Here is a 43,833-nt window from a genome sequence, read left to right as displayed (position 1 = left end):
TGTAATAGGACATATGAACTGGCTTGGCTTTAACCGAGTACCCGACGCCTTGAACGCCAGAACCCGGAGCCGCCGCCCACATGTCCCTTCATCAAAATCACAATGTCAAAGAACAAAACGCCGGCGCTTCAGCGAACCCCTCTTTTGGAGAGGTGCTCAGCACCAGGTTTTTGGTGACCTCAGCGGCGCTCCAAGCGGCCCGTCGCTGCGGTGAGAGGGCATATATGTGCGGCTTTCCGAACCGTCAAACCCCTTTTTCAAAAAACTTGCTCGGAACGCGCCAAGTCGCTGAGACAGCGCCGGAATTTGGTCGGTGCGTGGCGCATGTGCGGTCAGGGCGCCCCGAATCAACAGCGTACGCGGCGTGGCCTGCGCCCCTCTCCCCTTGCCTATCGGGCCGTCTCGCGTGATCAGCCCTCACCGCGCGTATGAGGAGGCGAACCATGACCCAGCCGATTTCCGCACTGACGATCGTTCCACCCGGGCGGGCGCTGACTGGCCGGGTCGTGTTGCCGGGCTCAAAGTCGATCACCAACCGCATGCTGTTGATCGCGGCGCTTGCGCGCGGGACCAGCCGACTGACGGGTGCCCTCAAGAGCGACGACACCATCCATATGGCGGCAGCGCTCCGCCAGCTCGGCGTCACGGTAGAGGAACCGGACGCCACCAGCTTCATCGTCTCTGCTTCCGGGGCTCTGCAGCCTTCCCCCTCCCCCCTCTTCCTCGGCAATGCGGGGACAGCGATGCGCTTCCTGACGGCCGCAGCCGCGACGATCCGCGGAACGACGGTCCTCGATGGCGATGCCCATATGCGCAAGCGCCCGATCGCGCCGCTGGTCGACGCCCTCAACCGCATGGGCGTTTCGGCCGAAGCGCCGAGCGGCTGCCCACCCGTGCAGGTGCGCGGCGAGGGTCTGCCGGGCGGACGTGTCGTCGTCGATGCCGGCCTCTCCAGCCAATATGTCTCGGCACTGCTGATTGCGGCAGCCTGCGCCGACGGGCCGGTCGAAATTGCGCTCGCAGGCGGGGGCATCGGTGCGCGCGGCTATATCGACCTGACGCTCGCCGCGATGACGACTTTCGGCGGGCGGGTCACACCGATCGGCGACACGGGCTGGCAGGTCTCGCCGACCGGCTATCATGCCACCGATGCGATGGTCGAACCCGACGCCTCCGCGGCAACCTATCTCTGGGCGGCTGAGGTCCTGACCGGCGGACAGATCGACATCGGCCTCTCGCCTGAGCGGTTCAGCCAGCCCGACGCAAAGGCGCAGGCGTTGATCGCAGCGTTCCCGCACATGCACGAACGGATCGACGGGTCACAGATGCAGGACGCCGTACCGACGCTTGCCGTCCTCGCCGCCTTCAACAGCCAACCGGTTCGCTTCACCGGCATCGCGAACCTGCGGGTCAAGGAATGCGATCGCATCCGCGCGCTCTCGACCGAACTCAACCGGATCCGCAGCGGCCTTGCCGAAGAACAGGGCGACGACTTGCTCGTCCACGGAGACCCGGGCCTCGCCGGACAGACCCTGCCCACCGCGATCGAGACCTACGCCGATCACCGCATCGCCATGGCGTTCGCGCTCGCCGGCCTCAAGATCGGCGGGATCCGCATCCTTGATCCGGGATGCGTGGCAAAGACCTATCCGGCCTATTGGGATGCGCTCACGTCGCTCGGCGTGCCCCTGGTCCCGGACGAATAGCTCCCGGGGGCGTCAAACGCCGGCGCGCGCCAGCACCCGCTGCGCTTGCTTGAGATGCGGGGCGTCGAGCATCTGCCCCTCATGGCGGACAACGCCTGCGCCGGGGGCGACCGCGAACGCCGCGACCACGGCCTGTGCACGCGCGACTTGCTCGGGCGTCGGCGTGAAGGCGGCGTTGATCACAGGCACTTGTGCGGGATGCAGCGCGAGCATGGCGGTGAAGCCGTCGCGCGCCGCCCGCCCGGCGTATCGCGCCAGCCCCTCCGGGTCGGACAGGTTCGGATAGACGGTGTCGATCGCGGGGATGCCTGCGGCATGCGCGCCGAACAAGGCGAGTGCCCGCACCATCTCATAAGGTGGCGTATAGCCGCCATCCGGCTCCCGCGAGGTGGCGGCGCCGATGGCCGCCGGCAGATCTTCTGCGCCCCAGGTCAGGCCCGCAAGCCGATCCGCCACCGCGCCATAGCCGCCGAGCGCGAACACCGCGCGTGGCGTCTCGGTGGCGATCGGCAGGATCGGTATGGCGTCACCTATCAAGGCGATCAGCGCCTCGACGCTCGCGGCACCCTCGGCCTTCGGCAGGACGACGCCGTCGGCACTGGCGGCAACCGCCGCATCCGCCTCGATCCATTCACTGCCGAGCGGATTGACGCGAACGAAGATGTCCGCCGCATGCTTCTCGGTCAGGAATGCCGCGATTGCCTCTCTCGCACGCGCCTTCGCTTCGGGCGCGACCGAATCCTCAAGGTCGACGATCAGCGCATCGGCTCCCGAGGCGAGCGCCTTGGCGAAGCGCTCGGGCCGATCCCCAGGAACGAAGAGCAGCGACCTCATGCCGCGCGCGACTTCAACAGTGCCGAGCGGAGGCACCGACAAACCACTTCATCGCGCTGGTTCAGCATCTCGTGCCGCCAGGTGACGATCCCCTGCCCGGGTCGTGACCTGGACGGACGGAGCGAAACCACCTCGCTCGTTGCGCGCAGCGTGTCGCCGATGAAGACCGGCGCGGGCATGACGAGCTCGTCATAGCCCAGATTGGCGACAAGGCTGCCGAGCGTGGTTTCGCCGACCGACAGTCCCACCATCAGCGCGAAGGTGAAGGTGCCGTTGACGAGGATGCGGCCGTACTCCGACGCCTTCGCCGCCTCCGCATCCAGGTGCAGCGGCTGCGGATTGTGCGTCATCGTCGAGAAGAGAAGATTGTCGGTCTCGGTCACCGTCCGCCTGATCTCGTGCTCGATCCGGTCGCCCACCTGCCATTCGTCGAAGAAGCGGCCCGCCATCACCCTTCTCCCCGTTCGATCCGCGCGAGCAGCGCCTCGACCTGCACCTGCGCGCCGGCCGTCGCGTTGAGTTCGGCGACGGTGCCGGCAAACGGCGCAGTCAGCGTATGCTCCATCTTCATCGCCTCCAGCGTCAGGAGCTTCTGGCCCTTGGTCACGGCATCGCCCGCCGCGACCTCGACCGACAGCACCCGCCCGGGCATCGGCGACAGGATCGCACCGTCGGCAGTGACACCGGCGGCCGCCCCGTCGAACCTCGCCGGCACCAGGCGCCAGCTTTGGCCCTGCAGCGTCACCCAACTCGCCTCTGCGTCGGTCTCGACCAGGGCATGATGTTGCTGGTGATAGGAAAGGCGCACTGCCAGATCGGCGACATAGGCCTGATCACCATCGCTCAGGCGCACCTCGGTTACTGGCGGAGCGTTGAGCCTGAAGCCCATCGGTCCAGCGACTGGCGCTGCGACTTGCGCGTGTGCGGCCTGCGAGAGCAGCCAGCCCGGTGCCTCCACCGGATAGACAAGGTCCTCCTGATGCCGCTCGATGAAGCCGGTATCGATGCGCCCATGAATGAAGTCCGGGTGGACGAGCGCCGTACCGAGGAAGGTCGCGTTCGTCCGGACCGGCCAGACCTGGCTGTCCCAGATCGCCCGTGAAAGGCCGAGTGCAGCCTGTCGCCGGATGGGCGCATGGCAGATCACCTTGGCGATCATCGGATCGTAGAAGGGGCTGATCGTGGATCCCTCCGCGACCCCAGTCTCAATGCGGATCGCGCCCTCATGCTCCAGCGACTGGGTCGCCCCACCGCGCTCGGCGCGATAGCGGGTCGGGCGGATGCCCTCGGCCAGCCGGAAGCGCTCCAGCCGCCCCGTCGAGGGCAGGAAGCCGCGCGCCGGGTCTTCGGCATAGAGCCGCGCCTCGATGGCATGGCCGTTGATCGACAGTTCGTCCTGTCGCTTTGGCAGCGGTTCGCCCGACGCGACGCGGAGTTGCCATTCAACGAGGTCGACGCCGGTGATCTCCTCAGTCACCGGATGTTCGACCTGAAGCCGCGTGTTCATTTCCATGAACCAGATGCGATCGGCGCGCAGGCCCTCGCTCGCATCGGCGATGAACTCGATCGTACCCGCGCCGACATAGTCAACGGCTTGCGCGGCGCGGACGGCGGCGGCGCAGATCGCCGCTCGCGTATCCTCGTCCATGCCGGGCGCCGGCGCTTCCTCGATAACCTTCTGGTGGCGCCTTTGGAGCGAGCAGTCGCGCTCGAACAGGTGGACGACATTCCCGTGGGTGTCGCCGAACACCTGCACTTCGATATGGCGCGGCGAGAGGATGTATTTCTCGATCAGCACGCGATCGTCGCCAAAGCTCGCAGCTGCCTCCCGCTTGCAAGAGGCGAGCGCGTCTAGGAAGTCGGCGGATGCGTCGACCCGTCGCATCCCCTTCCCACCGCCGCCGGCCACCGCCTTGATGAGCACGGGATATCCGATCGCGTCTGCCTCGGCCTGCAGCCGCTCAGGCGACTGGTCTTCGCCTAGATAGCCGGGCGTCACGGGCACGCCCGCTTTCGCCATCAGCTTCTTGGCGGCATCCTTCAGGCCCATCGCGCGGATCGACTGCGGGGTCGCGCCTACCCAGATCAGGCCGGCAGCCGCCACCGCCTCGGCAAAGTCGGCGTTTTCGGAGAGGAAGCCATAGCCGGGGTGGATTGCATCCGCTCCGGTCGCCTTGGCCGCGGCAATGATCTTCTCGCCGACGAGATAGCTGTCGCGCGCGGGTGACGGCCCGATATGCACCGCCTCATTGGCCTGGCGCACATGCAGCGCCCCGGCGTCCGCGTCCGAATAGACCGCCACGGTTCGGATACCCATTTCGCGCGCGGTGCGGATGATGCGGCAGGCGATCTCGCCGCGATTGGCGATCAGGAGGGAGCGGATCATCGGCATCACATCCGGAACACGCCGAACGACGCGCGCTCGGGAATGGGGGCGTTGAGGCTCGCGGCGAGCGCGAGGCCAAGCACGTCGCGCGTCTGCGCGGGATCGATGATGCCGTCGTCCCACAGCCGCGCGGTGGCGTGCCGCGGGTTGCCTTCATCCTCGTACTTCTGCCGGATCGGCGCCTTGAAGCGCTCCGCCTCCTCGGGCGACCAATTGGCGGCATCGCGGTGGACCGTTGCAAGCACGCTCGCGGCCTGTTCGCCACCCATCACGCTGATCCGGGCATTGGGCCAGCTGAACAGGAACCGGGGCGAATAGGCGCGCCCGCACATGCCGTAGTTCCCTGCCCCGAAGCTGCCGCCGATCAGGACGGTAAGCTTTGGCACGGAAGCGGTCGCGACGGCCGTGACCAGCTTTGCGCCATGCTTCGCGATCCCTTCGGCCTCGTACTTCCCGCCGACCATGAAGCCTGAGATGTTCTGGAGGAACAGCAGCGGGATGCGGCGCTGGCAGGCAAGTTCGATGAAGTGCGCGCCCTTCACGGCGCTCTCGCTGAAGAGCACGCCGTTGTTGGCAAGGATCGCGACCGGCATGCCCCAGATATGTGCGAATCCGCAGACGAGACTGCTTCCATAGAGCGGCTTGAACGCGTGGAATTCGCTGCCGTCCACCAGCCGGGCGATCACCTCATGCACGTCATAGGGCGCGCGCACGTCCTGCGGCACGACCCCGTAGAGTTCGTGCGCATCATATTTGGGCGGGCGCGGCGGTTGCCGGTTGACGCTCGCCTCCGACGGGGGCGGCAGCGTCGAAACAATGTCGCGGACGATCGTCAGGGCGTGCTCGTCATTTTCGGCGACGTGATCGACCACGCCGGAGGTGCGGCCGTGGGTGTCGGCACCGCCCAGTTCCTCCGCGCTGATTTCCTCGCCGGTTGCTGCCTTCACCAGCGGCGGGCCCGCGAGGAAGATCGTCCCCTGGTTCCGGACGATCACGCTCTCGTCCGACATCGCGGGGACATAGGCGCCACCGGCGGTGCAACTGCCCATCACGCACGCGATCTGCGGGATGCCCAGTGCCGACATGTTCGCCTGATTGAAGAAAATGCGGCCAAAGTGGTCGCGGTCGGGAAACACCTCCGCCTGGTGGGGCAGGTTCGCGCCGCCGCTGTCGACCAGGTAGATGCACGGCAACCGGTTCGCCTCGGCGATCTCCTGGGCGCGCAGGTGCTTCTTGACGGTCAACGGATAATAAGTGCCCCCCTTCACCGTAGCGTCGTTGCAGACGATCATCACCTGGCGGCCCGAGACGCGGCCGATGCCCACGATCAGCCCCGCACCCGGGACCTCACCATCGTACATGTCGTTGGCGGCGAGCTGACCGATCTCGAGGAACGGCGAACCTGGATCGAGCAGCCGCTCGACCCGTTCGCGCGGCAACAGCTTGCCACGCGCCGTATGCCGCTCGCGGGCGCGCTCGCCACCTCCGGCTGCGGCCACCGCCACGTCGGCGCGAAGCCGCTCGGCGAGGGCGCGGTTATGGGCTTCGTTGGCCTTGAACGCGTCGCTGTCGGCGATCACGCGGGTGTCGAGCACCGGTGCGCTCATTGCACCGGCCGCTCGTTGGCGCCCACCAGTTCGCGGCCGATCAGCATCCGCCGGATCTCGTTCGTGCCCGCCCCGATGTCGAGCAGCTTGGCATCCCGCAGGAAGCGTTCGACCGGCCAATCCTTGGTATAGCCCGCGCCACCCAGCGCCTGGATCGCCTCCAGCGCGACCTTCACCGCATTCTCGCTCGCCAGCAGGATCGCTCCTGCGGCATCGAAGCGGGTGGTCCGTCCCGCGTCGCAGCTGCGCGCCACCGCATAGACATAGGCGCGTGCCGAATTGAGCGCGACATACATGTCGGCGATCTTGGCCTGCATCAGCTGGAACTCGCCGATCGGCCGTCCGAACTGGCGCCGCTCCCGCACGAACGGGATCACCACGTCCAGGCAGGCCTGCATGATCCCCAGCTGGATACCCGCCAGCACCGCACGCTCGTAATCGAGGCCCGACATCAGTACGCCGACGCCGCCGTTGAGCGGCCCCATCACATTCTCCGCCGGTACGAAACAGTCGTTGAAGACCAGTTCGGCAGTCGGGCTGCCCCGCATGCCCATCTTGTCGATCTTCTGCCCGATGGCGAAGCCGGCCATGTCCTTTTCGATCAGGAATGCCGTGATCCCGCGACTGCCCTCACCCGTCTTCGCATAGACGACGAGCGTGTCGGCATAGGCGGCGTTGGTGATCCAGAACTTGGTGCCGTTCAGCCGGAACCCGCCATCGACCGCCTCTGCACGCAGCTTCATCGACACCACGTCCGAACCGGCGCCCGCCTCCGACATCGCCAGGCTGCCGACGTGCTCGCCGGAAATCAGCTTCGGGAGATACTTCGCCTTCTGCTCCGCACTTCCCCAGCGGCGGATCTGGTTGACGCACAGGTTCGAATGCGCGCCATAGCTCAGCCCCACGGAGGCAGAAGCGCGACTGACTTCCTCGACCGCGACGACATGCTCGAGATAGCCGAGCCCCAGCCCGCCGAACTCTTCCTCGACGGTGATGCCGTGCAGGCCAAGCTCGCCCATCTCCGGCCACAGGCTGTGCGGGAACCAGTCCTCGGCATCGATTTTCGCCGCCAGCGGCGCGATGCGGTCTGCGGCAAAACGACGCGTCGTCTCGCGGATCGCCTCAGCCATGTCGCCGAGCGCGAAGTCGAAGTCCGGGGTCAAAATCGCCTCTCCATCCGTTCTATTTTTCCCGAGTGTAGCACGGCTGCGCTTGAACGAAAGTTGCGCGTTCGCGAAACACCCGAAAAGCGCCATGCCGCCGCTGGCGGGCGACGGCACGATCCTTTATGGGGCAGCCATCCCCCCATCTTCGGAAAAACTCTGCCGTGTCCGATCCGTTGCCGATCCGCGTCGTCGCCCTCTACCGTTTCACCTCGTTCGAGGACCCGGCATCGCTGCGCGGGCCGCTTGCCGAGACCTGTTGCAGCCTGGGCGTGAAGGGCACGCTGCTGCTCGCGCGTGAGGGGATCAACGGCACCATCGCCGGTACCGACGCGGCGATCGATGGCGCCCTCTCCGCGATCCGCGCCCTCCCCGGTTGCGCAGAACTCGAGCACAAGGAATCGCGCGCCGCGACCATGCCCTTCCACCGCATGAAGGTGCGGCTGAAGCAGGAGATCGTGACGATGGGCGAACCGCAGGTCGATCCCGTCGGCCAGGTCGGTGCCTATGTCGCGCCCGAGCAATGGAATGATCTGATCGCCGATCCGGAGGTGGTGCTGATCGACACCCGCAACGCCTATGAAGTCGCGGTCGGCACGTTCGAAGGCGCCGTGGATCCGAAAACCGACAGCTTTCGCGATTTCCCCCGCTGGTTCCGCGATCACCGTGAGGAATTGCTCGCGGGCAAGACCAAGGTAGCCATGTTCTGCACCGGCGGCATCCGCTGCGAAAAGGCGACCGCCTTGCTGCGTGCCGAAGGCATCGACGAGGTCTACCACCTTAAGGGCGGCATCCTGAAGTATCTGGAGACGGTGCCGGAGACGGACAGCCGCTGGAATGGCGAGTGCTTCGTGTTCGATCAGCGTGTCGCAGTCGGGCACGGCCTGGCGCCCGGCAGCCATGCACTCTGCCACGCGTGCCGCATGCCGGTGAGCACCGCCGACCAGGCATCGCCGCTTTACGAGGAAGGGGTGAGCTGCCCCGCCTGCTACCACCAGCGCACCGACGAGGATCGCGCCCGCTATGCCGAGCGGCACCGGCAGGAGAAACTCGCCGAGGCCCGGGGCGTCGAACATGTCGGTGCGACAATCGGGGTGTTCCCCGACAACGAGGACTAGGCGCTCTCCCGCGCCCGCCGTGCGTCCGCATGAAATTCGACCCTGCGGAACAGCAGGTCCAGGTCCTCCTTGGTGACGTCGAACGTCTCGCCAAGATCCTCCAGCGCGCGGTCGATATCGTCGGGATGCGGGACGGCCCCGGGTGGCACAGGCGGAAGCGGGACAGCCGCTACCGGCCGATGCGGGTAGGAATGGCCGGAGAATCGGTGAAACAGGATGCCGGCCAGCATCAGCAGCACGGCGTTGACCCCGACTGGAACGAGCGCGAAGCCATAGCCGGCCGAGGCGACCGCGGGTCCCCCCAGCACCGCTGTCAGCGCGGCCGCGCCCCCGGGCGGATGCAGGCAGCGTAGCAGCGACATCGCCAGGATCGCCCCACCCACCGCAATGCCTGCTGCGAGGTGCGGGACAGGGATGAACCGGGCGGCCGTCACCCCCACCAGCGCCGAGACGATGTTGCCCCCGACGACCGACCAGGGCTGCGCGAGCGGGCTCGCCGGGACCGCAAACACCAGAACCGCGGCCGCCCCCATGGGCGCAACTAACAGCGGCAGCGCGCCCGCGTCCCGCAACGCCCAGAAGCTGATCGCGCTGGTGATCGCGATCCCGAAGACGCCGCCCAGGCAGGCGAAGAGCCGATCCGGCAGGTTTGCGCCGGCAAGGATTGGAGCAAAAAGAGGGCGCATCGGTCCACCGTGTTGGGAGACCGGCTCCTGTCGAGCCGCGCCCCGAAAACCAAGCCAGAAAAATCCCTGCCGGTGCCAAGCACCGCTTGGCACCGGCAGCGTCAGCCTTGCCTGGCGAGCATCCGGATGATACCGGAGAAGTCGGTCGTTGCTCCGCCCTCCTCGACGAACCTGCCATAGAGCTCCGTCGCGCGCGCCCCCATGGGCGTGTCGGCGTTCGCGCCGGCCGCAGCGTCCAGAGCCAAGCGCAGATCCTTGAGCATCAGCGCCGCTGCGAACCCGCCCTGATAGTCGTGGTCCGCCGGCGTTTCCGGCCCCACGCCCGGCACCGGGCAATAGGTGGTCATCGACCAGCTTTGGCCCGAGCTTGCCGAACTGATGTCATAAAAGGTCTGCGGATCGAGCCCGAGCCGTTCTGCAAGCACGAACGCCTCGCAGGTGGCGATCATGGTCGCGCCCAGCAGCATGTTGTTGCAAGCCTTGGCCGCCTGCCCGGCTCCGGCTGCGCCGGCATGGATCACCGCCTTGCCCATCGACTGGAGCAACGGCTGTGCCGCTGCGAATGCCTCTTCGCTGCCCCCGACCATGAAGGTAAGCGTTCCGGCCACCGCACCGGCGATGCCGCCCGAAACCGGCGCGTCGACTGCAAGCACACCCTTCGCGGTCGCAGCTTCTGCCAGTCGCCGCGCGGTCGCTACATCGATGGTGGAGCTGTCGATCAGGATCGCCCCCGGGGCGGCGGCACCGAACACCGCCTCCTCATAGATCTGGCTGACGTGATGCCCGGCCGGCAGCATCGTCACGACCGCCTCCGCACTTTCCGCAGCGGCGCGTGCGCTGTCCGCGGGCAGGCAACCGGCCTTGCGCGCGCGCTCGAGCGCTTCTTGTGACAGGTCGAAGGCGCGGACGTCGTGCCCCGCCTTCGCCAGGTTCGCGGCCATGCCGGCGCCCATATTGCCCAGGCCGATAAAGCCGATGCGTGCCATATGCTTATCCTCTCCGCGCCTGCCTCAGCGACCGGTCCAGTTGCCCGGCCGCTTCTCCACGAATGCCGCCATGCCCTCCTTCTGGTCGGCGGTGGCAAACAGCGCGTGGAACAGCCTGCGCTCGAACTGGATGCCCTGGGCGAGGCCGGTCTCGAACGCGGCGTTCACCATCTCCTTGTTCGCCTTTACGGCCAGCGGCGCCATGCCGGCGATGGTCGCGGCGGTCCGCACCGCCTCCTCGACCAGATCCGCCGCAGGTACGACGCGGCTGACGAGGCCCGCGCGCTCCGCTTCCTCGGCATCCATCATCCGCCCGGTCAGGCACATCTCCATCGCCTTCGCCTTGCCGACGGCGCGCACCAGCCGCTGCGATCCGCCCATCCCCGGCGAGACGCCCAGCTTGATCTCGGGCTGGCCGAACTTGGCGGTATCGGCGGCAAGGATGAAGTCGCACATCATCGCCAGTTCACAGCCGCCGCCCAGCGCATAGCCCGCGACCGCCGCGATCACCGGCTTGCGGGTTGCGGTGATGCGCTCATACCCGGCGAAATGGTTCGTGCCGTACATGTCGGCAAAACCCATCTCGGCCATCTCCTTGATGTCCGCACCCGCCGCGAATGCCTTTTCGCTGCCGGTAATCACGGCGCAGCCTTGCGAGGCATCCGCGTCGAAGGCGCCGAGCGCTGCGATCAGGTCCGCGAGCACCTGTGCGTTGAGCGCATTCAGCGCCTTGGGCCGGTTGAGCGTGATCAGCGTCACCGCTTCCCGCTGCTCCACCAGGATGGTCTCATATTCAGGCAATGCAGTCTCCTTCAGCCCTGGGGGCTCCATTCGCTCTGCGCGTCCAGCGGCGCGAAGATGCGGTCGATCATGTGGTCGGTTACCCCCTCGGGGGTCGCAGGGTCCCAGCGGGGCGCATTATCCTTGTCGATCAGTACTGCCCGCACGCCCTCGGCAAAGTCCGGCCGCTGCACGATGTGCGCCGCCACGGCATATTCCTGGCGCATCTCATCCTCGAAGGTCGGCATGGTCGCACCCTCCAGCAGCAGCTTGAGCGCGACCTTCATCGACATCGGCGATCGGGTGCGCAGCAGCTCCAGTTGCGCGGTCGCCCAGTCGCCGCCGTCCGCCTCCAGCGCCGCCAGAATGTCCTCGAGCCGGTCCGATGCGAACAATCGGTCGATCGCCTCGCGATGCTCCAGGATCGGTGCTGGCGGCGGCGCTTCCGCAAGCGCGTCGAGGATCGACTGCGCCTCCTGCGGCGCCTCGATCAACTGGGCCTTCGCCGTCTCCAGCCGCACCGCCGGGATATAATGGGTGGCAAGGCCAAGGGCGTGGCACTCCGCGCCACCGATGCGGGCCCCGGTCAGGGCCAGATAGCGGCCGATCCGGCCGGGCAGGCGTGACAGATACCAGCCGCCGCCGACATCTGGGAACAGGCCGATCGCCGTCTCCGGCATCGCGAACAGGGTGTTCTCCGTCGCCACCCGGAAGCGCGCAGGCTGGGAGATGCCAACGCCGCCACCCATCACGACCCCGTCCATGAAGGCGACGACGGGCTTGGCATAGGTGAAGAGCCGGTGGTTGAGCCGGTATTCGGTCGCAAAAAACGCCCGCGCTTCGACACCATCGCCCTTCCCGCTCTCGGCCGCTCGGCGGACGTCGCCGCCTGCGCAAAAGCCGCGACCTTCGGCATGGTCGATCAGCACGATCTCCACGGCGGGATCGCCGCGCCAGGCTTCGATCGCCTCCAGCATCGTGGCGCACATGACCTGGTTGAGAGCATGCAGCGCGCAGGGCCGGTTGAGCCGGATGCGCCCGGCCTTTCCCTCGACGGCGGTCAGAACTTCGTCCGTCATTCGCGCACCAGTTCCCGGCCAATGATCATGCGCATGACCTGGTTGGTCCCTTCGAGGATCGAGTGGACGCGCAGGTCGCGCCAGAAGCGCTCGATCGGATAGTCCATCAGATAGCCGTAGCCGCCATGAAGCTGCAGCGCGCGATCGACCACGGACGATCCCGTGTCCGTGGCGAAGCGTTTGGCCATCGCGGCGAAGCGCGTCTTGTCCGGCGCCTCTGCCGTCACCTTGGCCGCCGCGGTATAGAGCAGCGCGCGCGCGGCCTGCAGTTCGGTGTCCATGTCGGCCAGGGTGAACTGCGTGTTCTGGAAATCTGCGATGGCGCGGCCGAACTGCTTGCGATCGCGAGTATAGCGGATCGCCTCGTCCAGACAGCGCTGCGCGCCCCCCAGCGAACAGGCGCCGATGTTCAGCCGCCCGCCGTCCAGCCCCATCATCGCAAAGCGAAAGCCTTCGCCCTCGCGCCCGACGAGGTTTTCGGCAGGCACGCGCACGCCGTCGAGGTTCACCTGCGCCGTCGGCTGCGAACGCCAGCCGAGCTTGCGCTCCTGCGCGCCGAAGGAGACGCCCGACATGCCCTTCTCGACCACGAAGCACGAGATGCCGCGCGGCCCCTCTTCACCCGTGCGGGCCATGACGAGGTAGATGTCGTTCTCGCCCGCGCCGGAAATGAACTGCTTGGTCCCCGTCAGCACATAGTCGTCGCCGTCGCGCACCGCGCGGGTCCGCAACGCCGCCGCGTCGGACCCCGAAGAGGGCTCGGTCAGGCAATAGCTGGCCATCCGCTCCATGGTGACGAGGTCCGGAAGGTACTTCGCCTTCAGCGCGTCGGACCCGAAGCGGTCGACCATCCACGACGCCATGTTGTGGATGGAGATGAATGCGCTGGTGGAGGGGCAGCCATAGGCCATCGCCTCCATGATCAGCGCCGCCTCCAGCCGGCCCAGGCCGATGCCGCCCTGCTCCTCCGACACATAGATGGCGGCGAAACCCAGATCCGCCGCCGCCTTGATCGTGTCGCGCGGAAAGATGTGCTTCTCGTCCCACTCGCCGGCATGCGGGGTGATGCGATCGGCGGTGAAGCGGCGCGCGAGCTCCTGGATCTCGCGCTGCTCTTCGGTCAGGTCGAACTGGTTGGTCATGTTCAGGGTACAACTCTTCTGTGTCGTTCCGGCCCATCGGCCCAGCGGCTGGAGCGGCGGATCACCCCATGGTCGGGATGACGAAAGCATCCTGCACGCGGCTGGGGCCGCCATCCTCGCTCCCGGTCGGAAGCGCCGACCCGTCGGGCCAGCGTTGCGTCACCGTCTTCACCTTGGTCCAGAAACGGACGCCTTCCATGCCGTGCTGGTTGGAATCGCCAAAGCCGGAGCGCTTCCAGCCGCCAAAGCTGTGATAGGCGACCGGCACCGGGATCGGCACGTTGATGCCCACCATGCCGACGTTCACCCTCGCGGCAAACTCCCGCGCGGCATGGCCGTTTCGCGTGAAGATCGCGACGCCGTTGCCATATTGATGCTCCGACGGCAGCCTGAGCGCAGTCTCGAAATCGGGCGCGCGGACGATCTGGAGCACCGGACCAAAGATTTCTTCGCGATAGCTCGCCATGTCGGGCGTAACCCGATCGAACAGGGACGGGCCGATGAAGAAGCCTTGTTCATGCCCCTGCAGCGTGAAGCCGCGGCCATCGACGACCAACTCGGCGCCCTCGTCCACGCCGCGCTGGATCCAGCCCTCGATCCGCGCGCGGTGCTCGGCCGTGACGACGGGGCCGTAATGCGCCTCCGCGTCCGTCGACACGCCCACTCGCAATGCTTCGATCGCCGGGATCAGCTTCTCGCGCAGCGCATCGGCGGTGCGTTCGCCGACCGGCACCACCACGGGCAGCGCCATGCAGCGCTCGCCCGCCGACCCGAACGCCGCGCCGGCGAGGTCCGCCACCACCTGGTCCAGGTCCGCATCGGGAAGGACGACGCCGTGGTTCTTGGCCCCACCCATCGCCTGCACGCGCTTCCCGGCCTCGGTACCGCGGCGGTAAACATAGTGCGCGATGTCGGAGCTCCCGACGAAGCTCACCCCGGCAATCGCGGGATCGTCGAGGATCGCGTCCACCATCTCCTTGTCGCCGTGAACGACCTGCAGAATGCCCTCGGGCGCGCCGGCTTCCAGCATCAGTTCGGCGAGGCGCACCGGCACGCTTGGATCGCGCTCACTGGGCTTGAGGATGAAGGCGTTGCCGCAGGCGATGGCGATGCCGAACATCCACATCGGGATCATCGCGGGGAAGTTGAACGGGGTGATGCCGGCGCCGATCCCGATCGGCTGGCGCATCGAGAAGACGTCGATCCCCGGCCCCGCCCCCAGGCTGTATTCGCCCTTCAGCACATGCGGGATGCCGCAGGCGAACTCCACGACTTCAAGGCCGCGCTGGATGTCGCCGCGCGAGTCCGCCAGCACCTTGCCATGTTCGGAAGACAACAGCCGCGCGAGGCTGTCCATCTCTGCCTCGACCAGTTCCTTGAAGCGGAACATCACCCGGGCGCGGCGCTGGGGGTTGGTCGCGGCCCAGCCGGGCTGCGCGGCCTGTGCCGCCGCGATCGCCCGGTCGAGGTCGGCGCGGCCGCCCAGGCGCACTTCCGCCTGGACCTGCCCGCTGTTGGGATCAAACACGCGGCCGGTGCGGCCGCCGCCTGGCGCGTCGTCGGCTCGCGCGACGACGTGGTCGATGAAACGCATCGGCTCTTCTCCTCAAGGCGCGGCGTCTGCTGGCCGTCTGCCTGTAATTTTGTTTCAACTACCCCGGATGGCGCCGGGGGACAATCTCGCTCATCGATCGTTCAGCACGGGTGGGGCATATGCATCCCCCTCAACGAAAGGTTCATGCGATGCGTTTCGGTTTCGCCATTCTTGCCGCAGCATTGATCGCGGGCGGCACCGCCACGGCCGCTCCGCGCGACAACAGCCGGTATGAAGCAAAGCTTGCCAAGGCACTTGAGGGGCGCACTGCGGGCCAGCCGGTAAAGTGCATCAACCTGCGCGACATCCGGTCGACCGAAATCATCGACCGCACTGCCATTCTCTATCGGATGTACAACGGCACGATCTATGTGAACCGGCCGTCGGGAGCGGAAATCCTGGACAATGACGATGTCCTGGTGACCAAGACCTTCACGTCGCAGCTGTGCAACATCGATATCGTCCAGCTCGTCAGCCGGACAACTCGCTTCCCCTCCGGGTCAGTCGGCCTGAGCGAGTTCGTCCCCTACAGCAAGGTCGGCGCGACCAAGAACTAGGTCGCGTCCGCCGCCGCTGCGGTCACGTCGTCGCTGGCGCCAGGCGACGACGCCAGCCAGCCGCCTGTGAACCCCGCCCGTTCCAGGCCGCGGCGGATGTGCGGGTTCTTCTGCATCGTCTTCCAGATCAGGCCGGACCGCCAGTTTTCGATCATGCAGACGATCGGCCCCTGGTCGATGCCCAGATGATCGACGTCGACCCAGCCGATCTCCGGCACCACCTTGCCATGCTTCAACGCCACGTTGGTCGCGGTCATCGTCGGGTTGAAGGAGTCGAGAAAGCCGTACTTCCCATAGATGGCGCCGCCATACCGGGCATGGATCGCCTCCACCGCTGGCACCACGATCTCGGGCGCAAAGGCGATCGAGCCGAGCGCTGCTGTCGGCGCCAGGGTGCCGTCGTCCCGGTCGCCCGGACCGCGCGCGGAATAGCTGAAGAACTCCCGCTGCCGCCCGTCGATGCGGACCTTGAAGTCACCCGGCCCATCGCAGGCAGTGAGCCCCCAGACTTCCGGCCCATACCCCGCCCATTCCATCGGATTGTCGGTGGCATAGGCCCGCTGCGCATAGGTCGCGCGGCGGCTGTTCTCGAAATAGTCGAGGTTCTTGGCGGTCATGTAGCTGTCGCGGATGCCGCGAAAGTCGATCCAGGTCTGGCTGTACTGGTGCCCGAACATGGGCCCGAAATGCAGGTACGGCTCGCCGCCGAAGCGGTCGGTCCAGCTGGGATCGAACTGTTGGGCCCAGGCATCCCAGGTTTCCTCCGGCAGCGCATAGGTGGGTGAACCGAGCGCTAGGATGTAGAGGAGCATGCCCTCGTTGTAGATTTCCCAGTCGTGCGGGATGAAGCCGCTCTCCGGGTGCCAGCCCATCGTCAGGAACGGCGCCCGTGGGGTGATCCATGTCCAGTCCACCGCGGCGTAGATCTGGTCTGCGAGCGCGCGGATCCGCACCTCTTCCGGATGATCGCTATCGAACCAGCTTTGGGCGAACAATATCCCCCCCAGCAGCAGCGCGGTATCGACGGTGGACAGCTCGGCGCGGGCGAAGCGGTGCCCCTTGGTCACGCCCAGGAAGTGGTAGAAGAACCCCTTGTACCCGCTCACCCCGGTGGGCTCCGGCCCCTGGGGCGCGTTCGCGAAGAACTCCAGCGTCGCCAAGGTGCGCGTGCGCGCTGCGGCGCGCGTCACCCAGCCGTGAGTAACCCCGATCGGATAGGTGGTGAGTGCAAAGCCCACCGCCGCGATCGAAGCGAACGAGGGCGTCGGCCAGCGATCGGGCGCAAGGCCTGTCCGCGGGTTCGTCGTCTCCCAGAAATAGCGGAAGGTGCGCTGCTGGATCTCGGCGATCAGCCGGGGAAGCACTACGCCGTCTTCCGGCAAGGGCTCAGGTCTCGGCCCCAGCGCTGCCGTCAGGATGCGTTCCGTCGGTGCGCAGCCCGCCAACAGGCCTGCCGCACCACTCGCCCCGGCCAGAAGAAGATGTCGCCGGTCGAGCATGGAAGCACCTCTTTCCTGAGTTGATGAAAAAATGGCGGACGGTACCGAAGCACCGCCCGCCAGAAAGGGAAGATCAGAAGGAGAAGCCCGCCGACAACTTGACGGTCCGCGGCGGATTTCCGCCGATGCTGTAGGTCGACCGCTGGCGATAGTCGGGGCTACCGGGCGCGTTGTTGAAGTCGACGTAGTTCCGGTCGTTCATCACGTTGAGGATGTCGAGGCGGAAGCGGATCCGTGCCTGATCGTACAGGAAGTTCAACGGCACATACTTCGTGACCGCCAGGTCGAGCTGGCGACGGCCCCAGCGGTCGCCATTGCCCACCGTCTCGGATCCCACGATCACCCGCTCATACGGGTCGGCGCGATCCACCAGCGCCCGCTGATAGCTTGGCGACTCGATCTGGAACTTTGCCGAAATCGACATGTCGATGGGCAGATCGACACTGCCCGCCATCACGAAGCGATGCCGCGGCACTACCGAGGAACGGAGGAACGGGTAGTCGGAGGGCCGCGGGAAATCGAGCAGGAAATAGGCTGCCTGGTCGCCGTTGGGGCGGTTATCCTCGGCTTCCGTATAGGTATAGGTCGCGTCGATGCTCCACGGCGATTCCGCCGAATAGGGCTTCGTCACCCGCACATAAGCCGAGTCCGCCTTCGTCTCGAGCCCATTATCGCCGATGATGATCGAACCATAGCCGGCAGGCGAGAAATTGCCCGGTCCGTCCGGGGCGCCGGTCGTCGGCGATGGCCCGAAGAACGAGCCGTCCGGGCGACGATTGCCCTGCAGATAGACGAAGCCGTCCTTGCTGACGATGCGGGTATAACCGACCTCGAGCTCGAGCGGGTTGAACCGGCCGCGCAGGCCCAGGCTGAACTGATCCGAATACGGGACCTTCAGGTCGTTCTTGATGAAGCGGAACTCCCGTCCGCCCGGCGATCCGTCCGCGGTCAGCTGCTGGCGTCCGGCCTCCGTCAGGTAGATCGGATCCCAGGCGATGCAGACCGGATTTGTCGCAAGGCACGGGTTCTGCGTGTCCGCACCCTGGAACAGGAAGCTGCGGCGCTGGAAGCGGCCGTTGCTGAGTTCCTGCTGCAGGAAATCGAACTGGTTGCGGTCGTAGGACCGTCCATAGCCGCCGAAGACCGAGAAACGGCCGGCATCGTCGAAGCGATAGGTAAAGCCCAGGCGCGGCTGCCAGGCGTTCTTGAACGCCTTCCGGTTCTTGCCCGTCGAGATATAGTCGTTGATGTTATAGTCGGCCTTGGTCAGGTTCGGATAATTGGCCGGCGACACTGCCGTCAGGTTCTCCTCCGGCGTCACGTAATCGAGGAACGCGGGCGTCCGCTCGTAATCCCAGCGCACGCCCAGGTTCAGCGTCAGCCGGTCCGTCACGTCCCAGTCGTCCTGCAGGTACAGGCCCAACTGCCAGTTGTTGGAACGGATGCGCGCGTCGCCCAGCGACCCCAGCGCACCGAACTCAAGCCGATAGGGAACGGTGTCGTTGAAGCCGCCCGGGCCATCCAGCGTCGTGTCATAGCTGTACAGCGGGTTGAGCAAATTCTGTTCGACCGTGTTCAGCTTCACCCATTTGGACTTCACGCCGGCCTTGATGGTGTGCCCTTCAAACCCGGTCCAGGTGAAGTCGTTCTGAACCGTCCAGCCCGTCTGGCCCTTGTCCTGGAAGTTCAGGCCTGCACCGATCCGGAAGAGATCGAAGGAGTTGATCGAGCCCGCGTTCGTCTGCGTCGTGCGGAACTGCTGGCCGATGCCGCTTGTCGCCGGGCGCGGAGACCAGCTGACATCCTCATACCCGACGCGGAGATCGTTGATCCAGCTGTCGGCAGTATGCTGCCAGCGCGCAGTTCCGCGGATTTCCTCGACCTTGTTCAACGTCGCGGTCGAATAGGCCGCAATGCCGTTGCTGATCTGATAGCCGGATTCGGTCCGGTACTTGCCCGTGAACTCGAACAGATCATTGTCGGTGGGCGTGATATCGATCTTGCCGAAATACAGGTCCTGCTTGAAGTTGGAGCTGTAGGTGCCGAACTGATCGCGATATTGTTCCGGAAGGCTGTCGACCGCGACGCCATTGCCGGGCAGGATGTCGACCGGCACCTCGCGCCGCTTGCCCTCGTAGGCGACGAAGAAGTGCGCCAAGTCCTTGACGATTGGCCCCCCCAGGGCACCGCCGAACTGCTTGTCGCTGGTCTTCACTTTCGGAATCTTGGTCGGGTAGAGTTCCGTCGGACGCCGATCGCGCAGGCTCTGGTTGGTGAAGTCGAAGAAGCCCTCGCCGTGGAACTCGTTCGTGCCCGACCGGGTCGTCGCGGTGATCGCGACCGATCCGACCTGGTCGAACTCCGCCTTATAGTTGGACGAGATCACCTGATACTCGCCGATCGCCAGCTGCGGGAACGGGTTGCCCGGCGACGAATCCTGGCCGGTCAGGCCACCGCGCAGGACATAGTCCTTCTGGCTGACGCCATCGATGAAGACGTTTACCGAGTTGCTGCCCTGCGCGCCGCCCTGAATGCGCGAGGAGCCGTCCGCACTTTCGATGAACCGGACACCGGGGGCAAGATCGGCGAACGCGAGGAAGTTGCGGTTGTTCTGCGGCAGCTGCTCGATCAGGCGCGTGGTGATGTTGATCCCCACCTGTCCGCCAGAGAGCGAGCGCAGGCGGCTGCCCGTCACGATCACGTCACCGCTGGTGTCGGCGGTGTCCGTCGCCGCGCCTGCATCCGGCTGCCCCTCGGCCGCGTCCGGCGCCGGTGCTGCCGGGGCGCCCTGGTCGGCGCTCAGGTCGAGGTCCAGCCCGGCGGTCTGGCCGACGTTCAGCGTGAAGTTGTCCGAATTGCGCGTGCCGTTCTGCAGCTTGATCTCGAGCCGGTAGGTGCCGGCGCGCAGCGACGCGAAATTATAGCTGCCATCGGGTCCGGCCGGCACGGTGCGCCGCAGCCCGGTCGCGACGTCGATGGCCGTCACCTCGACGACGGGGTTGTCGGCGGGTGCCGTGATGGTGCCGCGCAACGACGCCTGCCCGACCTGCGCTGCTGCCGGCGTCACCGCCACCGCACCTGCCGCGAGCATTGTTGCGCCAGCCAGTGCGAGGCGCAAAGCCTTGGTCCTGCTCATGATGTTCACCCTTGTTCCCTGCATGCCGGTTGTTCTTTGTTGATGGTCGCTCCGGTGGACTCGCGCACGATCAGTTCGGGAATGCGGGGTTCGACCGCCCGGTCGACCCCTCCCGCGATCAGGGCTGCGAGCCGGGCGACCGCACGCGCGCCGATTCCGGCGATGCCGACGCGCATGGTGGTAAGGGCCGGCGAGATCAGCCGCGCGAGCGGCACATCGTCGAAGCCGGCGATAGCGATGCACCCGGGTACGGCGACCCCGGCGCGGCGAAAGCGCATCATTGCGCCGATCGCCATCATGTCATTGGCGGCGAACAGCGCATCGGCGCCGTCCGGATCGTCCAGTTCCCGGAGCAAGGTCTCGGCGGCGGCCGTGCCTGCCTCTTCGAAGAAGTCGCCCGGAAGCACGCGCGGCGTCAGGCCGTGGCGCGCCATAGCGGTGCGGTAGCCCTCCAGACGCGCCGCCGCCTCCGAATTACCGTCGGGCCCGGAGAGATGGACGATGTTGCGTCGGCCGATCCCGATCAGATGCTCGGTCATCGCCTCGGCACCGGCGACATTGTCCACCCGCAGTTCGGCCCGCCCCTCCTGGTTGTCGCGACAGTTGATCAGCACCGCAGGAAGGCTGGCGGGCAGATGTTGGAACAGCTGGTCGGGGTCGAGGTCGGGGGCCATGATGATGACGCCGTCGACCCGGCCGCGCAGGGTGCGCAGCGTCTCGACCGCGCGCGCGGGGTCGGCATGCGCGTTGGAGAGCAGCAGCTGCAGCCCGCGGGCGGACGCCTCGCTGTCGATCCCGCGCGCCGTTTCAGAGAAGAACTCGCCGTGCAGGTCCGGCAACATCACGCCGATCGCGTTGGTCTTGGCGAGGCTGAGATTGCGGGCGCCGGCATGCGGGACATACCCCAGCGCGGCCGCAGCCGCCTGCACCCGCTCGCGCACCGCGGCGCGCACGTTGCTGTGGCCGTTGAGCACGCGCGAGACCGAGGCGACGGATACGTCCGCCTCACGCGCCACGTCTCGTATGGTGGCTTGCGCCATTCCCCTTGAACACCCTCTCCAACCCGGACGAGCGCCCGGTCGTTTTTGCCAGCGGCTTGCGGTTGCGCCGCCGATCATCGTAGATGTAACCGGTTACAGCAATTCGATACGACCGGCAAGAAGGCGACGCCGAGCCGCCCCAACCGCACGGCACATGGAGAGGAATTGAATGAACGACGTGCAGATCTCCAGGCGCGCGATGGTCATGGGCGCGGCCACGCTCGCTGCCTGGTACGCGAGCCCGGCCCATGCGCTGCTGCGATCCGCGGACGCAGAGAACGCAGCCCTGCCCGCCTCGGTCGAAGCGCTGATCGGGCGGATGACCGTCGAGGAAAAGGCGGGGCAGTTGACATTGATGGCGGCCGCCTGGGCCGGGGGCGCAGCCAACGCGCTCAACCCGGCAACCTCGAACGGGACGTTCGACGCTCAGCTTGCCGAAACCCGCGCGGGCCGGCTCGGCGGCGTGTTCAACGGCAACGGCGCGGAGATGGCGCGGCAGATGCAGCGCGTCGCCGTACGCGAGTCCCGCCTGAAGATCCCGCTGCTGTTCGCCGCGGACATCATCCACGGCTTCCGCACCGTCTTCCCGGTGCCGCTGGCCGAAGCCGCGAGCTTCGAGCCGGAACTGGTCGAGCGCGCGGCGCGGGTCGCCGCCATCGAGGCTTCCGCCGCCGGGATCGACTGGACCTTCGCACCGATGGTCGACGTCGCCCGTGACGCCCGCTGGGGCCGCGGGGTCGAGGGTTCGGGCGAGGACGTTCGCCTGAACTGCGACATGGCAGCAGCCCGCGTCCGCGGCTTCCAGGGCAAGTCGCTCTGGGCCAATGACTCCCTGATGTCATGCGCCAAGCACTTTGCGGCCTATGGCGCTGCCGAAGCCGGGCTCGACTATGGCGCCGTCGACGTGTCCGAGCGCACCCTTCGCGAAGTCTATTTTCCCCCGTTCCAGGCAGCGTTCGCCGCCGGATCGGGCACGACGATGGCGTCGTTCAATGAACTCTCGGGCGTTCCCGCGACCGCCAATCCCTGGCTGCTCGACGACGTGCTGCGCAAGCAATGGGGTTTCGACGGCCTGGTGGTGTCCGACTACACCGGCGACATGGAGCTGATCGATCACGGCTTTGCCGCGGATGCGCGGGAGGCGACCAAGCTTGCCTTCCTCGCCGGTGTCGACATGAGCATGCAGAGCGGCTTCTACATCCAGCATCTGCCGGCACTGGTCGCCGCCGGCGAAGTGCCGATGGCGCGACTGGACGAGGCCGTCCGCCGCGTCCTCGCACTCAAGGTCCGGCTGGGCCTGTTCGACGATCCCTTCCGGCGCATCGACCCGCGCCGGGAAAAGGTGCGGGTGCGCACCCCGGCCAATCTCGCGGTCGCGCGGGAAGCCGGGCGCCGTTCGATCGTGCTGCTGAAGAACGACGGCGACCTTTTGCCGCTCCCCCGCTCGGGCAAGCGGATCGCGCTGATCGGCCCGTTCGCGCAGGGGAAGCACGACCTGATCGGCCCCTGGAACGTCTATGGCTCGGATGCGGAGGCGGTCGACCTGCTGACGGGCGTGCAACAGGCGATGGCCGATCCGTCACTCGTCACCGCCACCGCCGGCTCCGGGATCGACGCCCCCCTCCCCGGCGGCATCGCGGCTGCCGTCGCCGCGGCGAATGCGGCCGACATCGTCGTGCTCGCAATCGGCGAGAGCCAGGACATGTCCGGCGAAGCCCAGTCGCGCAACCTGGTGGTGATCCCGCCCGCGCAACAGGCACTCGCCGAGGCCGTCGCCAAGACCGGCAAGCCGATGGTCGTGCTGCTCAAGAACGGCCGCGCGCTCGCGCTCGAAGGGGCCGTGCTCGCTGCACCTGCGATCCTGGTGACCTGGTTCCTGGGCTCGGAGAGCGGCCCCGCCATTGCCGACATCCTGTTCGGGCGCGAGGGCCCTTCCGCACGGCTGCCGGTCAGCTTTCCGCAGGTGCCGGGCCAGGTCCCCTATTACTATGCGCACAAGCGCACGGGTCGTCCCAATCCGCCCGGCCCGCTCCAGCCGTACAAGACGCACTATCGCGAAGCGTCGAACACGGCTCGCTTCCCGTTCGGGCACGGGCTTACCTATGGCAGGATCGAATATTCCGGACTGGACCTCGGGAGCGGCACGCTTGCGTGGGACGGCACGCTGACCGTGCGGGCGACGATCACCAACCGCGGGACGCGCGCTGCCGAGGAGGTCGCCCAACTCTACCTCCACGACCAGACCGCCAGCCTCACCCGCCCGGTCCGCGAGCTGAAGGGCTATCGCAAGGTGAAGCTTGCGCCGGGGCAGTCGGCAGAAGTGCGCTTCACGCTGACGCGTGCCGACCTCCAGTTTCTCGGCCTCGACAATCGTCCGATGGCAGAGCCGGGCCTGTTCCGTGTGTGGGTAGCACCGTCGGCCGAGGCCGAGGGCGTGTCCGGCAGCTTCACGCTGACCAAGGCTTAGGGATAGACGACCGAGCTCCTGTTCAGGCAGGAGCTCGGCTACCCTTCCCTGCTGCCCGGCCGGGCGGCGAGATCGGCAACGATCGCGGCATGGGTCCCGCGCCGCAGCGGGTTGGCGCGCATCACCAGCGCAGACAGCCCCAGGCACAGCGCCGGCATCCCCAGCATGATCCACTGGATCCCCGTCACCGCCTCCGGCGTCTGGGGCAGATCGGGCTGATACCCGACCAGCTGATAGACCATTCCCATCAGCGCAGATGCGAAGCCGAGTGCGAGCTTCTGCACCAGCGCGGAGACGCCGAACGCGAGCGCCTCCACCCGCACTCCGGCGCGGTGCTCGCCATATTCCACCGTGTCCGGCAGCATCGCCCAAAACACCAGGTTGAAGCCGACGAGCGCGGCCTGCATCACCACCAGGAACATCTGCGCCGTCGGCCCATCATTGCCGCCGAAACCGGCAAACGCTGCTACGGCCGCGATCCCGACCGCGGCGGAGAGGAACCACAGCGCGCGGGTCCCCGTGCGAGCGCCGATCGCCATCCAAATCGGGACGAACACCGCGCCCGCGAACCCCATCATCGCCAACGCAGCAGGTCCGCCGGTGCTGTCGCCCACGACATAGCTGAAATAGTAGAGCACCGATCGCGTGAGCGCCGTCGCGGCCATGCCGACCCCTGCCATCGCGAGGTTCAGGGTCACGAACGCCCGGTTTCGGGCGAGCACACGCATCGCGACCAGAAGGGAGACCGGGGTGCCCGCCTGCCCCCGTGCCGGCGGCGCGCTGCGTCCCACCATCAGGAGCAACAGGGCACCCACAGCGCCGAACAGCAGCGCGGCGGCGAAATAGCCCTGCGTGCTCCCCATCCCGCCCGGATGCAGCGCCGCGATGCGCTCGGTGCCGAGTGCGACCGCAAGCGCCGCAGCGGTTCCGAACAACATGCGCAAGCCAGAGATCAGCGTGCGCTGGCCGCTGTCTCCCGTGATCCGCGCCGTCATGGCGGAATAGGGGATGTTGACGAACGCATAGAGGGTTCGGAACAACAGGTGCATCGCCAGCACCGTGCCGATCAACGCAGCGCCCTCCAGCGGCGGAGCCACATAGAGCAGCACGAAGCCGATCCCGACTGGCAGCGCCCCTGCCGTCACGAACCAGCGGTAATCGCGGCCGGAGCGCTCGGCATGGATGCCGACCATCAGCGCCGCGATCCCGTCCCACACGGCGCCCGCCAGCAGCACGAAGCCCGCCACCGCCGGCGAAAGCCGCAGCGCATCCGTGTAGAAGAACAGCAGGTAGAAGCTGAGGCTCTGCCAATAGAGATTGCAGGCGAAATCGCCCGACGCAAAGAACGTGATGCGCCCGAACGAAGGCCGGTCAGGCCTCACCGGCAAGCGATGATCGGCAACAGCGTTCGGCGGTTTCATCCTCCTCCCCACGCACTGGCCGTCGCCGGCTTGTCAACCATCGCCCCCCGGAACGCAGCAGCGGACCAGCGCGTTCGATCGGGAAAAGGAGAGCCCCCATGACCCACATCGCTGCCACCTCGCCCATAGAACGCATCGCCCGCGTGCTGGTCGCGCACGCGCTGAGCCCGAATGGTCATGGTGACGCAGAGCCTGACGAAGTCGTCAGCATCGAGGTCAATGAACGGGTGCCCGAGGAATTGCCCCGAGCCGCCGCGATCCTGCGGTCGCTGCGCGAGGCCAGCCAGGAAATGGTCACGGCCGGCAATGCGCTTGGGGGCAGCGCCGACGCCGCCGACATCTGGGACGCAATGGTCCGGGCGGCACTCGGTGAGAAGCCGCGCACGATGACCGTGGAGGCGGCACCCGCGCCGATCCCGACGCCCCTCGCCGGCTGACGGACAAACGCTCTTTTAATCGCAAGTAATGCCCCGACGCAGCGATCCTGCGTCGGGGCTGTCGTTCAGGCGTCGTTCGGCTTGGCAAGGTTCTCGTGCATCCGCGCAAGCACGGTATCCGGGACGACATGGCTCACGGCCGCCTGGATCTTGTTCTTGGTGCCGGCAACGACATGCGCCGACCCCTTCTTCATCGCGTCCCAGCCGGTCCGCGCGACCATGCCGGCGTCGTCCTTTTCCTGGGTTCCGACCGGCGTATCCAGCATGTTGGCGCGCCGGAAGAACTCGGTCTCGGTTGGCCCTGGCATCAGCACGGTGATCGACACGTTGGTGTCCTTCATCTCGTTGCGAAGCGCATAGGCGAAGCTGTCGAGATACGCCTTCGTCCCGTTGTACACCGCCTGATAGGCCCCGGGCATCAGCCCCGCGATCGATCCGGTGATCAGGACCTGACCCGCGTCGCGCGCCTTCATCTGCTGCAGCACCTTCTGCAGCAGATAGGTGGTGCCCGTGACGTTGGTGTCGATGACATGCCGCCATGCATCCACGTCCTGTTCGAGGAATGCGTGCCCGAGGCCGAGGCCCGCATTCGCGACCAGGACATCGATCACCCGCTCGCCGATTGCGGCGAGCAGCTGGTCGTTTCCTTCGATGGTCGACAGGTCCGCCTGTACGGCCTGCACCGAAACGCCGTCGGCGCCGAAATCACCGGCGGCGGTGTTGATCTGCGGCTCGTCGGCAACGACGATCAGGTCATATCCCTCGCTCGCCGCGATCTTTGCGATCTCGTACCCGATGCCCGTCGAGGCACCGGTGATCACTGCCAGTTTCTCTGCCATCTGCTGTTCCTCTGGCTCAGACCGTCGCTTTGGCGAAGTCGGGCTTCAGCACCACCTTGGTGCATTCATTCTGTTCGTTCTTGAACTTCGCATAGCCCTTGGGCGCATCCTCCAGGCTCATCCGGTCGGAGATGAGGAAGGTCGTGTCGAGCTTCTCCTCCAGGATCGCCTCAAGCAACGCCGGCAGGTAGCGCTGCACATGGGTCTGGCCGGTCTTCAGGGTCAGGCCCTTTTCCATGACGGCCCCAAACGGGAACTTGTCGACGAACCCGCCATAGACACCGGGAACCGACACGCGCCCGCCCTTGCGGCAGGCCATGATCGCCTGGCGGAGAGCGTGCGGGCGGTCCGTGCCAAGGAAGGTCGATGCCTTGATCTGGTCCACTACATTGTCGAGGTAGAGACCGTGGCTCTCGAGCCCGACCGCGTCCATCACCGCATCCGGGCCGATGCCGCCGGTCATCGTCATCAGCGCGTCGTAGACGTTGGTGTCTTCGAAGTTGATGACCTCCGCACCCATCTGCTTGGCCAGTTCCAGCCGGTGGGGGAAGTGGTCGATTGCGATGACGCGATGCGCGCCCATCACGAACGCGGACTGGATGCCGAACAGCCCGACCGGGCCACAGCCCCAGACCGCGACCGTGTCACCCGGTTCGATGTCGCAATTTTCCGCCGCCATCCAGCCGGTCGGCAGGATGTCCGACAGGAACAGCACCTTCTCGTCCTCGATCCCGTCCGGGATCACGATCGGCCCGACGTCCGAGAACGGCACGCGGACGTATTCGGCCTGTCCGCCGGGATAGCCGCCGGTCATGTGGCTATAGCCGAACAACCCCGCCGGCGCCGCGCCCCAGATGTTCGGGGCGATGTCCTGATTGTCCGCCGGGTTGGAGTTGTCGCACGCCGAATATTGCTGCTTGCCGCAGAAATAGCATTCGCCGCACGCGATCACGAAGGGGACGACAACCCGCTGGCCCTTCTTGAGCGTGGATTTCGGGCCCGTCTCGACCACCTCGCCCATGAACTCATGGCCCAGGATGTCGCCCGCCTGCATGGTCGGGATATAGCCGTCATACAGGTGCAGGTCGGACCCGCAGATCGCGGTCGAGGTGATCTTCAGAATCGCGTCGCGCGGGTTGAGGATTTCGGGATCGGGAACCGTATCCACGCGGACGTCGTGCTTGCCGTGCCAGGTGAGCGCTCGCATCTGGTTTTCCTTGCGAAGAAAAGGGGAAGGTTCAGGCCTTGGGGGCAGGATTGGGCGGCGAACTCGTCGCGATCTCGCCGGTCTCGAGCAGCTGTTTCAGCCGCCGCAAGTCCCGCCGCGCCTGAATTCGCGGCTCCTTCTGGGTCAGCTTGGCGACCACCTTGCCGATCAGGCCGCCGGGCGGGTCATAGGCAATGGCTGCGGTCACGACCGTGCCCCGCCCGGGGTTCGCATCCGTAAAGGACACCCAGCCGCTGTTCTGGACATCGGCGCCCTCGGCCGATTTCCACGCGATCCGTTCGCCCTCGACATCCTCGGTGACGACGGCATCCCATTCATAGGTGCCGTTCGGGCCGTGCACCTTCCAATGGGACCGGGTGCGGTCCATCACCTCGATCGACTCGACATTCTCCATGACGCCCGCAAGGTTGGAGAAGTCACGCCAATAGGCATAGAGTTCCTGGCGCGGCTTGTTGATCGTAACGGCGACGCCACTCACCGAGGACTCTCCTCCCGGTGTATCGCCACGCCGTACGTCGGCGTCCTTGGCAAGAATATCGGGCGCGTCGTCCCGGGCCTCTTCGCTCATCGCATCGCTCCTGGGCTGTTTCTGCTTTGGGCGCTTTGAAATCGCCTTGTGCAGCCAACAGACAGCGCGCGCCGCCGTTCCCTCGCGCCGTCAAAGTCGTTCGAACGCGTTGGCAGCAACCCGCGCAAGGGCTATGCGCGCCGCATGTCGACCGCACCGCTCACGCTCTATAATTCGTTCACCCGCTCGCTGGAGCGCTTTGACCCGGTGGACCCGGCGCGGGGCGTGCGCGTCTACTCCTGCGGTCCGACCGTCTACAACTACGCCCACATCGGCAACCTGCGCGCCTATGTCTTCACCGACACGCTGGGCCGTGTGCTGCGCTGGAAGGGCTATCCCCTCACCCACGTCATCAACATCACCGATGTCGGCCATCTGACCTCGGACGCCGACGCAGGCGACGACAAGATGGAGGCGGCGGCCCGCGCACAGGCGCAAAGCATCTGGGACATCGCCGCCCATTACACCGCCGCGTTCAAGCAGAACCTCGCCGACCTCAATATCATCGATCCCACGCGCTGGTCGGTCGCGACCGACCACATCGCCGAGATGATCGCCTTTGCGGAAAAGATCGCGCCGGATCACTGCTACGAACTGGAAAGCGGTCTCTACTTCGACAGCAGCAGCGTCCCCAACTACGGACGGCTCGCCGGCGGTCAGGATGACGCGGCCGCCGGGCGCATCGATCCGGTCGCTGGCAAGCGCCACCCGCAGGACTTCGCGATCTGGCGCAAGTCGCCGCCGGGAGAGCAGCGCCAGATGGAATGGGACTCCCCTTGGGGTAAGGGCGCGCCTGGCTGGCATCTCGAGTGCTCGGTCATGAGCCTGAAGTACCTCGGGCCCGAGCCGTTCGACATCCACACGGGCGGCATCGATCACCGGGAGATCCACCACCCCAACGAGATCGCGCAAAACCAGGCCTATTGCGGCTGCACCGATGCGAACCCCGATTTCACCGGCGCGCGCTTCTGGCTGCACAACAACTTCCTGGTCGAGCGTTCGGGCAAGATGTCGAAGTCCAAGGGCGAGTTCACGACGCTCCAGACCCTGATCGACGCCGGCGTCCACCCGCTCGCTTACCGGCTGATGTGCCTGTCGGCGCATTACCGCTCGGAACTGGAGTTCTCGGGCGAGAACCTGCTGGCCGCGCTGACTCGCCTGAAGCGGCTGGTGATGACCGTCTCCGCGCTCAAGGCACGCGCTGGCGACACCGAGGGGAACGCCGACAAGGGGGAGCCCTATCTGGCACGCCTGGACGAGGCGGTCTCGGACGACCTCGCCACGCCCCGCGCGCTGCCGGTCCTCGACGAGCTCCTCGCGGACAAGAAGCTGTCGCCGGCGGACCGTCTGGCCGCCCTCGCCCAGTTCGACGCGGTGCTTGGGCTAGACCTGCTGGCGCTCGATCGCGCCTCGCTACGCGTGCGTCCGGCAGGGGCCGCTTTGACCGCGGACATCGTGGAGGCCCGCCTTCAGGAGCGCAAACAGGCGCGCGCGGACAAGGACTTCGCGCGCTCCGATGCGATCCGCGACGAACTGGCATCCGCCGGGATCGAGGTCATGGATGGCGACCCGCTGGGATGGGATTGGCGGCCCAGCTTCTAAGGGAGCCACAAAGCAGTTGCATGTGATTACCCCGATCGGGTAACGCCGCGGCATGACGACGCTAGCCGGTGCCAAGATCCGACGTTTCCGCGAAGAGCGCGCGCTGACCCGCGCGGCTTTCGGTGCGTGGTACGAAACCCCCGGCAGCACCGTCCAAGGCTGGGAAGAAGACGGCAAGCGCGCGAATGCCAAGGTGGTCAATCAGATCGCCGCGAACGGCATCGCGCACCATGCCGACTGGTTCATCCCGGCTCCCTTGCTGGAGAATACCATGGCCGCGAACTGGTCGCCTGACAGCTGGACACGGGCCGAAGCCCGCCAGATGCCCGACTATCCCGATACGCAGGCGCTCGACGCTGCCACCGCGCAGCTTTCGAGCTTTCCGCCACTGGTGTTCGCGGGTGAGGCACGCAACCTGACTGCCGACCTGGCGGAGGTCGCGGCCGGCCGCGCCTTCCTGCTTCAGGGCGGCGACTGCGCGGAGAGCTTTGCGGAGCACAGCGCGAACAACATTCGCGACACCTTCCGCGTGCTGCTGCAGATGGCCGTGGTGCTGACCTTTGCGTCCAAGCTGCCGACCGTGAAGCTCGGCCGCATGGCGGGCCAGTTCGCCAAGCCGCGGTCGGCGCCGATGGAGGTGCAGGACGGCGTCGAACTGCCGAGCTATCGCGGCGACATCATCAACGACATCGCCTTCACGCCGGAATCCCGCATCCCGGATCCGCAGCGGATGATCCGTGGCTATTCGCAGTCGGCGGCAACGCTCAACCTGCTGCGCGCCTTCGCGACCGGGGGCTATGCGAACCTGCACCAGGTCCATCGCTGGACCCACGATTTCATGGGCAGCGGTCCGCTTGCCCAGAAATATGCCGATATCGCCGATCGCATCAGCGAGGCGCTCGACTTCATGTCGGCCTGCGGCATCGATGCCGACAGCGTGCCGCAACTGAAGGCGACCAGCTTCTACACCAGCCACGAGGCGCTGCTGCTCCCGTACGAGCAGGCGCTGACCCGGCAGGATTCGCTCACCGGCGACTGGTACGACACGTCCGCCCACTTCCTCTGGATCGGCGATCGCACGCGGTTCGAGGGCTCGGCGCACGTCGAGTATCTGCGCGGCATCCGCAACCCGATCGGGATGAAGTGCGGACCCAGCCTGGAGCCCGACGCGCTGCTGCGGCTGCTGGATGTGCTCAACCCTGCCCGCGTGCCCGGCCGGATGACGCTGATCACCCGCTACGGCCACGACAAGATCGAAAAGCACCTGCCCACGCTCGTCCGCGCTGTCCAGCGTGAGGGACATCCGGTAGTGTGGAGCTGCGACCCGATGCACGGCAACGTCGTCAAGGCCGCCAACGGCTACAAGACGCGCCCCTTCGACCGCATCCTGGCCGAGGTGCGCGGCTTCTTCGCCGTCCATCGCGCCGAGGGGAGCTTCGCCGGCGGCATCCATGCCGAGATGACGGGCCAGAACGTCACCGAATGCACGGGCGGCGCGGTGGCCGTGACCGAGCAGGCGCTCGGCGATCGCTATCACACCTATTGCGACCCCCGCCTCAACGCCGGCCAGAGCCTGGAGCTTGCCTTCTTGCTGGCCGAGATGCTCAACGCCGAAATGGCCGAACGCCGCCGCGCGGCGGCGTAAGGGCCCCACAGAAGTAGTAACGCCCCCTCCCCGGACCGGTCCTGGTAACCGCGGGAGGGGGCCGACCGGTAGCGCCAAGCTCGACCCTGCGCCGCGGCAACGGTCCGCCAGATTGCGACGCACGCATCGAAGGCTGCTGCGAAACGCCATGCGCCTTCTATCCGGGCAGCAATTATTTCCCGAAATATACAGAACGCTCGGCTGTCGCTTCAAGCATAGCGCTGCGACGCAACTGTCCCGCTACGGATTGTTAGCTTTCTAGAGCTAATAGCGACGCAAGCTTTTCAGATCCTGCGCACGGGGGTGCATTCAAAGGGGGGATTTGATCGCGGGAGGGGGGGCTTGCATGGGCGTATTGATTTTCGTCGCGCTTTTGTTCGCCATCCCGACCAACGGCCTATCCCTTCTTCCCGTCCTTGGCGCGGTGACGTTGCGCGCATGGGTGCAGGGCGCCGCTACGAAGGTGATGCGGGAGCAGCAGATCGAACCGGCGCTGCCGGCGCGGCAGGTTCCCGCCCCTAGGGCTTCTGCAATTCACACCCTCGCCGCCCCGACCTGGGTGAAGGATTGGGCCGCGGTGGAGCGCTTCCGCTCGGATCTGTACGAGGCGCTTCCCAGACGGGGTGTACCGCGTTCCTACGTCGCGACGGCCCTCGCAAACAACGAGGTGATTTCCCTGGCGCTCGCCTCGGCCCGGACGGCGGAGGAGAATGGGAAAGACTTCTATCGGCAGTGCTTCGCCTCCGCCGACGTCATCGTCCGCCGGTGGAACGGGCTGCCGCTGCCTGAGCAGAACAGGTTCCTGAGCCAGCGGCCCTAGGGCGAAGGCACCTCTCTGCCGCTCGCCCGGAACGAGGCAGATCTCACTTCCGCCCGAACAGCTTTTCCACATCCGCCATCGACAGCTTCACCCACGTCGGTCGCCCGTGGTTGCACTGGCCCGAATGCGGCGTGACCTCCATTTCGCGGAGCAGCGCGTTCATTTCCGCAACCGAGAGTACCCGGCCCGCACGGACGGAACCGTGGCAGGCCATGGTGGCGGCGACATGGTCCAGCCGCTCGCGCAGGCTGAAGGCGGTGTCGTGCGCGGCCAGTTCGTCGGCCAGGTCGGTGACCAGCCCGGCGATGTCGCTCTTGCCGAGCAACGCGGGGGTAGCCCGGACCAGCATCGCGCGCGGGCCGAACCGCTCGAGCTCCAGTCCGAACTCCGCCAGCTCTGCGCTCCGCTCCTCGAGCCGGTCGCACGCGGGTTCGTCGAGTTCGACCACTTCGGGCAGCAGCAGGGCCTGGGTTGCCACGCCGCCTTCGGCCAGTGCCCGGCGCATGCGCTCCAGCACCAGGCGTTCGTGGGCGGCATGCTGGTCGACCAGCACCAGCCCGTCCTCCGCCTCCGCGACGATATAGGTCTGCGCGACCTGGCCGCGCGCTACGCCTAGCGGGTGAGAGGTCGTCGCCGGCACCGGCGCTTCCGCCACCTCGGCACGTGCCTGGGGCGGCGGCGTGAAGAAACCGGCGCGTGGTTCGTGGAAGCTCGGCACCGGCGCATAGGGCGTTCGCGCCCCCGCCGCCGCGAACAGCGCGTCCGCCGGCATGCCGTGCGGCTGCGGCGCGGCCATCGGCTCCTGCTGCCAGGCGGCCAGCGCGTCCGCCTGCGGACGCTGCACGCTTCGATGGCCGGCAGCGTCGAGGGACCGGCGCAGGCCGCCGACGATCAGTCCGCGCGCGAGGGCCGGATCGCGGAATCGCACCTCGGTCTTGGCGGGGTGGACGTTGACGTCGATCTGGTCGGGCGGCACCTCCAGGAACAACGCCACCACCGCATGGCGGTCGCGCGCCAGCATCTCGCCATAGGCGCCCCGCACCGCGCCCGCGAGCAGCCGGTCCTTCACGGGACGGCCGTTGACGAACAGATATTGGTGATCGGCGATGCCACGATTGAAGGTCGGCAACCCGGCGACGCCGCCCAGCCGCAGCCCTTCGCGCACATAGTCGATCGCGACGCTATTGTCGGCCAGCGCGCGGTCCACCAGCCCCGCCACTCGCTCCGGCTGAGTCTCGCCGCCCTGCACGGACAGGGCTCGGCGTCCGTCATGCTCCATCGAAAAGGCGATGTCCGGCCGGGCCATCGCCAGCCGCCGCACCGCGTCCAGGCAGGCGGCGAACTCGGAACGAGGTGTGCGCAGAAACTTGCGGCGGGCAGGCACGCGCGCGAACAGCCCCTCGACCCGGATGCGCGTACCCGGCGGCACCGCGGCGGGGCCCTCTGCCTCGACCCGGCCGTTGTCGACGGTCCGCATCCAGCCCACGCTTCCGCGCGGCCGGCTTTCCATCGTCAGCCGTGCGACGCTCGCGATCGATGGCAGCGCTTCGCCGCGGAAGCCCAGCGTCTCCACCGCCTCGATTCGCTCGTCCGGCAGCTTGGAAGTCGCGTGCCGTTCCAGCGCGAGCGCCATGTCCGACGGCGTCATGCCGCATCCGTCGTCTGTAACCTCGATCAAGTCGATGCCGCCGCCGGCGATCCGCACGGCAATTCGCGCGGCGCCGGCGTCTATGGCGTTTTCCACCAGCTCTTTCAGCGCGCTGGCGGGGCGTTCTACCACTTCGCCTGCTGCGATGCGGTTGACGAGATGCTCGGGCAGGCGTCGTATTGACATGGGTGTCGCTCTAGCCCAAGCGACGCCTTCCCGCGACCCGCATCCGCCACGTAAATCGGCCGGAGAAATCCAGTCGGCCGGGTCCGGTACTGGTGCGAACTGCCGCGACGGGGGCGACGCGGCGACAGACGGAACAACTGATGGCGTTCTTTTCCCGTTTCTTCAAATTCATGTCGCACGATATGGCGATCGACCTGGGCACTGCGAATACGGTGGTGTACCTGCGCGGCCGCGGAATTGTGCTCAACGAGCCGTCGGTCGTCGCCGTAGAAACTCTCAACGGCGTCAAGAAGGTGAAGGCTGTCGGTGACGACGCCAAGCTGATGATGGGCAAGACGCCGGGCTCGATCGAAGCGATTCGACCGCTGCGCGATGGCGTGATTGCCGACATCGATGTCGCAGAACAGATGATCAAGCACTTCATCGAGAAGGTGCATGGCAAGCGGCACTTCATCCGCTGGCCCCAGATCGTGATCTGCGTGCCCTCGGGTTCGACTTCGGTCGAGCGTCGCGCCATCCGTGATGCGGCCTCCAATGCGGGTGCCAGCCAGGTGTTCCTGATCGAGGAGCCGATGGCGGCCGCAATCGGTGCCGACATGCCGGTGACCGAGCCGATCGGCTCGATGGTCGTCGACATCGGCGGCGGCACCACCGAGGTTGCAGTTCTGTCGCTCCGCGGCCTCGCCTACTCCACCTCGGTCCGCGTCGGGGGCGACAAGATGGATGAGGCGATCGTCAGCTACGTCCGCCGCAACCACAACCTCCTGATCGGCGAAGCCACGGCAGAGCGGATCAAGCAGGAAGTCGGCACGGCCAAGCCGCCCGCCGATGGCATCGGCAAGGTTATCCACATCAAGGGGCGCGACCTCGTCAACGGCGTGCCCAAGGAAATCCAGATCAACCAGGGCCAGATTGCCGAGGCGCTGGCCGAACCGGTCAACACCATCGTCGAGGGTGTCCGGATCGCGCTCGAAAACACCGCGCCGGAGCTCGCAGCCGATATCGTCGACCAGGGCATCGTCCTGACCGGCGGCGGCGCGCTGCTGCATGGGCTGGACGAGGTGCTGCGGGACGAGACCGGCCTGCCGGTTTCGGTGGCGGAAGACCCGCTGACCTGCGTAGCGCTCGGCACTGGCCGCGCGCTTGAAGAAGAAGTGTACCGGGGCGTTCTGCTCGCCGTCTGATAGGGGTTGCCGGCGATGGCGCCGCAACGCGATCGGCGCCCGGGGTTCTCACGCCGGGCGCAATATGGGGTGTTCTTGAGCTATGTCGCAGCAGCGACATTGGCGCTGGTTGCGGTCGCCCTGTTACTGCTCTCGTCGTTCCGCCCCGCCGCCTTCCCCGCGCTGCGCGGGGTGGTTCGCGAAGGCACGGCGCCCGTGTCGCTGGGCCTGCGCAACGTCCGGGACTTCATCGCCAGCGGCCCCGCCGCTGTCGCCGAACATTTCCGCGTCACCCACGAGAACCGCGCCCTGCGAGCGCGCATCGAGCACGAGGCCGCGCTGGTGCAGCGAGCGCGTCTGCTAGTGCAGGAAAACGCGCGGTTGCGCCGACTACTCCAGGTGCAGGAACTGGCTACCAAACCGGTCGCGACCGCACGACTGGTGAGTTCGAGTGCATCGAGCACGCGGCGCTTTGCCGTCCTCGCCACAGGCTCTTCTCAAGGGGTGCGGTCCGGCCAGCCGGTTCGCGGTCCTGAGGGCCTGTTGGGTCGCGTGGTTGAGACCGGCCCCAACACCGCGCGCGTGGTGTTGCTGACCGACCCCGACAGCGTGATCCCCGTGCGCCGCACCCGCGACGGACTGCCGGCGATCGCAAGCGGGCGCGGCGACGGGCTGGTGGACGTGCGCTCCGCGAATGTCGCGAACGCACCGTTCATGGCCGGCGACATCTTCGTCACCTCGGGCATCGGCGGCATCTACCCGCCCGGCATTCCGGTCGCGCGGGTCCTGCAGAACGCCCGCGACACCGCGGCCGCGCGCGTGTTCGCGCAGCCCGACCGCGCCGACTTCGCGTTGGTGCTTGAGACGTTCCTGCCGCCGTTGCCGCCCCCTGCGGCGCCGGGTACCGCCGAAAGCACCCCGGCCCAAGCGGACGGAGCGCAATGAGCGCGCCCGTACCAATCGAACTGGCCGTCCCTGAACCCCCCTACCGCTACTGGCGCCCTGCCGTGGCGACGGTGCTGGTCGGATCGCTCATGACGATCCTTCCCGTCATCGCGACCATTCCGTTCCTGCCCCCATTTGGTTTGATCGCGCTGCTCGCGTGGCGCCTGTACCGCTCGAACACGCTGCCGGCATGGGCCGCAGCGCCGCTGGGGCTGTTCGACGATCTTGTCAGTGGTCAGCCCTTGGGCAGTTCCATGCTGTTGTGGTCGCTCTGCCTGATCGCGCTCGACGTGCTCGACACCCGTCTGGTGCAGCGTGATTTCTGGCAGGACTGGCTGATCGCGACCGGCGCCATCGCGCTGTGCCTCTCGCTCGGCCGCGTCTTTGCGGGCACGCTGGCCGCCCATGTCGACGGGCCGCTGCTGATCCAGATCGCGCTGTCCGGGCTGATCTTCCCGGCCATGACCCGCCTGTGCGCATGGCTGTACCGGCGGAGCGCGCGGCGATGAGCCGGCCGACGCGCGTCATTACCGAGGCTACCCAGGCGTTCACCTTCTCCCGCCGGGCGTTCGCGCTGGGCGCGATCCAGGGGGGCTTCGGCCTGCTCCTGGCAGGGCGCATGGCGTGGCTCGCAGTCGCGGAGAACGAGCACTATGAGTTGATGGCGGAGAGCAACCGCATCAACATGACGCTGATCCCGCCGCGCCGCGGCTGGATCGTGGATCGCCACGGTGCGCCGATCGCCAACAACCGCACCGACTTTCGCGTCGACGTAGTGCCGGAACGACTCAAAGACGCACCCCGCGTCCTGGGCGTGCTGCGGGACCTGCTTGCCCTCTCGGACGAGGACATGGAGCGGATCGAGGTCGATCTGAAACGTAGCCGTGGGTTGCAACCCGTTCAGATCGCTGAAAACCTTCCGTGGGAACGCTATGCCGCGCTCAGCGTCCGCTTGCCGGATTTGCCCGGGGTCGTCCCGGCCCGCGGCTTCTCGCGCAACTATCCGATGGGGGCCGCAGTCGCCCACCTGACCGGCTATGTGGGCGCCGCCTCTGCCGAGCAGTATCAGGAGACGAAGGACCGCCTTCTCATCACACCGGGTTTCAAACTCGGCAAGGATGGGCTTGAAAAGTCACTGGAAGTTCACTTGCGCGGCGTTCCGGGCGAGAAGCGTGTGGAGGTCACCGCGCGGGGCGAACCCGTGCGCGAACTCGCCACCCGGCCCGATCGTCCCGGCAAGACGATCCGGCTGACGATCGACGCCGGCCTGCAGGAATATACCGCCCGCCGCCTCGGCACGAACTCGGGCGCGGCCGTCGTGATCGACTGCCTGAACGGGGACATCCTGGCGATGGTCTCCATGCCGGCCTATGATCCCAACAGCTTTTCTGATGGGATCGGCCGGCTTGAGTGGAAGATGCTGTCGGAAAACGACCATGTTCCGCTGATGAACAAGGTACTGCAGGGGCTCTATCCCCCGGGTTCGACCATCAAGCCGATGAACGCGCTCGCATTGCTTCAGGCAGGCGTGCAGCCGCACGAAACGGTATTCTGCTCGGGCGCGATGCGCGTCGGCACCGGCCTCTTCCACTGCCACAAGCGGGGCGGCCACGGCCCGGTGAACATGCGCCGTGCCGTGGCCCAGAGCTGTGACATCTACTTCTACGAGATGGCGCGCCGGTTCGGCTATGACATGTTCGCACCGGTCGCGCGGTCGCTCGGCCTTGGACAGAAGTTCGACCTGCCCTTTACCTCGCAACGCTACGGCACCGTTCCGGACTCTGCGTGGAAGCTCAAGAAGCGCGGCAAGCCGTGGACCGTCGCGGATTCGCTCAACGCCTCGATCGGCCAGGGCGACATGCTCGCCAACCCGCTCCAGCTCGCGGTGATGGCAGCCAGGCTCGCCTCAGGCCGCGCGCTCCAGCCGCGATTGCTGATGAACGGCCCCGTGCCCGAGGCTCCCCTGCTCGCGGCTACGCCCGAGCAGATGGCGATCGTGCGGGATTCCATGTTTGCAGTCGTGAACGATGGCGGCACCGGCGGCGCGGCACGGATGCAGGTTCCGGGCATCACGATCGCTGGAAAGACTGGCAGTGCGCAGGTCCGCCGCATCACCATGGCGGAACGTCGCTCCGGGGTGCTCAAAAACGGGCAGCTTCCCTTCAGGCTGCGCGACCACGCCCTGTTCGTGTGCTTTTCGTCCGCCGACAACCCGCGATATGCCGCCGGGATCGTACTCGAGCACAACGCTCATTTGATCCGCAATCTCGACACGCCGATCACGGGGCGCGATATCCTGACCTATCTCTACGACCGGGACCGCGCGATGAAGACGCTGGCCGAGTTCGAACCCACCTGGGGCGGCGACATCGCGACCCGGATGCGCGCCGAAGCAGCGGCGTTCCAGGCCGCCCACGCGGCCGCACAGGTCGCGCCCGCCCCTGCAACCGTCGACACCCCGGACGCGGTCGGCAACGCGGTCGACGCCGCGATCGCGAACACCACCGCGGCCGCGGCAGACGTAGCACAGTCGCAGACCCGACCGGACCCGGATTGAGACACGCCGCATGAAGCGCATCAAGAACTCCGGCACCGGCCTCGGGTTCGTCCCCTCCGCGCTCGCGCAGCTGCCGTGGCGCATGCTGTTGCTGGTGCTCGCGATCGGCGGCTTCGGTCTCGTGGTGCTGTTCTCGGCCGCCGGGGGCAGCATGGACCCTTGGGCGCTGCGGCAGGGCATCCGCTTTGCGGTCTTCTTTGGCGCCGCTATCGTGATCTCACGCGTGCCGATGTCCGTTTGGGAGCGGAGCGCGATCCCGGCGTATATCGTGATCGTGGTGCTGCTGCTGCTGGTCGAGCTCCTCGGCGCGGTGCGCGGGGGAAGCCAGCGGTGGCTGGATGTCGGGATCATCCGGCTTCAGCCTTCGGAGCTGATGAAGCCGGTGATCGTGCTGGCGCTTGCCCGCTTCTACGACCTGTTGCCCCCGTCCGAGATCCGGCGCTTCGGCGCCATCTGGCCGGCGGCATGCCTGGTGGGCATCCCTGCCGCGCTCGTGATGCTGCAGCCCGACCTTGGCACCGCGCTGATGATCACCGCCGGCGGCCTCACGGTCATGTTCCTGGCGGGGCTGCCGCTGCGGCTGTTCATCGGCGGGGCGCTTGCGTTCGTCGTGATCGTGCCCATCGCCTTCAACTTCCTGCTGCACGATTATCAGCGCAACCGCGTCCTCATCTTCCTCGATCCCGAGAGCGACCCCTTGGGCGCTGGCTACCACATCAGCCAGTCGAAGATCGCGATCGGTTCAGGCGGCATGTTCGGCAAGGGCTTCCTGCAGGGGACGCAGAGCCACCTCGACTACCTGCCAGAGGGGCACACCGACTTCGTCTTCGCCACGATGGCAGAGGAATGGGGGCTGGCGGGCGGAATTCTGGTGATCCTCGCCTTCCTGCTGGTGATCCGCTGGGGGGTGAACGTGGGCGTCCGCTCCAAGACGCGTTTCGCCCGCCTTGCCGCCGCCGGGCTCGCGACCACGATCTTCTTCTACGTGGCGATCAACCTGATGATGGTGATGGGTCTCGCCCCGGTGGTGGGCATCCCGCTGCCGCTGGTCAGCTATGGCGGCTCGGCCCAGATGACGGTGCTGCTGACGTTGGGAATCCTGATGTCGATCGACCGCAGCAACCGCGATCACCCCCGCTGGTGAAAAAAGTGACCGACCCCGCATTTTAGGGGTTGGCAGCCTCGGGGGCCGTTGCTAATTGGCCGCCTCCAACGCGGAGGGCCTGGCCCACCGCACCGCGCCAAAGGCGACGGACGCATAGCTCAGTTGGTAGAGCAGCTGACTCTTAATCAGCGGGTCCTTGGTTCGAGCCCAAGTGCGTCCACCACCTTTTTCAGGTGTTGTTTCCCCCGGCAGGAACCGCAAGGCGGCCCTAGCAATCGGCGCGACCCGTTGGGCCGGACGAATGGTCCATTCGCACATCCAGTCTCACGATACCGATATATGGCAGCTGACGCGCTGATCAGTTCGTCTTCAGCCCACCGGCGAGCCTGAGGGTGCGGTCGAGCAGTTATTCGTAGATCGGTGAGCCTCCCAGCGCGCGCGCCACCAGGCTGGCGGCCAGGCAGGTCGCGACGAGGGGCAGCGTGACTGCATAGGCGCCGGTCAGTTCCAGTGTCAGCACCACCCCCACCATCGGCGATCGGACCGAGGCGGTGAACAACCCGCTCATCGCGCAGCGATGGCAAATGCGCTGGAGCCTGCGCTGCCGGCCGGAATGATCATGTGAACGACGCCGGCGAATGCCAGCCCGACATAGGCCGCCAGCGACAGGATCGGCGCGAAGATGTCACCAGCGCCCAGTGAAGCGCTCACCGAGTGGTCGCAGGAAGGGCCCGGAGTGCCTTCTCTGATTGCGCCATGCCGGCCCGCCACTGCGGGACTTACGGATTGCCGCACCTCCTATGCCGCCGCATCCCTCGGGTGCGACCCTGAACCCTACGCATCCGGGACGAACCTGGCCGAATGCGGCAGCAGGCCGTGTCGCACCCTCGGAAGGGAAAGCGCATGGACGACCGATTGTTTGACCCCGAACGGTTTCGCCTGACCGACCAGGTGGCCCTGGTCACCGGCGCCGGCAGCGGCATCGGCCGCGGCATCGCCCGGCTGTTCGCCGGCGCCGGCGCCGCGCTCGTCGTCAGCGACCTCGATCAGGACAAGGCGGAAGCCGTTGCCGCCGATCTTCGCGCCGCCGGCGCACACGCGATCTCGGTGTCCTGCAACGTGACCGTCGAGGGGGACCTGCAGAAGACCGTCGATGCCGCAATCGGCGAGTTCAAGGCGCTCACCATCCTGGTGAACAATGCCGGCGGCGGCGGTCCCAAGCCGTTCGACATGCCGATGCACGATTTCCGCTGGGCCTATGAGTTGAATGTCTTTTCGCTGTTCCACCTGGCGCAACTCGCCGCCCCGCACATGGCCGCCCACGGCTCGGGTGCGATCCTGAACATCTCGTCGATGGCGGGTGAGAACCGCAATGAGCGGATGGCCTCCTACGCATCCTCCAAGGCTGCGGTGAACCATCTTACCCGCAACATCGCCTACGATCTGGGTCCGTCGGGCATCCGCGTGAACGCGATCGCGCCCGGCGCGATCAAGACCGATGCGCTCGCCTCGGTCCTCACCCCCGTAATCGAACAGAGGATGCTGCGACACACTCCGCTCGCGCGGCTCGGCATGCCGGAGGACATTGCCTATGCTGCGCTGTTCCTCTGCTCGCCCGCAGCCTCCTGGATCAGCGGACAGGTCCTCACCGTGTCGGGCGGGGGCGTCCAGGAGCTCGAGTGATGATGGGGACAGGCCCCGACGGGCACCCACACTCCAGTTAAGGCGGAGGCGAGGCTCATATGGAACTCCCGTTGGGAATGCTCTTCGGGCTGCTGTTCATGACCATGGGGCCGATCCGCGCGGTTGCGGTATTTGCGACGGTCGGCACCGACGACAAGGCTCCCGGCGTACGCCCCCTCGCCACGCGAGCCGCGCTCCTCACCGCGCTCGCCTTCATCCTGGCAGTCTTCGGGGGAACGTCGACGCTGGCCGGATGGGACGTGACGCTCCCCGTGTTGGTCGGCAGCGCAGGCGTGGTGCTGTTGGCCCTGTCGCTCCAGTCGCTGCTCGTTCCCGCTGCGCAGGGACCCGCCCGGCTGGACCCGCTGAAGCTCCGCGCGACAACGCTCGTCTTCCCCGGCCTCTTCCCGCCGATCGCGGTCACGATCCCGATCATATTTGCCGCGGCCGTGCCGAACTTGCGAGCCCAGATCGACATCATCGCGGTGGGGCTCTGCATCATCCTCATGAACTGGTTGCTGATGCTTCGGGCGAAGTGGATCATGCGGGCGATGGGGCCGGGCCCGCTGGAGATACTGGGGGCGGTGTTCGGCGTGCTGCAGGTCGCCCTGGCGATGCAGTTCATCGTCAACGCGGTGAAGATGCTGTGACGCCCCTCCTTGCTTAGCCAGCAAGCGAGATGGTCTGGCGACGAGCAAGTCCACGTCGCACTAGCGCCAGTGCTACCCTTCGGCGCGCCCGCCGGGCGCACGGGGTGCCCCCTCCCCCGCAGCGTCTTTACTGGCAAGCCTGCTGCTTACCGGCATCACGAATGGCGAAAGACAGTTGGTAATCGTTGCATTCGCCGGTAACAGCAGCGGTTCGGACACGGACTATCCACGCCCCCGCGGGGATGGAACCGTGCCGTCGGGTGCTGAGCGCGGCAGAGCCGCAGCGCGGCGGACCGACGTGTTGATTGGGAGGCGTTGATGAGCGACCACACGGGGCTGGACGAGGTTCTGGATACGCAGGAGCGGCGCCGGGCCGACCGGCGTGACTTCCTGCGCTATGCGGGCGGCTTCACCGTCGCAGCAGCAGGTGCCGCTCTGGTGAGCGCGTGCGGCGGCGATGACGACGACGGCGGCTCCTCGACGCCGACGCCAACGCCGACCCCGACGCCGACCACCTCGGCGACCAGCGGCATCAACGACGCCGACATCCTGAACTTCCTGCTGAACCTCGAATATCTCGAGGCGCAATATTATGCGCTTGCGACCACGGGCACCGGCTTGGCCGACACCCTGCTCACCGGAACGGGAACGCTGGGCAAGGTGACCGGCGGCACCAAGGTCACGTTCAGCGATGCGGTCGTCGGGCAGATGGCGCTCGAAATGGCGCAGGACCAGCTTGCCCATGTAGAGTTCCTGCGCGCCGCCCTGGGCTCCGCAGCCGTTGGCCAGCCGGCGATCGATTTTAGCGCCAGCGCCACCAGCGCCTTTTCCACGGTCGCGCGCGCGGCGGGGATCATCGGCTCCGGCGAGACCTTTGATCCGTTCGCGAACGAGGATAACTTCCTTCTCGGGGCATTCCTCTTCGAGGACCTGGGCGTCAGCGCCTATCGCGGTGCAGCGCCGCTGGTCAGCAGCAGCGCGCTCCTCACCGTGATGAGCGGCCTGATGTCGACCGAGGGCTATCACGGCGCCATGGTTCGCACGACGCTCTATACCAAGGGTGCCGCCAATCCTGCGCTCATCATCCGGGCGGACGGACTGTCCAATGCCCGCGACGGCTATGATGGCAGCAGCGATCTCGACCAGGGGATCAGCAACCGCGGCGACGCGAGCAACATCGTTCCGGCGAATGACGACGGGCTGATCCCGGGCCGCACGCTCAAGCAGACGCTCAACGTGCTGTATCTAAGCGCAGCGGCGACGGACAAGGGCGGCTTCTTCCCCACCGGGGTGAACGGCACCGTCAAGACCAGCGACGCCAACTGACGCACCGACAGGTAGGAAACGTACCATGGACCAGCAGGAACCCCTGGAGCAGGTGCTCGAAGCCAGCGACAAGCGTCGCGCAGAGCGCCGCGAATTCTTCCGCTATGCCGGCGGCTTTGGCGTCGCCGCGGCGGGCGCCGCGGTGCTGTCGGCATGCGGCAACGACGACAAGGACAGCGACGCCGGCACGGTGACGCTGGCCGCCGCCACCCCGACCCCGACCCCCACGC

Annotated in this window: 36 protein-coding genes, 1 tRNA gene and 2 pseudogenes; 18 read left to right on the top strand and 21 right to left on the bottom strand. The window is 66.8% G+C overall.

Annotated features, from left to right (window positions below; genetic code table 11):
* Nucleotides 1-443: 443 nt before the first annotated feature.
* On the top strand, nt 444-1,706 hold the full coding sequence (locus QP045_RS19290; protein WP_422516632.1) for a 3-phosphoshikimate 1-carboxyvinyltransferase: 1,263 nt from the start codon (nt 444-446) through the stop codon (nt 1,704-1,706).
* A 12-nt stretch (nt 1,707-1,718) separates the two neighbouring features.
* Here QP045_RS19290 and QP045_RS19285 read toward each other — a convergent pair whose 3' ends face one another.
* Genes QP045_RS19285 through QP045_RS19265 form a run of 5 tightly spaced genes read right to left on the bottom strand, consistent with a single transcriptional unit; the run spans nt 1,719 to nt 7,696 of the window.
* Nucleotides 1,719-2,540 (bottom strand): HpcH/HpaI aldolase/citrate lyase family protein, encoded by an 822-nt coding sequence (locus QP045_RS19285; protein ID WP_422516631.1) that lies wholly within the window; start codon nt 2,538-2,540, stop codon nt 1,719-1,721.
* On the bottom strand, nt 2,537-2,989 hold the full coding sequence (locus QP045_RS19280; RefSeq protein WP_422516630.1) for a MaoC family dehydratase: 453 nt from the start codon (nt 2,987-2,989) through the stop codon (nt 2,537-2,539). The genes QP045_RS19285 and QP045_RS19280 overlap by 4 nt, the downstream gene beginning before the upstream one ends.
* Nucleotides 2,989-4,926 (bottom strand): biotin carboxylase N-terminal domain-containing protein, encoded by a 1,938-nt coding sequence (locus tag QP045_RS19275; RefSeq protein WP_422516629.1) that lies wholly within the window; start codon nt 4,924-4,926, stop codon nt 2,989-2,991. Before QP045_RS19275 ends, QP045_RS19280 begins: the two co-directional genes overlap by 1 nt.
* A gap of 5 nt (nt 4,927-4,931) precedes the next feature.
* The gene (locus tag QP045_RS19270; protein ID WP_422516628.1) at nt 4,932-6,533 is read right to left on the bottom strand and encodes a carboxyl transferase domain-containing protein; all 1,602 of its coding nucleotides are present in this window, start codon (nt 6,531-6,533) and stop codon (nt 4,932-4,934) included.
* Nucleotides 6,530-7,696, bottom strand: a complete 1,167-nt coding sequence (locus tag QP045_RS19265; RefSeq protein WP_422516627.1) for an isovaleryl-CoA dehydrogenase — start codon at nt 7,694-7,696, stop codon at nt 6,530-6,532. The genes QP045_RS19270 and QP045_RS19265 overlap by 4 nt, the downstream gene beginning before the upstream one ends.
* A 125-nt stretch (nt 7,697-7,821) precedes the next feature.
* On the opposite strand from QP045_RS19265, the gene QP045_RS19260 reads away from it, so the two are divergent.
* Nucleotides 7,822-8,814, top strand: coding sequence for a rhodanese-related sulfurtransferase (locus QP045_RS19260; RefSeq protein WP_422516626.1), 993 nt, complete (start codon nt 7,822-7,824; stop codon nt 8,812-8,814).
* On the opposite strand, the gene QP045_RS19255 is transcribed toward QP045_RS19260, so the two are convergent.
* The 6 genes and pseudogenes from QP045_RS19255 to QP045_RS19230 form a co-directional block, all read right to left on the bottom strand.
* Nucleotides 8,811-9,500 (bottom strand): HPP family protein, encoded by a 690-nt coding sequence (locus QP045_RS19255; RefSeq protein WP_422516625.1) that lies wholly within the window; start codon nt 9,498-9,500, stop codon nt 8,811-8,813. The two genes, QP045_RS19260 and QP045_RS19255, sit on opposite strands and share 4 nt — an antisense overlap.
* A 101-nt stretch (nt 9,501-9,601) precedes the next feature.
* A pseudogene (gene mmsB / locus QP045_RS19250) lies at nt 9,602-10,489 on the bottom strand (3-hydroxyisobutyrate dehydrogenase); the annotation flags it as partial.
* A gap of 21 nt (nt 10,490-10,510) precedes the next feature.
* On the bottom strand, nt 10,511-11,287 hold the full coding sequence (locus tag QP045_RS19245; RefSeq protein ID WP_422516624.1) for an enoyl-CoA hydratase: 777 nt from the start codon (nt 11,285-11,287) through the stop codon (nt 10,511-10,513).
* Nucleotides 11,288-11,298: 11 nt separating this feature from the next.
* Nucleotides 11,299-12,345 (bottom strand): enoyl-CoA hydratase/isomerase family protein, encoded by a 1,047-nt coding sequence (locus tag QP045_RS19240; protein WP_422516623.1) that lies wholly within the window; start codon nt 12,343-12,345, stop codon nt 11,299-11,301.
* On the bottom strand, nt 12,342-13,487 hold the full coding sequence (locus QP045_RS19235; protein WP_422516622.1) for an acyl-CoA dehydrogenase family protein: 1,146 nt from the start codon (nt 13,485-13,487) through the stop codon (nt 12,342-12,344). Before QP045_RS19235 ends, QP045_RS19240 begins: the two co-directional genes overlap by 4 nt.
* Before the next feature lie 61 nt (nt 13,488-13,548).
* Nucleotides 13,549-15,081: a CoA-acylating methylmalonate-semialdehyde dehydrogenase gene (locus QP045_RS19230; protein ID WP_422516621.1), complete on the bottom strand. Its 1,533-nt coding sequence runs from the start codon at nt 15,079-15,081 to the stop codon at nt 13,549-13,551.
* Between the two features lie 149 nt (nt 15,082-15,230).
* Between QP045_RS19230 and QP045_RS19225 the strand changes: the two genes are divergently transcribed.
* Complete coding sequence (locus QP045_RS19225; protein ID WP_422516620.1) at nt 15,231-15,638, top strand: hypothetical protein; 408 nt, start codon at nt 15,231-15,233, stop codon at nt 15,636-15,638.
* On the opposite strand, the gene QP045_RS19220 is transcribed toward QP045_RS19225, so the two are convergent.
* From QP045_RS19220 to QP045_RS19210, 3 genes are all read right to left on the bottom strand, one after another.
* Nucleotides 15,635-17,137: a glucoamylase family protein gene (locus QP045_RS19220; RefSeq protein WP_422516619.1), complete on the bottom strand. Its 1,503-nt coding sequence runs from the start codon at nt 17,135-17,137 to the stop codon at nt 15,635-15,637. The genes QP045_RS19225 and QP045_RS19220 overlap by 4 nt on opposite strands.
* A gap of 73 nt (nt 17,138-17,210) precedes the next feature.
* Entirely contained in the window at nt 17,211-20,273 is a 3,063-nt protein-coding gene (locus QP045_RS19215; protein ID WP_422516618.1) for a TonB-dependent receptor, read from the bottom strand.
* Nucleotides 20,274-20,278: 5 nt separating this feature from the next.
* Nucleotides 20,279-21,313: a LacI family DNA-binding transcriptional regulator gene (locus QP045_RS19210; protein WP_422516617.1), complete on the bottom strand. Its 1,035-nt coding sequence runs from the start codon at nt 21,311-21,313 to the stop codon at nt 20,279-20,281.
* A gap of 169 nt (nt 21,314-21,482) precedes the next feature.
* Between QP045_RS19210 and QP045_RS19205 the strand changes: the two genes are divergently transcribed.
* Nucleotides 21,483-23,780, top strand: a complete 2,298-nt coding sequence (locus tag QP045_RS19205) for a glycoside hydrolase family 3 N-terminal domain-containing protein (RefSeq protein WP_422516616.1) — start codon at nt 21,483-21,485, stop codon at nt 23,778-23,780.
* Nucleotides 23,781-23,818: 38 nt separating this feature from the next.
* Here the strand turns inward: QP045_RS19205 and QP045_RS19200 are convergent, their stop codons facing one another.
* Nucleotides 23,819-25,201, bottom strand: a complete 1,383-nt coding sequence (locus QP045_RS19200; RefSeq protein ID WP_422516615.1) for an MFS transporter — start codon at nt 25,199-25,201, stop codon at nt 23,819-23,821.
* 98 nt (nt 25,202-25,299) lie between these two features.
* On the opposite strand from QP045_RS19200, the gene QP045_RS19195 reads away from it, so the two are divergent.
* Complete coding sequence (locus tag QP045_RS19195; protein ID WP_422516614.1) at nt 25,300-25,638, top strand: hypothetical protein; 339 nt, start codon at nt 25,300-25,302, stop codon at nt 25,636-25,638.
* Nucleotides 25,639-25,703: 65 nt separating this feature from the next.
* On the opposite strand, the gene QP045_RS19190 is transcribed toward QP045_RS19195, so the two are convergent.
* The 3 genes from QP045_RS19190 to QP045_RS19180 are packed head-to-tail and all read right to left on the bottom strand — an operon-like array spanning nt 25,704 to nt 28,273.
* Nucleotides 25,704-26,477: an SDR family NAD(P)-dependent oxidoreductase gene (locus QP045_RS19190; RefSeq protein WP_422516613.1), complete on the bottom strand. Its 774-nt coding sequence runs from the start codon at nt 26,475-26,477 to the stop codon at nt 25,704-25,706.
* A 16-nt stretch (nt 26,478-26,493) separates the two neighbouring features.
* Entirely contained in the window at nt 26,494-27,684 is a 1,191-nt protein-coding gene (locus QP045_RS19185; protein WP_422516612.1) for a zinc-dependent alcohol dehydrogenase, read from the bottom strand.
* Nucleotides 27,685-27,715: 31 nt separating this feature from the next.
* The gene (locus tag QP045_RS19180) at nt 27,716-28,273 is read right to left on the bottom strand and encodes an SRPBCC family protein (RefSeq protein ID WP_422516611.1); all 558 of its coding nucleotides are present in this window, start codon (nt 28,271-28,273) and stop codon (nt 27,716-27,718) included.
* A 144-nt stretch (nt 28,274-28,417) separates the two neighbouring features.
* Between QP045_RS19180 and cysS the strand changes: the two genes are divergently transcribed.
* The 3 genes from cysS (at nt 28,418) to QP045_RS19165 (ending at nt 32,340) form a co-directional block, all read left to right on the top strand.
* Nucleotides 28,418-29,875, top strand: coding sequence for a cysteine--tRNA ligase (gene cysS / locus QP045_RS19175; RefSeq protein WP_422516610.1), 1,458 nt, complete (start codon nt 28,418-28,420; stop codon nt 29,873-29,875).
* Between the two features lie 271 nt (nt 29,876-30,146).
* Nucleotides 30,147-31,520, top strand: a complete 1,374-nt coding sequence (locus tag QP045_RS19170; protein ID WP_422516633.1) for a class II 3-deoxy-7-phosphoheptulonate synthase — start codon at nt 30,147-30,149, stop codon at nt 31,518-31,520.
* A gap of 346 nt (nt 31,521-31,866) precedes the next feature.
* Nucleotides 31,867-32,340, top strand: a complete 474-nt coding sequence (locus tag QP045_RS19165) for a hypothetical protein (RefSeq protein ID WP_422516609.1) — start codon at nt 31,867-31,869, stop codon at nt 32,338-32,340.
* 43 nt (nt 32,341-32,383) lie between these two features.
* On the opposite strand, the gene mutL is transcribed toward QP045_RS19165, so the two are convergent.
* Entirely contained in the window at nt 32,384-34,174 is a 1,791-nt protein-coding gene (gene mutL, locus QP045_RS19160) for a DNA mismatch repair endonuclease MutL (RefSeq protein WP_422516608.1), read from the bottom strand.
* Between the two features lie 140 nt (nt 34,175-34,314).
* On the opposite strand from mutL, the gene QP045_RS19155 reads away from it, so the two are divergent.
* The 6 genes from QP045_RS19155 to QP045_RS19130 all read left to right on the top strand — a co-directional run bounded on the left by QP045_RS19155 (nt 34,315) and on the right by QP045_RS19130 (nt 40,167).
* Nucleotides 34,315-35,358, top strand: a complete 1,044-nt coding sequence (locus QP045_RS19155; protein ID WP_422516607.1) for a rod shape-determining protein — start codon at nt 34,315-34,317, stop codon at nt 35,356-35,358.
* 15 nt (nt 35,359-35,373) lie between these two features.
* Nucleotides 35,374-36,282 (top strand): rod shape-determining protein MreC, encoded by a 909-nt coding sequence (gene mreC, locus QP045_RS19150; protein WP_422516606.1) that lies wholly within the window; start codon nt 35,374-35,376, stop codon nt 36,280-36,282.
* A gap of 62 nt (nt 36,283-36,344) precedes the next feature.
* Nucleotides 36,345-36,791, top strand: coding sequence for a rod shape-determining protein MreD (gene mreD / locus QP045_RS19145; protein ID WP_422516605.1), 447 nt, complete (start codon nt 36,345-36,347; stop codon nt 36,789-36,791).
* Nucleotides 36,788-38,839, top strand: a complete 2,052-nt coding sequence (gene mrdA, locus QP045_RS19140; protein WP_422516604.1) for a penicillin-binding protein 2 — start codon at nt 36,788-36,790, stop codon at nt 38,837-38,839. Before mreD ends, mrdA begins: the two co-directional genes overlap by 4 nt.
* A gap of 10 nt (nt 38,840-38,849) precedes the next feature.
* Nucleotides 38,850-39,983, top strand: a complete 1,134-nt coding sequence (rodA, locus tag QP045_RS19135; protein ID WP_422516603.1) for a rod shape-determining protein RodA — start codon at nt 38,850-38,852, stop codon at nt 39,981-39,983.
* 108 nt (nt 39,984-40,091) lie between these two features.
* Nucleotides 40,092-40,167 (top strand) — tRNA-Lys (locus QP045_RS19130).
* Between the two features lie 183 nt (nt 40,168-40,350).
* On the opposite strand, the gene QP045_RS19125 is transcribed toward QP045_RS19130, so the two are convergent.
* A complete protein-coding gene (locus tag QP045_RS19125; protein ID WP_422516602.1) occupies nt 40,351-40,512 on the bottom strand; it encodes a chloride channel protein in 162 nt (53 codons plus the stop codon).
* Complete coding sequence (locus tag QP045_RS19120; RefSeq protein WP_422516601.1) at nt 40,509-40,655, bottom strand: hypothetical protein; 147 nt, start codon at nt 40,653-40,655, stop codon at nt 40,509-40,511. Before QP045_RS19120 ends, QP045_RS19125 begins: the two co-directional genes overlap by 4 nt.
* 192 nt (nt 40,656-40,847) lie before the next feature.
* On the opposite strand from QP045_RS19120, the gene hdhA reads away from it, so the two are divergent.
* The 4 genes and pseudogenes from hdhA to QP045_RS19100 all read left to right on the top strand — a co-directional run.
* The gene (gene hdhA, locus QP045_RS19115) at nt 40,848-41,627 is read left to right on the top strand and encodes a 7-alpha-hydroxysteroid dehydrogenase (RefSeq protein WP_422516600.1); all 780 of its coding nucleotides are present in this window, start codon (nt 40,848-40,850) and stop codon (nt 41,625-41,627) included.
* 59 nt (nt 41,628-41,686) lie between these two features.
* Nucleotides 41,687-42,277 carry a MarC family protein gene (locus tag QP045_RS19110; RefSeq protein WP_422516599.1) on the top strand — a complete coding sequence of 197 codons (591 nt, stop codon included), beginning with the start codon at nt 41,687-41,689 and terminating at the stop codon, nt 42,275-42,277.
* A 318-nt stretch (nt 42,278-42,595) separates the two neighbouring features.
* On the top strand, nt 42,596-43,603 hold the full coding sequence (locus QP045_RS19105; RefSeq protein WP_422516598.1) for a ferritin-like domain-containing protein: 1,008 nt from the start codon (nt 42,596-42,598) through the stop codon (nt 43,601-43,603).
* A gap of 25 nt (nt 43,604-43,628) precedes the next feature.
* Nucleotides 43,629-43,833, top strand: a pseudogene (locus tag QP045_RS19100) (ferritin-like domain-containing protein); the annotation flags it as partial.

The sequence above is a fragment of the Sphingomonas sp. 3-13AW genome (assembly GCF_049311085.1).
Taxonomy (GTDB): Bacteria; Pseudomonadota; Alphaproteobacteria; order Sphingomonadales; family Sphingomonadaceae; genus Sphingomonas.
The sequence above is the reverse complement of the archived record's forward strand: the minus strand, read 5'-3'. Positions and strand labels throughout refer to the sequence as shown.

What these genes read in the sequence shown, in the direction of transcription:
- QP045_RS19225 (WP_422516620.1), top strand. Translation starts at nt 15,231, where the DNA reads ATGCGTTTCGGTTTCGCCATTCTTGCCGCAGCATTGATCGCGGGCGGC.
- QP045_RS19180 (WP_422516611.1), bottom strand. Translation starts at nt 28,273, where the DNA reads ATGAGCGAAGAGGCCCGGGACGACGCGCCCGATATTCTTGCCAAGGAC.
- QP045_RS19240 (WP_422516623.1), bottom strand. Translation starts at nt 12,345, where the DNA reads ATGACGGACGAAGTTCTGACCGCCGTCGAGGGAAAGGCCGGGCGCATC.
- rodA (WP_422516603.1), top strand. Translation starts at nt 38,850, where the DNA reads ATGAAGCGCATCAAGAACTCCGGCACCGGCCTCGGGTTCGTCCCCTCC.
- QP045_RS19285 (WP_422516631.1), bottom strand. Translation starts at nt 2,540, where the DNA reads ATGAGGTCGCTGCTCTTCGTTCCTGGGGATCGGCCCGAGCGCTTCGCC.
- QP045_RS19280 (WP_422516630.1), bottom strand. Translation starts at nt 2,989, where the DNA reads ATGGCGGGCCGCTTCTTCGACGAATGGCAGGTGGGCGACCGGATCGAG.
- QP045_RS19235 (WP_422516622.1), bottom strand. Translation starts at nt 13,487, where the DNA reads ATGACCAACCAGTTCGACCTGACCGAAGAGCAGCGCGAGATCCAGGAG.
- QP045_RS19260 (WP_422516626.1), top strand. Translation starts at nt 7,822, where the DNA reads ATGGGGCAGCCATCCCCCCATCTTCGGAAAAACTCTGCCGTGTCCGAT.
- QP045_RS19290 (WP_422516632.1), top strand. Translation starts at nt 444, where the DNA reads ATGACCCAGCCGATTTCCGCACTGACGATCGTTCCACCCGGGCGGGCG.
- hdhA (WP_422516600.1), top strand. Translation starts at nt 40,848, where the DNA reads ATGGACGACCGATTGTTTGACCCCGAACGGTTTCGCCTGACCGACCAG.
- QP045_RS19230 (WP_422516621.1), bottom strand. Translation starts at nt 15,081, where the DNA reads ATGCGTTTCATCGACCACGTCGTCGCGCGAGCCGACGACGCGCCAGGC.
- QP045_RS19185 (WP_422516612.1), bottom strand. Translation starts at nt 27,684, where the DNA reads ATGCGAGCGCTCACCTGGCACGGCAAGCACGACGTCCGCGTGGATACG.
- QP045_RS19255 (WP_422516625.1), bottom strand. Translation starts at nt 9,500, where the DNA reads ATGCGCCCTCTTTTTGCTCCAATCCTTGCCGGCGCAAACCTGCCGGAT.
- mutL (WP_422516608.1), bottom strand. Translation starts at nt 34,174, where the DNA reads ATGTCAATACGACGCCTGCCCGAGCATCTCGTCAACCGCATCGCAGCA.
- QP045_RS19275 (WP_422516629.1), bottom strand. Translation starts at nt 4,926, where the DNA reads ATGATCCGCTCCCTCCTGATCGCCAATCGCGGCGAGATCGCCTGCCGC.
- QP045_RS19205 (WP_422516616.1), top strand. Translation starts at nt 21,483, where the DNA reads ATGAACGACGTGCAGATCTCCAGGCGCGCGATGGTCATGGGCGCGGCC.
- cysS (WP_422516610.1), top strand. Translation starts at nt 28,418, where the DNA reads ATGTCGACCGCACCGCTCACGCTCTATAATTCGTTCACCCGCTCGCTG.
- mrdA (WP_422516604.1), top strand. Translation starts at nt 36,788, where the DNA reads ATGAGCCGGCCGACGCGCGTCATTACCGAGGCTACCCAGGCGTTCACC.
- QP045_RS19125 (WP_422516602.1), bottom strand. Translation starts at nt 40,512, where the DNA reads ATGAGCGGGTTGTTCACCGCCTCGGTCCGATCGCCGATGGTGGGGGTG.
- mreC (WP_422516606.1), top strand. Translation starts at nt 35,374, where the DNA reads ATGGCGCCGCAACGCGATCGGCGCCCGGGGTTCTCACGCCGGGCGCAA.
- QP045_RS19155 (WP_422516607.1), top strand. Translation starts at nt 34,315, where the DNA reads ATGGCGTTCTTTTCCCGTTTCTTCAAATTCATGTCGCACGATATGGCG.
- QP045_RS19195 (WP_422516614.1), top strand. Translation starts at nt 25,300, where the DNA reads ATGACCCACATCGCTGCCACCTCGCCCATAGAACGCATCGCCCGCGTG.
- QP045_RS19190 (WP_422516613.1), bottom strand. Translation starts at nt 26,477, where the DNA reads ATGGCAGAGAAACTGGCAGTGATCACCGGTGCCTCGACGGGCATCGGG.
- QP045_RS19170 (WP_422516633.1), top strand. Translation starts at nt 30,147, where the DNA reads ATGGCCGCGAACTGGTCGCCTGACAGCTGGACACGGGCCGAAGCCCGC.
- QP045_RS19110 (WP_422516599.1), top strand. Translation starts at nt 41,687, where the DNA reads ATGGAACTCCCGTTGGGAATGCTCTTCGGGCTGCTGTTCATGACCATG.
- QP045_RS19220 (WP_422516619.1), bottom strand. Translation starts at nt 17,137, where the DNA reads ATGCTCGACCGGCGACATCTTCTTCTGGCCGGGGCGAGTGGTGCGGCA.
- QP045_RS19105 (WP_422516598.1), top strand. Translation starts at nt 42,596, where the DNA reads ATGAGCGACCACACGGGGCTGGACGAGGTTCTGGATACGCAGGAGCGG.
- QP045_RS19165 (WP_422516609.1), top strand. Translation starts at nt 31,867, where the DNA reads ATGGGCGTATTGATTTTCGTCGCGCTTTTGTTCGCCATCCCGACCAAC.
- QP045_RS19215 (WP_422516618.1), bottom strand. Translation starts at nt 20,273, where the DNA reads ATGAGCAGGACCAAGGCTTTGCGCCTCGCACTGGCTGGCGCAACAATG.
- QP045_RS19200 (WP_422516615.1), bottom strand. Translation starts at nt 25,201, where the DNA reads ATGAAACCGCCGAACGCTGTTGCCGATCATCGCTTGCCGGTGAGGCCT.
- QP045_RS19270 (WP_422516628.1), bottom strand. Translation starts at nt 6,533, where the DNA reads ATGAGCGCACCGGTGCTCGACACCCGCGTGATCGCCGACAGCGACGCG.
- QP045_RS19210 (WP_422516617.1), bottom strand. Translation starts at nt 21,313, where the DNA reads ATGGCGCAAGCCACCATACGAGACGTGGCGCGTGAGGCGGACGTATCC.